This is a genomic window from Paraglaciecola arctica (genome assembly GCF_018861065.1).
Lineage (GTDB): Bacteria > Pseudomonadota > Gammaproteobacteria > Enterobacterales > Alteromonadaceae > Paraglaciecola > Paraglaciecola arctica_B.
In genome coordinates this window covers 288357-331797 of the sequence record NZ_JAHKQO010000045.1, presented here as the reverse complement: position 1 = coordinate 331797, position 43441 = coordinate 288357, and the positions used below count along the sequence as shown (strand labels likewise).

Annotated in this window: 38 protein-coding genes (1 of these 38 running past the window's edge); 6 read left to right on the top strand and 32 right to left on the bottom strand. The window is 37.6% G+C overall.

Annotated elements, in window-relative coordinates:
* Both KO534_RS20515 and KO534_RS20510 read right to left on the bottom strand, forming a co-directional pair.
* Positions 1–475 (bottom strand): acyltransferase (locus KO534_RS20515; protein WP_215932771.1); only part of this gene is annotated, 475 nt, incomplete at its 3' end.
* Positions 472–1686 carry a TIGR03087 family PEP-CTERM/XrtA system glycosyltransferase gene (locus KO534_RS20510; RefSeq protein ID WP_215932769.1) on the bottom strand — a complete coding sequence of 405 codons (1215 nt, stop codon included), beginning with the start codon at positions 1684–1686 and terminating at the stop codon, positions 472–474. The genes KO534_RS20515 and KO534_RS20510, both read right to left, overlap by 4 nt.
* 244 nt (positions 1687–1930) lie before the next feature.
* On the opposite strand from KO534_RS20510, the gene KO534_RS20505 reads away from it, so the two are divergent.
* From KO534_RS20505 to KO534_RS20480, 6 genes are all read left to right on the top strand, one after another.
* Positions 1931–3268 (top strand): hypothetical protein, encoded by a 1338-nt coding sequence (locus KO534_RS20505; protein ID WP_215932767.1) that lies wholly within the window; start codon positions 1931–1933, stop codon positions 3266–3268.
* Positions 3269–3475: 207 nt separating this feature from the next.
* On the top strand, positions 3476–4459 hold the full coding sequence (locus KO534_RS20500; protein ID WP_215932765.1) for a glycosyltransferase family 2 protein: 984 nt from the start codon (positions 3476–3478) through the stop codon (positions 4457–4459).
* A 2-nt stretch (positions 4460–4461) separates the two neighbouring features.
* The gene (locus KO534_RS23815; protein ID WP_215932763.1) at positions 4462–5598 is read left to right on the top strand and encodes a glycosyltransferase; all 1137 of its coding nucleotides are present in this window, start codon (positions 4462–4464) and stop codon (positions 5596–5598) included.
* A gap of 6 nt (positions 5599–5604) precedes the next feature.
* Positions 5605–6438: a hypothetical protein gene (locus KO534_RS20490; protein WP_215932761.1), complete on the top strand. Its 834-nt coding sequence runs from the start codon at positions 5605–5607 to the stop codon at positions 6436–6438.
* A 16-nt stretch (positions 6439–6454) separates the two neighbouring features.
* The gene (locus KO534_RS20485; RefSeq protein WP_215932759.1) at positions 6455–7771 is read left to right on the top strand and encodes an oligosaccharide flippase family protein; all 1317 of its coding nucleotides are present in this window, start codon (positions 6455–6457) and stop codon (positions 7769–7771) included.
* A gap of 108 nt (positions 7772–7879) precedes the next feature.
* Positions 7880–8869 (top strand): glycosyltransferase family 2 protein, encoded by a 990-nt coding sequence (locus KO534_RS20480; RefSeq protein ID WP_215932757.1) that lies wholly within the window; start codon positions 7880–7882, stop codon positions 8867–8869.
* On the opposite strand, the gene KO534_RS20475 is transcribed toward KO534_RS20480, so the two are convergent.
* From KO534_RS20475 to KO534_RS20330, 30 genes are all read right to left on the bottom strand, one after another.
* A complete protein-coding gene (locus KO534_RS20475) occupies positions 8855–9679 on the bottom strand; it encodes a glycosyltransferase family 2 protein (RefSeq protein ID WP_215932755.1) in 825 nt (274 codons plus the stop codon). The two genes, KO534_RS20480 and KO534_RS20475, sit on opposite strands and share 15 nt — an antisense overlap.
* A 6-nt stretch (positions 9680–9685) precedes the next feature.
* Positions 9686–10615 (bottom strand): Gfo/Idh/MocA family protein, encoded by a 930-nt coding sequence (locus tag KO534_RS20470; protein WP_215932753.1) that lies wholly within the window; start codon positions 10613–10615, stop codon positions 9686–9688.
* Positions 10608–11138, bottom strand: coding sequence for a dTDP-4-dehydrorhamnose 3,5-epimerase family protein (locus KO534_RS20465; RefSeq protein ID WP_215932751.1), 531 nt, complete (start codon positions 11136–11138; stop codon positions 10608–10610). The genes KO534_RS20470 and KO534_RS20465 overlap by 8 nt, the downstream gene beginning before the upstream one ends.
* A 30-nt stretch (positions 11139–11168) precedes the next feature.
* Positions 11169–12323, bottom strand: a complete 1155-nt coding sequence (locus KO534_RS20460) for a hypothetical protein (RefSeq protein WP_215932749.1) — start codon at positions 12321–12323, stop codon at positions 11169–11171.
* Positions 12320–12874, bottom strand: a complete 555-nt coding sequence (gene rfbC, locus KO534_RS20455) for a dTDP-4-dehydrorhamnose 3,5-epimerase (RefSeq protein ID WP_215932747.1) — start codon at positions 12872–12874, stop codon at positions 12320–12322. Before rfbC ends, KO534_RS20460 begins: the two co-directional genes overlap by 4 nt.
* On the bottom strand, positions 12874–13755 hold the full coding sequence (gene rfbA / locus KO534_RS20450; protein ID WP_215932744.1) for a glucose-1-phosphate thymidylyltransferase RfbA: 882 nt from the start codon (positions 13753–13755) through the stop codon (positions 12874–12876). The genes rfbC and rfbA overlap by 1 nt, the downstream gene beginning before the upstream one ends.
* A gap of 13 nt (positions 13756–13768) precedes the next feature.
* The gene (gene rfbD / locus KO534_RS20445; RefSeq protein WP_215932741.1) at positions 13769–14662 is read right to left on the bottom strand and encodes a dTDP-4-dehydrorhamnose reductase; all 894 of its coding nucleotides are present in this window, start codon (positions 14660–14662) and stop codon (positions 13769–13771) included.
* Positions 14659–15720, bottom strand: a complete 1062-nt coding sequence (gene rfbB, locus KO534_RS20440) for a dTDP-glucose 4,6-dehydratase (RefSeq protein ID WP_215932797.1) — start codon at positions 15718–15720, stop codon at positions 14659–14661. The genes rfbD and rfbB overlap by 4 nt, the downstream gene beginning before the upstream one ends.
* Before the next feature lie 368 nt (positions 15721–16088).
* A complete protein-coding gene (locus KO534_RS20435) occupies positions 16089–17150 on the bottom strand; it encodes a polysaccharide pyruvyl transferase family protein (RefSeq protein ID WP_215932739.1) in 1062 nt (353 codons plus the stop codon).
* A gap of 490 nt (positions 17151–17640) precedes the next feature.
* A complete protein-coding gene (locus KO534_RS20430) occupies positions 17641–18669 on the bottom strand; it encodes an acyltransferase family protein (RefSeq protein WP_215932737.1) in 1029 nt (342 codons plus the stop codon).
* Complete coding sequence (locus KO534_RS20425; RefSeq protein ID WP_215932735.1) at positions 18653–19321, bottom strand: acyltransferase; 669 nt, start codon at positions 19319–19321, stop codon at positions 18653–18655. The genes KO534_RS20430 and KO534_RS20425 overlap by 17 nt, the downstream gene beginning before the upstream one ends.
* Before the next feature lie 37 nt (positions 19322–19358).
* Positions 19359–20705, bottom strand: a complete 1347-nt coding sequence (locus tag KO534_RS20420; RefSeq protein ID WP_215932733.1) for an ANL family adenylate-forming protein — start codon at positions 20703–20705, stop codon at positions 19359–19361.
* Positions 20702–21403, bottom strand: coding sequence for an SDR family NAD(P)-dependent oxidoreductase (locus KO534_RS20415; protein ID WP_215932731.1), 702 nt, complete (start codon positions 21401–21403; stop codon positions 20702–20704). The genes KO534_RS20420 and KO534_RS20415 overlap by 4 nt, the downstream gene beginning before the upstream one ends.
* Positions 21403–21699, bottom strand: a complete 297-nt coding sequence (locus KO534_RS20410) for a hypothetical protein (RefSeq protein ID WP_215932729.1) — start codon at positions 21697–21699, stop codon at positions 21403–21405. The genes KO534_RS20415 and KO534_RS20410 overlap by 1 nt, the downstream gene beginning before the upstream one ends.
* A 115-nt stretch (positions 21700–21814) precedes the next feature.
* On the bottom strand, positions 21815–23677 hold the full coding sequence (locus KO534_RS23810) for an acyltransferase family protein (protein WP_215932727.1): 1863 nt from the start codon (positions 23675–23677) through the stop codon (positions 21815–21817).
* Positions 23678–23693: 16 nt separating this feature from the next.
* Positions 23694–24749, bottom strand: coding sequence for a glycosyltransferase (locus tag KO534_RS20400; RefSeq protein WP_215932725.1), 1056 nt, complete (start codon positions 24747–24749; stop codon positions 23694–23696).
* A gap of 17 nt (positions 24750–24766) precedes the next feature.
* Positions 24767–26353: a hypothetical protein gene (locus tag KO534_RS20395; protein WP_215932723.1), complete on the bottom strand. Its 1587-nt coding sequence runs from the start codon at positions 26351–26353 to the stop codon at positions 24767–24769.
* A 105-nt stretch (positions 26354–26458) separates the two neighbouring features.
* Positions 26459–27520, bottom strand: coding sequence for a hypothetical protein (locus tag KO534_RS20390; protein ID WP_215932721.1), 1062 nt, complete (start codon positions 27518–27520; stop codon positions 26459–26461).
* Positions 27521–27987: 467 nt separating this feature from the next.
* On the bottom strand, positions 27988–28947 hold the full coding sequence (locus KO534_RS20385; protein WP_252732293.1) for an O-antigen ligase family protein: 960 nt from the start codon (positions 28945–28947) through the stop codon (positions 27988–27990).
* 378 nt (positions 28948–29325) lie between these two features.
* Positions 29326–30762 carry an oligosaccharide flippase family protein gene (locus tag KO534_RS20380; protein ID WP_215932717.1) on the bottom strand — a complete coding sequence of 479 codons (1437 nt, stop codon included), beginning with the start codon at positions 30760–30762 and terminating at the stop codon, positions 29326–29328.
* A 42-nt stretch (positions 30763–30804) separates the two neighbouring features.
* Entirely contained in the window at positions 30805–31827 is a 1023-nt protein-coding gene (locus KO534_RS20375) for a sulfotransferase (RefSeq protein WP_215932715.1), read from the bottom strand.
* A 69-nt stretch (positions 31828–31896) separates the two neighbouring features.
* Entirely contained in the window at positions 31897–33003 is a 1107-nt protein-coding gene (locus KO534_RS23805; RefSeq protein WP_215932712.1) for a glycosyltransferase family 4 protein, read from the bottom strand.
* A gap of 5 nt (positions 33004–33008) precedes the next feature.
* Complete coding sequence (locus KO534_RS20365; protein WP_354667966.1) at positions 33009–34130, bottom strand: glycosyltransferase; 1122 nt, start codon at positions 34128–34130, stop codon at positions 33009–33011.
* Positions 34127–36040: an asparagine synthase (glutamine-hydrolyzing) gene (asnB, locus tag KO534_RS20360; protein WP_215932710.1), complete on the bottom strand. Its 1914-nt coding sequence runs from the start codon at positions 36038–36040 to the stop codon at positions 34127–34129. The genes KO534_RS20365 and asnB overlap by 4 nt, the downstream gene beginning before the upstream one ends.
* 48 nt (positions 36041–36088) lie before the next feature.
* The gene (locus KO534_RS20355; RefSeq protein WP_215932708.1) at positions 36089–37129 is read right to left on the bottom strand and encodes a FemAB family XrtA/PEP-CTERM system-associated protein; all 1041 of its coding nucleotides are present in this window, start codon (positions 37127–37129) and stop codon (positions 36089–36091) included.
* Complete coding sequence (locus tag KO534_RS20350) at positions 37126–38136, bottom strand: polysaccharide deacetylase family protein (RefSeq protein WP_215932706.1); 1011 nt, start codon at positions 38134–38136, stop codon at positions 37126–37128. Before KO534_RS20350 ends, KO534_RS20355 begins: the two co-directional genes overlap by 4 nt.
* Complete coding sequence (locus tag KO534_RS20345) at positions 38133–39251, bottom strand: glycosyltransferase (RefSeq protein ID WP_215932704.1); 1119 nt, start codon at positions 39249–39251, stop codon at positions 38133–38135. The genes KO534_RS20350 and KO534_RS20345 overlap by 4 nt, the downstream gene beginning before the upstream one ends.
* A gap of 12 nt (positions 39252–39263) precedes the next feature.
* A complete protein-coding gene (locus KO534_RS20340; RefSeq protein ID WP_215932702.1) occupies positions 39264–40220 on the bottom strand; it encodes a glycosyltransferase in 957 nt (318 codons plus the stop codon).
* A 30-nt stretch (positions 40221–40250) separates the two neighbouring features.
* Positions 40251–42845 carry a hypothetical protein gene (locus tag KO534_RS20335; protein WP_215932699.1) on the bottom strand — a complete coding sequence of 865 codons (2595 nt, stop codon included), beginning with the start codon at positions 42843–42845 and terminating at the stop codon, positions 40251–40253.
* Positions 42838–43441, bottom strand: the 3' portion of a protein-coding gene (locus KO534_RS20330; protein ID WP_252732291.1) for a GNAT family N-acetyltransferase. It continues 545 nt past the right edge of the window; the window shows 604 of its 1149 coding nt (coding positions 546–1149); the start codon falls outside the window, past its right edge; the stop codon is at positions 42838–42840. Before KO534_RS20330 ends, KO534_RS20335 begins: the two co-directional genes overlap by 8 nt.

The following is a 43441-nucleotide window of genomic DNA, read 5'->3' as shown; positions in this document are numbered from 1 at the left end:
TATTAGCCATGATCATGGCACCATTTCCTAACCAGCAGTTTTCGCCAATGGAAATTTTTTCAAAATGACCACCTTGGTCTTTTATGGGTTGCTCTAGATCGTCAAAATTATGCTGACCTTTGCCACTCATTACATTTACACCACTGCCTAACAGGGTATTTTTACCTATAGTACAGCGGCCAATATTGCATTGGGCTCCTAGGTAGACGCCTTCTGCTATTTCAGTGTCTGCTTGTGAAAATAGCACCAAAAAAGAAATCACCGCATCAGGACTGCAATGAGTTAACACAAATCGATAAAAACCAGCCCGTAGATACACACCTAATTTACCCGGCATTAAACTTAACAACTGACTATAACTGCTGAGCACCGCATCTTTTATTAGCATTGAAGCAAACACAAAATACACTATGGTTATGGGCGCCATAAGTAGCGCGCATAAAATAAATAGTAGCCGTTTTATGACTTTTTTCATTGCTTATCCTTTGTGCCAAGCAAGTTAACTAATGGCTGTAATTGACCTTGCCAAGAATAATGAGATTGAATCAGTTGCAAAGCACTTTGACCGATAGATTGGGCAAGTTCAGGTTGTGCAACAAGCTGATTTGCCTGCGTAACAAACTCTTCTGGGGTGGTGGCTATTAAAATGTCTTTGCCGGTTTGACACAAAATGCCTTCTGCCCCCATCGGCGTAGATATAACAGGTAAGGCACAAGCAAAGGCCTGTAATACTTTGTTCTGTACCCCTCGGGCTAATCTGAAAGGTGCGACAAAAATGTCAGCTTGGTGGTAATAGGGCAGAATGTCTTCTACAAAGCCAGTGACCTCAATACCTTTATCTTGTGCAAGTTGTTTAATGTCAGCGCTAGGGTTCATGCCTGCAATGATAAATCTTGCATTAGGGTGTTCACCGATGATTGATGGCCAACAGCTGTTTACAAACCAAATAACGGCATCTTCGTTGGGTTTGTAATCCATAACACCTGTAAATAGAAATACTGGGTCAGGGTTAGGCTGTTTCACTTTAGGTGGGTAAAAGGTCGAAGTGTCGAGACCATTTCCCATAACGTGGATTTTGTCGCTTTTTATCACTTTTTGATTAAATAGTGTGACTTCTGCTTGAGCAATTAAATAGCAAGCATCAAATTCTTTAACTATTTGTCTTTCGTAATGAGCTAAAAGCTTTTGTTCTCTGGCGTACACCCAACTCATAGGGAATCTGCTACTTTGCTGGTATTGCCCCCACTTATCAGAGTCCACATCCATAAAATCCATGATCAGCAAGGGCTTAGCGTCTAGCGTATTAAGTACCGCACTTTTAAAAACGTATTCAGCCATTGAGGAGGCACTACATATGATAGCATCCACACTTTTGTCTGATAAAAACTGATCAAACTTTTGTTGCAAGGATTTATCATAAAAATTGGCCACACTCATGGATTGACCTTTGATAAGCCCTGTTAGCAAACGAATCGCCTTATTTTTAAGAGGCGTTGCAGTAACCGATTGGCATAAATATTCACCTAAAGCTGCAAAATACGCTAATTCTGCTGGATCTTCAAAGGGTGAAAACAGATGAATCTGGTGACCAAGTTCACTCAAATGCTGGATTTGGTGAAAAGTGCGAATTTTTTCACCCTTATTTGGAGGGAAAGGTACCCGGTGAGAAAGTATCAGTATTTTCACAGTATTAGTGACCCAAGCCCCTGATCTAAATATAAAAAAATAGAATCATAACATATCGGATTTTTATATCTCGGTACAGTAATAACAATACCGAATTCAATAGGGGGATTTTTAACCGACTGTTTTTGACTCAAGTACGCGAAAAGACTAAAATCCCTGAACACTTTATCTTATAAAATACCTTTGATTCGACATGTAGCTAATAAGTTGTTGGGTTATAAACAGTCATTCAGGATGTGTGGTTATGAAACCTTTTCAAGAATTAGTGTTATATGCAGGATTAGGCTTATCATTGCTTGCGTGTGGCTCAAGTGATGGAGGGTCTACATCTAACAAATTAGTAGATATTCCAACAGCAATCGAAACACTCAATGAGGACATTCAAGTTCTGTTTGAAGAGGATATTGCTGAAGATATTCGCCAGTCAGTACCTAGCGACATTAATCTACCTTTGGGCTTGCAGGCCACATTAGATATTGAATATCTAGGTGCATTTAGAGTGGTTGCAGAAGGGCAATCCAATTCAAATTATGCAGTTGGTACACTTGGTTTTAATCCCGACAACAATAGTATATTCATGGCTGGACATGCTTATCATAACGCTATAGCTGAATTTGAAGTACCTTCACATTTTTCATTTGAAACACAAGCTGCAAATATTCCAGCAGCTGCAGTGTTACAAGACTATGTGCAAATTTTAAACAAAAAGGAGATTGGCAATACTAATAACAAAATCAATGGGATTTTATACCATGACCAAAATTTGTTAGTGAGTTCTGAGGTTTGGTACGACGCATCTGGCAGTAACGCTGATAATTTACAAGTTTTTTCAAATGCATTAGACGTTAGCTCATCTAGCTACAAAGGTATGTTGCAATTAGAGGGAAAGGCAAAAGCAGCGGGGTATATGTTTAAAGTGCCAAATGAACTTACCGAACAAGTGGGTTCTGAATATTTAGTTGGCTGGGCGACTAACTACTCAATTGTCTCAAGATACTCCCAAGGGCCCAGTTTGTATCGTTTTGATCCAGAACAAGCCATTGATTCAGTTTTATCAGTAAATAGAACAATCGATACGGATGAATTGATGGTTTTTCCTTTTGCCGAAGATAAACAATTGGTTGAGGGATCAGATCTTTATACGTTAGATATTTCTCCGATTTGGGGGCCAACAACAAAGGCTAAGTTTGGTTTCATTATTCCTGGTACAAGTTATTTTTTAGCTGTTGGTCAGCATTCTGGTTTACACAGCGGTATTGGGTACAAAATAACCCAAAACAATGGGAATTTATGCGGTGGTCCGTGCCCATTTGATAGTGATGATGTTTATAACTATTTTTGGTTGTTCGATGTAAATGAAATGCTTGCTGCCGATGAGCCTTGGTTAGTGCAGCCCATCAGTTACGGTAAATGGAGTCATCCTTATGATAAAGGGGGCGCGCGTCCAGTCTCAGGGGGCACCTATGATGATCAAAACAACATTCTCTATTTATCAATAGAAGGCGCGGGGCAAACCGGTGATTATGATAGGCCTCCATTAATTATTAGTTATAAACTCGCCAAACTCGCCGCAAAGCAATAGGGGGATTTAATAGAATTCACTTATTAGAATGGTTGCGATTTTAATGTATTGAGTTAGTCTGCCTAAAGCCCTAGTTTGCAATCACAAAGCCTAGAACTTTAAGTTTATCAATGCAATACTTGTCAATTCAGACTACTGAGTCTTTTAACTGTTGATAACCTAAAACTAGATTACAATTGCATTCACCGAGCGAGTTAAGAAATCCCAATGAAGTTAATTGTCCAAATCCCCTGTTATAACGAAGAAGAAACGTTACCCGTAACTTTCAACGATATTCCCAAACAAATCGACGGCGTTGATGTAGTTGAAATTATGATAATTGATGACGGCTCTACCGATAAAACTATGGAGGTGGCAAAAGCGCTAGGTGTGCACCACATCGTTATTAACAAAAACAATAGAGGTTTAGCGCGAACCTTCAGAACAGGTTTAAATGAATGTTTAAAATTGGGCGCTGATATTATTGTGAATACCGATGGCGACAACCAATATGCCGGATGGGACATCCCAAAGTTAATTCAACCAATACTAGATGGTAAAGCTGATGTGGTAGTAGGCGACAGAAACACTGCCAAAGTTGCGCACTTTTCACCGTTCAAAAAGTTTTTACAACGACTGGGTAGTTATGTCGTTAAAACCCTCTCAGGTGTGCAAGTGCCTGATGCTGTAAGTGGTTTTAGAGCCTACAGTCGTGATGCCGCATTACAATTGAATATTGTCTCGCCTTTTAGTTATACAATTGAGGCGCTTATTCAAGCTGGCAAAAAACATATGGCCGTTACCTCAGTGCCCGTTGAAACTAATGCAAAAACCCGCGAATCACGCCTTTTCAGTAGTATCCCTAAATTTATCGAACGCCAGCTCACTACTATTGTTCGCATGTACGCGATGTATCAGCCTCTTAAAGTGTTCTTTTTTATTGGGTTAACACTATCTATTTTAGGTGCAATCCCTATTATTCGATTTTTATTCTTTTATTTCACAGGCGATGGTGATGGACATTTGCAATCTTTGGTATTAGGCGGAGTATTGACGATTTTAGGCTTTATTTCTTTTTTAATTGCTTTGTTGGCAGACTTAATGAATTTTAACCGTCAACTTATCGAACAGACGTTAGAAAAGGTGCGAAGAATAGAATTAGAATTAAACGATACCCAACAAATTAAAAAAGAGCATAATTTAAAGGATTAGCTGTGGCATTTAAAAGGCCTTTGCGGGTGGCTATGATTGCGCCAATTGAGCCCTTTCGTAGCGGCGTAGCAAAACATTCAACCCAAGTAGCATTAGAGCTTAATAAGCGTAGTAATATTGAGTTATCTGTATACTCATTTAAACGCCTATATCCTGCGCTGTTATTTCCAGGAACTGACGATAAAGACAGTGCTAGCACAGCGCCAGAAGCTTTAAATTGTCAGTTTACCCTTGATACTATTAACCCTCTTAGTTGGGGAGCTGTAATTAGTAGTATTGAATCCAAGGATATAGACTTGGTAATTATTCCAGCTTGGACCTTTTTTGTAGCACCTTGCCTAGGTTATATTGCTATGCAGTGTCAAAAACGGGGGGTTGAGGTTATCACCATAGTGCACAATGCTTTTGATCACGAAGCGGGTGGGATCAAAAATGCGTTAATGCGTTATCAACTCACTAAAAGTAAAAAATTTTTGGTCCATAATCAATCTCTTGCCAATGAAATTAAACAGGAGTTATCAGATGCAGATGTGGCAATTAGCCCTCATCCGATTTTCGACCAATATCCACAACCTAGTCAAATATTAGAAAGAAGAGCACAGTTAGAGTTACTTTTTTTTGGCATTATTCGCGATTACAAAGGCTTAGACATTTTAATTAACGCAGTGGCTGAGCTTACAGATATTGATTTTAAGTTGACTATTGTGGGTGAGTGCTGGGGTAGTTGGGATAAATATCAAAAGCAAATTTCAGTGTTAAATCTAACAAATAAGATCGAAACAGTTGTTCAGTATGCCTCAGATGAAGACGCTGCTAATTATTTTACCCGCGCTGATGCGGTAGTTTTGCCTTACCGCAGCATGACAGGAACAGGAGTCATCCCTCTTGCTTATCATTTTTCCACACCTGTTATATGCTCCAACTTACCAGCCTTTCATGAAGTGGTGAAAGACGGAAATACTGGGATAATTGCTAGAGGACAAGGAAGTATAGAGATCGTTGAGGCAATTAAAAAATTTCAAAAATTAAGGGAATCGACCAATTTTGCAAAGAATACTCGAGACTTAACGCAAATTTTTACCTGGCAAAAATTTTGTGACGTTTTGTTGGCTACATGGGTCAATATTGAAGGAAAGTAATCAGAAATGGAACAAAGTAAATCACCCTGTTTAGTTGCTATTATTGCTTGTTATTACCCAGATTATTTTGAGGAAAGCTTAAAAAAGTTGAAACTGCTGTTAATGAGTATTGATAAAAATCACTCAATTCTCATTGTTAATAATAGTGAATGTCAATTTGTAAGTGAAGGTACAAACTTAATTAAGGGAAGTAATGTATTTTGGGAGTTTTCAGCATGGGATGAAGGTGTTGAATATTTTAAAATACATAACATTGACGTTTCTGAATCTACTTTTATTTTTTTAAACGATACTTTTTGCGCTCACCGTATTTTTTCATTTTTAGATTTATATTTATTCAAAAAATCTATTCAAAAAGTGATGTCTAGAAAATATGACTTCGCAGGGGAAGTTAATTCTTTTGGAGAAACGTTCTCTGTAAAGAAGAATTGCGCGGATAAATGGATCTCGACCTACTTTTTTGCGATCCGAGCTAGTAAATTAGAATTAATTGGAAAATTTTGTAAATTCTCCCCTCAAGATAGCAAATTAGAAGTAGATTTTAAATCACGTAAAATACATATCGCAGAATGTTCTACTAACTTAATTGAACATTTAGAAAAATGGTTTTTCCCCAAAACTAAACAACTTGGGTGGTACAAAAATGATTCTAAAGTGAACAATGATACGCTTATAAAATTAAAGTTGACGGCTATATTAAATGAAAAGTTACTATCTATTGTAGCGTTGAGTCAGAACCTTAAATTAGTTGATGTTTATGGTCACAAATTAGCAAAACTGTATTTGTTAGGACGAAAGTTTCTATTTAAGTTTGTAATCTCTCCCTATAAAAAATATTAACCAAACGAGTTTTTTAATGCCAATTAGTTTGCCTCCCATTAGCATCTTAAGAAACATGTTTTTTATTTATGCTTCTCTTATCTTGAATCATTTCTCCAGAGCTATTTATCTCGTTCTTATTGCGAGAATTTTGGGAGCCGATTTATATGGCCTATTGGCTTATGGTCAGACATGGTATATGGCATTTTTACCCTTTACTACTCTGGGACTGGGGTCTCTTCTGGTACGAAAGTTAGCTGTCGATAGGGAAGCTGGTTTTCAACTGGCAAAGCAAATATTTGGAATTCAAATAATCACATCAATTCTATTAAGCATTGCATGTGTTTGTTTAGGTTTTCACCAAGAAAGTGATATTAGAGTTACACAATTATTGGTTATTTTTTCTTTTGCCTTATTTGCTAGAGGACTTTGTCAATGGAGTGATGCTATGTTTATAGCTTTTGAAAGGCCTAAAGAAAAATTAAATATTGATAAGTATTTTAGGCCCATAGAAGTAGTCATTGGCGTTAGTACAGCGTATATAAGCGAGAATATAGTTTATGTTGCCGCGTCACATTCAATTATGTGGGTAATGCAAGCTCTTATTCAATACCGTGTTGTAACAATAAAGCTTTGCAATATAACTCCTCATTTTGATTTAAACGAATCGCTGAGGCTGATAAGGAGAGCTTTACCAGTCGCTGCATCTATAGTATTCAATGCCATAATGTTGCCCATTGTTGTTATATCTTACAAATACTTCGAAGCTACAAGTAGCGAAATTGCTAACTTGTCAATTGTGGTCCAAGCATTTGTCATTTTGTTAAGTGTCTTTGCCGCGATATCGCAAGCATCTGGGCCAGCTCTGCGACGTTCAATGCTTAATGGCAATGAAAAGTTAGTTACATATTCAGTTTATTTTTTTAGGCTTTCTTTAGGTTATGGTGCACTTGCGATCTTTGCGGCAAGCTTTATTGGAGAAGCTTTTGTAACGACAGTTTTAGGCGATAGTTTCCACTTAGCGGGAAAGTATCTAGATGTTTTGATGTTTGCGTTGATCCCTGCAGGCATAATTATTTCTTCTGTAACAATATTTAATATTCTAGGGAAATTTTACTTAGGTTTAGTGGTTAACTCTGTGGCAGTAATCTCTACAGTATTAGTGTTATTCTTTTTTACTAAAGGTGGCTTTGAAAGCACTTTGTTAAGCATGTTGTTTGGATATTCTTGTGGCAGTATAGTGGCTGTTACATTGCTAGTTATAGTTTTTAGATGGCAGTATTTTAAGAGAATATTGACCTCTTTGTTGATATTGCTGCTTGTAGTAGGTTACGGTTATCTACTACATGGCTAATTTATAACGCTTGATAGCATTTGCAATGCAAAGTATAGATAAATTGGATTTAGACGGTGCTACAGTGTGAAAGTAGCTGAATTATTAATTTGATTGGAGAGCCTTTGATTGACTATTTGTATCCTTTTAGCCACATACAATGGTGGCACTTATTTAAATGAGCAGTTAGATAGCTTAATTAATCAGTCTGAAAAAAACTGGCTCTGTTTGATAAGAGATGATAATTCAAAAGACAATACCTTGGAAGTTATCAAGAGTTATTGCAAGGAAGATCCAAGATTCTATTTAGTCGAAGACGAATTGGGAGGGCAAGGTAACGCAATGGCGAACTTTGCAGTGTTGATGAAAGAAGGATTAAAATCGAAAGCAAATTACTTCTTTTTTTGCGATCAAGACGATGTTTGGTTGCCAAATAAAATAGAAACAATGGTGTGTGAGCTAAATAAACACGATAAAGACAATGCGTTTCTTGTTCATCATGATTTGGAAGTCGTTGATGAAAAGTTGTCTCAAATTGCGCCATCTTTTATCAATTACTCCAGGTTAGACTCAGATGCTTCTTTTTCGAGGTTACTTGGCAGAAATACAGTTACAGGCTGTGCGTCGGCTTGTAATAGAAAGTTACTTGAATTGAGTCTGCCTGTACCAGAAGAAGCTATGATGCACGACTGGTGGTTAGCGTTAATGGCATCCTACTTAGATGAATTATATTTTGTTAATCAAGTTTTAGGAAAATATCGACAACACAGCAATAATGTTCTGGGAGCGAAGCCGTTTCAGTTAAATGTAAATTTCTTAAAAATGTCGCCTAAATCTTTTCAAAAAAATCTATCAACGTTTCATACTACAATTTTGCAAGCCAGAGCTCTCTCAATGTTAATTTCAAAGAATAATTTTTCGGCTAATAGTAATTTTGTTAAGTTACAAACCTACAGTGAAATTTTGACACTCTCTAAATATTCACGCTTGAAAGCAGCTTTGAAATTTGGTTTTTTTCAGAAGTATTGGTTATCTAAAGTTGTTTCATTCGTGAAATTTTCTATTTACTCATCCAAATATCACGATGTTAAACCAATCTCCGAGTCAACTAAAAAGTGAATGATAAAGTTTTTTTATAATAACGCTCACACTGCTATTAGGATGGATTTTGTCGCTTATTTGTTTGTTCCAGCTATCCAGCAATTGTGATTGTGCAAATTGGTTAAAGTGAGAGGTGTTAGCGTTGATTTCGTTTAACCAAGTTTTCATTTCGAAGCAACGTTCTTCAATCGACATCTCTAGGCGACTAGGGGATGCCAAATGCAATATAGTAACCTGATTAATACTTTTAAATTTAACCGCTTTTTCGGTTAACCATTGTCTCCACATAAACAAATCACTGGACATTTTTGCTGGTTTGGCTCGCCAACCATATGGTAGTGCTAGATAACTATTTAGCCTGTGTACAACTGTGGTAGGGCCAAAAAAATTAAAGCGTTCCGTAAGCATTCGTCTTCTAATGGTGGGATGGTTTAAATCGCCTGCATAAACATGCCATTTATTTTCCTTTAAAACTGTGGCTTGTGCGGAATGTACAAAATCGTAATTTTCTAAATATGGCAATAGTGTTTCTAAGTGATTAGGCAGCCAAATATCGTCATCTCCTAGGTAAGCTATATAGTCACCAGAGGCTCGCTTAATTGCATTGTGCCGGTGAAATTCACCATTGCCTGCCCCCTTGACGTTATCAAAGTAAGTTATTCTGGGATCCTTAACTGATAACTCTTCAACAATTGTCTTAGTTCTTGCTGACGCACCGTCACCCACTACAAAAATTTCAAAACTTTGATAGGTTTGTTGTAAAGCACTTTGAATTGCTAGCTTTATTGTATCTTCATGGTTGTAGGTGGGGATAATGATAGTAAACATGATAGTTTACTTTCCTACCATATTACGCAATTGTTCAATTAGCTCTATTGTTTCATAACCGTGGCTGAAAGATGACTGAACAGGGACCTGAGGATCGTTAAGGTAATTGACAAAAGTATTCAATTCGTCATACAAGGGCATATTAACGTTAAACTGAATGTTAGTTGATTTGTCCCCAAATTTGTTGGTCTTATCCATCATTTGGATACTGTCAGTATAGGCATTAGCTAGATGGAAGCTGGCATGCTCACAAACCACATGCACCGAGCGTTCTACGCAAACTGAATCACCAGATACTTCAATAATAACTTTGCTTCGGTCGACCTGTAATAATGCATGCAAAGAGTGAATAAAGTCTTCATCGACTCTATTGCCCGTAGCGTAAAGCGCTTTTGGGGTTTCACCTAACAATAGTTGCGCGATAGATATATCATGGGGGATTAAAATCCAAACTGGGTCAACATCTTGGTGAGGTGACCGCCATTGGGTTCGTCTTAGGGTAAGTTGAGTCACTTTGCCATACTTACCACTATTAATGAGTTCGGCCAGTTTGAGTATACCATTATGGTATTTCCACTTATCCATGACATATAAAGGGTAGTCCGAAGTTTGACCTAGTAAACTTTTGGTTTCACTCACATTATTGCTTAAAGGCTTTTCAGTAAAAATAGGCTTTCCTGTAACCAATAACTCTTTAATCACCTGCAAGTGTGTATTAGTGGGAGAGGCTATGACAAACCCATCACATTGCTCTTCAAAAAGTGCCAAATAGTTCGTCACTACTTTATTTGCACCTTCGTCTTTAGCTGTGTTTGCTGTTCTTTCTGAAAAAGCCAAAACTACTATATTGCAACCAATTTTTATTAGATCGCGTAAAATAAATTTACCCCAACGGCCACAGCCAATTAAGCCAATTTTTTTGTATGGCTTATTCATACGTTAGTCCGATTTTATCTAATTCTTGCATGAGTTCAGAAAAGGTACCTGCTTGTGCATCACGTTCAGATACTGCTGGGTTAGTCATTGGCCAATCAAAGCCTGAATCCGGTGCGTTCCAGCGAAAACCTAAAGTTTCTGACGCATCCCATGGGTGAGATAGACCATAGCAGTAAATGGCGTTTTCAGGGAAATAAAAGCCATGCGCAATGCCTGGAGAAATACAAGCAACATGAGGATTATTCATACTAAGTGTATGTAACTCAGTTATGCCAAATGTTTGAGAGGATTGGCGACAATCTTTAAGCGCTAGGATCATAGTGCCCGACAAAACCACGAGGTAGTCACTATGGGTTGAATGTAAATGCATTCCCCTAAAAGTATTGTCTAGTGAGTTAACGTAATTAAGTTGTGCTAGAGAAAACGTATCTGACTTTACGTTAAACAGTTCAGATAACTTTCCCCTTTCATCCGCAAATAAATTGAGCTTTTTGAACTTTATACAATCAATATCGCTTAACATTCATAACCTCTTAGTAAGTTGCCAAATTAACTATATATCTAAACAGAACTTGTTCTTAATAAAAGCCAAGAGTTTCTTTTTGCTTTTATATGAAATTGCGAAAAATGTTAGTGTTATTTTCATACCTATAGCGTTATAAAAAAATAATAAAATATGAGGTTTTTTATTAATATAAAAATCACTTATAAACTTTAGTGCTTTGCTCTGTTCGTCATCGTTTCTAATATCTTGCAATTTTAAACAAATCAAAGAATGAAGTTGTTTATCCTTGTTATAAATGTATTTCGCAATACTTTTTACATCAAACTGTGTCAATTCTTGAGTTTTATATTTTTCATGTGGAATCGTCTTGACATGCTCTATTAATTCACTGGAGTTATGAATCAAAATTTTACCTTTTAATTTATTTAAAATTAAGATACTTTCCTGACGATAACTCTCGAAAATATCGCTAGTAACATAAGAATAAGACTTCGTGCCTTCATTAAATGATTGTAGTGTTTTGTCTATTTCATTTTCAAAACGCGAGGGTAATAATCGGAAATTGTTTAACCATCTTTTAACTTGTAAAGCTTCATGGCAGTATGATGAATTAACAATAATATTATCGTTAGTTTTTAATGAATATGTCATACTTAAAGCATTTAGAAAATCTGAAATTAATCCGCCAGGTTGATTGGGTAAATAAGCTCTTAAATTTAATCTCTCAACTCCTTGTACACTGATAAATTTATCTAAGGTTTCTATAACTGAAGTATCTAATTTATCTAGTTCAATTAATTTTACGTTGTTATGACGTTTAACTGATTGGTTGTAATTAGACTCTAAAAAATCAAGAGGGCTTCTGATATAAGCAATAAATTGACTACTTGGAATAGCTTTACTAATCTGCAATAGGTCTTTACAAAAAAATTCGGAACTCAGTAAAAGTATTTGATACTCAGACATCTGAAATTCATTTAATAAACTTACAATTTTACTTTTACTCAGTACCCATTCCCCATTCACCATATCATAAATGCGCTCCACGTTACCTGAGCTGATTCCATTATCATCTAAACTATGGTCTGGATAAAATATACTATTTTCGAGTAAAAGTTTCTTGTGCTGTTGCAAAAACCTTTGAATGGCAGAAGAACCAGTTTTAGGTGGTCCAATATGAATTAGAATTTTTTTATTTATCACTTAAATAATTCCGCTTCTTTAAGTGTTAACCCCTGCTTATCTTTAGCTGATAAAGATGGGCATTCAATATCTCCTAATTGCCAATCAACGGAAAGGTTGGGATCATTCCAAGCAATACATCTTTCAAATTCGGGTGCATAATAATTGGTGGCTTTATACAAAAACTGTGCTGAATCGCTTAATGTTATAAAACCATGAGCAAAACCTTCGGGGACCCAAAGCTGATTATTATTTTCAGCAGAGAGTTTAGCACCAACCCATTGGCCAAAAGTTGGGGAGCTTTTTCGGATATCAACAGCGATATCTAATACTTCACCTTCAATTACTCGTACAAGTTTTCCTTGGGCCATTGGGTCTAATTGGTAATGCAGACCACGCAACACGCCTTTTTGAGATTTTGAGTGGTTGTCTTGCACAAATTGACGTTCTAATCCTGTTGCCTCTTTGAAAACTTTCATATTGAAACTTTCATAGAAGAACCCACGATCATCACCAAATATTTGGGGTTCAAAAAGCACTACTTCGGGAATAGCTAAAGGCGTTACTTTCATTAAATATTGTCCTCGTTAAGTAGCTTTAATAAATACTGGCCATAACCTGTTTTAGAGAATTTTTGCGCTTGTCGTTTAAGTTCATCTGCATCAATCCAACCACTGTTGAAAGCAATTTCCTCTAAACAAGCGACTTTAAGCCCTTGGCGATGCTCAACTGTTTGCACATATTGTGAGGCTTCTAACAGGCTGTCATGGGTGCCTGTATCTAACCACGCAAAACCGCGACCAAATCTTTCTACGCTTAGCGTGCCGCGTTTAAGGTATTCATTGTTTACACTGGTGATTTCTAATTCGCCACGGTCTGATGGTTTGATTGATTTAGCGATTTCTACTACATCATTGTCATAAAAATATAAGCCGGTAACGGCGTAATTAGACTTTGCAACATCAGGTTTTTCTTCGATAGAAATAGCCTTGCCATCTTTGTCAAACTCCACCACTCCAAAACGTTCAGGATCGTTAACTAGATAGCCAAATACCGTTCCACCTACTGATTGAGCATTCGCATTCTGCAAAGCTCCGGTAAAATGTTGACCATGGAAGATGTTGTCACCTAACACCAAACAAACAGGATCGACGCCAATAAAGTTTTCACCAATAATAAAGGCTTGGGCTAAACCGTCAGGGCTAGGTTGTTCGGCATAAGACAATTTCATACCAAATTGTTTGCCACTACCAAGTAGTTTTTCGAAGTTAGGTAAGTCTTCTGGGGTACTGATGATTAACACTTCTTTTATCCCAGCTAACATAAGCACAGACAAGGGATAATAAATCATAGGTTTGTCGTATATGGGTAACAACTGTTTAGACACGCCCATAGTAATGGGGTGTAAGCGCGTGCCTGAGCCTCCCGCTAATATTATACCTTTACGTGCCATGACTGTTTCCTTGTTATTTTAAATAGCTGTTTAATGTGTATTCGAGTTGCTGCTGCCAGTTTGGTAGTTTTATACCTAAGGCATTTTCTAATTTACTGACATTTAACCTTGAATTTGCAGGGCGAGCTGCTGGTGTAGGGAACTCTGCCGTACTAATGCCGCCAAGTTTATCTAACTTAAGAGGCAAATTGTTAAGCCTTGCTTGCTTAAATATTGCTTCAGCAAAACCATACCAATTGGTCACGCCATTGTTTACTAAATGGTAAACACCAGACTCTATCGGTTGATTTAACAACTTTCGATAAATTGCTAAAGCTGTTACTTGCGCAATCATACGGGCATTAGTGGGCGCGCCAAATTGATCATTGACTATGTTTAGGCTGTCTCTTTGTTCGCCCAGTTTAAGCATGGTTTTTAAAAAGTTATTGCCGCGGTCAGCATAAACCCAACTGGTTCTAAAAATCAGATGGTTTTTGCAGTGGTGAACCACGGCTTGATCACCAGCGAGTTTTGTTTGCCCGTACACCGACAATGGCGCAGGTGTATCTGATTCAAGCCAAGGTTTATCGCCTGTACCAGCGTAAACATAATCAGTTGAGTAGTGGACTAAATAGGCATTATGTTTATCAGCGTACTTAGCCAATTGTGCAGGCAATGCGGTATTTAATCGGGTTGCTTCATTCTGATGGGTTTCTGCGGCATCTACTGCTGTCCATGCAGCAGGATTAACAATTAAATCTGGCTGATGTTTAGCTAAATAAACATCAACTGCATTTGCATCAGATAGGTCTAGTTCGTCACGTGATGGCGCTAAAATGCTGCCAAATGCAGATAAAGCACGACATAACTCATATCCCACTTGACCACTGCCGCCAGTAACTAAAATTGATTTAAAGGTTTTACTCATAACTGGCCTAAACGTTCACCTTGGTATTTACCACTTCTTACACGTTGCCACCAGTTTGTATTAGTCAGATACCATTCAACGGTTTTCCTTAACCCAGACTCAAAAGTCTCAAGGGGCGTCCAACCTAATTCTTTATCTATTTTACTGGCATCAATGGCATAACGTAAGTCGTGACCTGGTCGGTCGGTGACAAAAGTAATTAAATCAACGTAATTGCCTAACCCAATAGGTTTTTGTGGTTTAAGTTCTTCTAAAATGGCACAAATAGTTTTAACCACTTCGATGTTTTGTTTTTCATTGTGACCGCCAATATTGTAGGTTTCACCCAAGCTACCTTGAGTGGCAACCTTAATTAATGCACGGGCATGATCTTCAACGTATAACCAATCTCTAATTTGAGTGCCTTGGCCATATATGGGTAAAGGTTTGCCTTCTAAGGCATTTAATATGGTTAGTGGAATGAGCTTTTCTGGGAAATGAAAAGGCCCATAATTGTTTGAACAATTGGTAATTACCACCGGTAAATCGTAAGTGCGATACCAAGCTCTTACTAAATGGTCAGAGCTCGCTTTACTGGCTGAATACGGCGAACTAGGCGAATAAGAAGTAGTCTCGGTAAACATATCATCGGTGCCATCTAAATCACCGTACACTTCGTCCGTTGAAATATGGTGAAAACGAAATTTTGCTTTTAACTCTTCAGATAGTGTTGACCAATACTTTTTAGCTGAATTTAATAAATTGAAGGTGCCAACTATATTTGTTTGGATAAATTCGGCAGGCCCATCTATTGAGCGATCAACATGACTTTCAGCCGCTAAATGCATAATGATATCTGGCTTGTGCTTGGCGAAAACCGCATCCATTTTATCTGCATCGCAGATATCTGCGTGAATGAAGGTGTAACGACCGCTGTTTTCGATTCCTTGTAGCGATTCTAAATTACCAGCGTAGGTTAATTTGTCTATATTAATGACATTGTGCAGGGAGTTATTGACTAACTCCCTGACAACCGCTGAACCAATAAAACCAGCGCCGCCAGTTACCAAAAATGTCATGTTTTTCACTACAATTTTGTCCTTCTGAAAGTTTAAATATTTTATCCATATGGAAGATATATGATGGTATTTGAATATCTTTAATAAATAAACCTAGTGTTTGAGTTTTATGAGCAAAATACTTGTTAATCAAGTCTCTATTTACTTTAAACTTTTTAATATTAAAACTCACATTTTTATTTTGCGTTTGTTTAAAGGTTATATTTCATTGAGCCTTCGAATAGACATAGGATTGTTTCGGTTTTACTCGGTCTGCACAGCGAAAGGTGTAAGAATTTAAGACTGGCTTAGTCGCCTCTAAACTTACAATCGATTTTTGATAGAACAGATAAACGGTAGTCAAATCAAAAAAACATCTAAAATTTCATTTAATTAATTTTACTTTTTAATATGTCTAAAGCTAGTTCTTGCTGGTTCTTAGAAATTAATTTTAAATTCTCTGGCGAGTTCTCTTTAGCTACCACTATTTCTGCAGGATTATTTATATCATGCAAAACAAATTTAGCGCCGACTGTATCGTAAAGTGCACTAATCTTTTGATGTAAAGCTACATCAGTTAATGCAATATGAGGAACCCCTGCTATAAGTGAGGGCAACAGTACATGGAGCCTATTGGATAAAACCAATGATGCTTCAGAAATCAGCCTCATTGAATCCTTAAGCTCTAGTAACTCATCAATAAAATCGATGTTAAATTTCTTACTCTTATTTAAAGCAGAATATATTTCCATTGATGTTTTTTTATCTTCAACAACCTGATACGCAATGACTATAGATTTAATTCCTTCCTTTTCTAAGAATTCTTCTAATCTAACAATAACCTGAGACAAGTACGTCTCCGACATTTCAGCGTCTGGGAATTTAGCCCGAAAGGACAATAAGCAATAATTTTTATCAGTTATTTTCGGAATATCGCTAGCTATATCTGGCGAAATAAAGGCTAAGTCAGGAAAATACAACATTTTTGAAGGCGAGCACATTTTTACAGAGGCGTTATCTCGAAGGCCATATAGCACATACATTTTAGCTTTTATTCTTTCAATATTAAGTTTGAATTTGTGGATCGGCCCGAGAGATGTACCTACTCTTAGAAACTTAAACCTAAAGATATATTTAAATACTGCTGTGACAAGCAATTCTTTCATACCAGAAAAATATCGAGGTTCATCATCTAAACTATGACCTGGAATCCCTACTTTATAAACAGTGTAGCGAAACATATTTCGCAAAATACATTTACCGAAGGTAAGGCATTTTTCCTCTTCACTCAATTCGAGATCAAATAAAAAGTTGGGAGGAAGATGCCCAGTCACCACAACCACTTTGCCAAAATCCCGAAGATTTTCAATTAATGCTCGATTAATTAATAAATCCCCTTTATTGCCAAAAGCTGTCACAATGTTAAAAACAAATAACTTTTCTTTTTTCAAGATACTATCCTCTGTATTAAAGAATTTTCGCACAATCCTTTATTTTAACGCACCACTTAATTTGAAACTAATTTGTAACTTAGCTGGAGATATTATTATTTCCTTTATATTGTCTTTTGCTGCATTCGACATTAACCTTCCTTTTTACGTTTTGAGATCAAATTTAATGCTCTGGTAAAAATGAGTAATTGGTTATAAACGATTTGAATTCTATAGCTAATATTTATGGAATGCCATGTAAAATACTTGCGATTTTTAGGTGTGTTTCATCCCTATTTTTTTAAATGGCTGGGATTAGTAGCAAAATTAACAATATAACTCCGACTGATTTTTCGTCAATAAATTTAGCCAGGATTGAAACCGTTCCCTCATGAGTTAAAAGGCCATAATCAAATTGCATTAGTAAACTGTCATTGATCGAATTACAGGAAATCAGGAGTTAATGTAACGTGAAATTTTCTGGGGCATTCTGTGGTGAACTCGGTTTTAATTAATTCAGCCGTAACCACAAATGCTTCATAAATTTATTAATATTTACTACTTTGTGCAGTAACTCAGACACAACAGCCAATCCCACATACATAATCGCAACTATAATTGCACGCTTACCCCAGCCACTCTCAACAAACAGTCTAGCGATAGGCTCTGCAACATCATAAAGCGGCATGTGACCAATAAAGATAAAAATGGTGTTGCGTGAAAAAAAACGCACAACTCGATTTGCAGGAATTCTGCTGAAGAATTTAACAGCTAATAACGTATTACTTAGATAAACGAACGAAATTGCTACAGATATGAGTATGCTGCTGATTAGTGTTGAGTGGTCTATAGGAAGCCTGAAAGGGAAGCTTCTCGTGATATCAAATGGATTAAGTAACCTAGCCCAAGCAAACAAAAATAACACCCAAAACAGCATCACCAAAAGTGCTTTGTTAGTATTGTGATTATCTTTTTGTTGGTGCATATACATTCCGAGCAAGAACACTGTTATCCAATTAGAAATAAGCATGTAGCCTGTGAACAAGCGCTCAAACTCGATAAAAATACTGCGGATCGCTATTTCACAAAGTAAAACTAAGAGTATCAATGGCAATGTTACTTTTACTTTTCGCATAACTAAGGCCCACAGCAGTAATATGTGCAGGTAGGTACCTATGTACCAAGTGGTGGGGTTGGACGGGAAAAAGTTAGCTAACACATTGATACCACCAATAAACGGCAGGTAATTGGTGATAGCAGGGTGGCCTTTGGTTAGCATAAAAATAACGCTTATAAATATCGCTATTGCTAGTCCCCAAAAGTACATTGGGAATAGACGATTGTATACTACTTGCCGCCGAGGGCGTGTTTCACTGGCCAACCCCCAGCCCATTACAAATACAAACAATGCCACGCCGAGTTGTTTGGGGTAGATGGGTTGAGTGAATTGGTCAAATGGTTCACCGAAGTAATGACCAAATACAATCAGGAACATACCAACGGCTTTTAGCCAGTCGATAAAATCAACTCTGTTTTTCATTGGGTAGCTCACTTACAGTATCTGGCAACGGGGCATCCTGAAGTTGTGTTTGTAACAGGGCCGGCAGAGGTAAACTTTTCACAAAACGTGCAGGATTGCCGGCTAGCATCACGTAACTTTTAGTGTCGCTTGAAATCACAGTGCCTGCGGCTATTTGACAGCCTTCGCCAATGTCGGCCATAACAATAGCGGCTTCGCCTAGCCAAACATTTTTGCCAATTTGAATTTGTTTAATGTTGTCGGTGGAAAACGCGCCCCATGTGCCGGTTTCGTCGTTGTGAATATGTTGACCGCTACCACTTAGCAAACTTGAACGGCTGCCAATTAGACTGTTTTCACCAATGTGGGCAGAGCCAATTGTACAATAGTTACCAATATAGACGTTGTCTTCGATAATTGAGTTTCGATGGCTAAATAAAGATCCAAAGCCAATATGACTGTCTAAAGAGCACTGCTGCAGTGTTAATGAATAAAATCCTCTGCGTAAGAAAACCCCAGGTAATCCTGGTAATAAGGCGAAAACATTAGTCCAAAACACAAATATGACTTCTACCTTTTTATTTACTAAAGATTCAAGCCAACATGTGATCACAAATGGCAGGGCTATAAGTTGTGATACCCGATTAATGATCATTTTAATTAGATGTCGCATGGCATATTCCTTCGCTTGAGACTACGCATTGTCTTAATTAGGCCGTACGTTTACGCATTCGTTTAAATCTGGCGTTGTGGGTGTATTGGTCTATTAAAGTAATTTTGCTTGGTACTTTAAAGGCGGGTATTAACTTCGCGCAATGATTACGTAGTCTAACCTTAAATTCTCGCAAAGATTCACCTGTGGTTATTTTGATCTCTGCTGCCACCGTCATCCCGGTTATGGGATGTTTTAAACTGTATACTGCCACATCTTCAACACCATCAAGTTGTAACACTACACTCTCAACTTCTGCGGGATAGACCTTTTCGCCTCCTACGTTGATTATTTCGCTTTCACGGCCGAGTATTCTTATCCATTCGCCATCTTGCTCAACTTGGTCGCCAGTGTTCATATAACCGTCTTCGTCAAAAGGCGAGGGCGCATTCAGGTAACCCAGCATGGCAGATTTGCTTTTAATACAAAGTTTGCCGTCGACTATTTTTGTCTGGTAGTCCTCACCACCTACCTTAACCCACAGAGAGTCTGAGTCACGTGACTTAGAGCGTAATATGCCGACTTCTGACAGGCCATAAGTTTGTAACATACGAATTTGAGGGAAGTGTTTGTTCATCGCCTCGAGTGTACTGGCAGGCATAGGTTCGGTGCCGTAAGTTACTAACTTTAAAGTACTCAAGTCAGATTCATGTGCAGCGCCAGATAGCAATAATAAGTTAAGAAATGTGGGAGAAGTAGGTAGAACTTCACCTTTATGGGTTTCTATTGCTTTGCAAACAGTAATGGGCCGGCGGTTTTCAGGAATGATAGCCATGCCCTGATTTGCTAGGGTATACAACAAAGTATTGATGCCGCCAATATGGTCAAACTGTAAAAATAACACTGTGCGCATGGTGTTGCGTGGCACTGTGAATTTGGCTAATAGCGCTTCTAAATCATGGACTATAGCTTTGCTTTTACCGGTTGAACCCGAAGAAAAAAGCACTAAACCTGGTGTGCCTTTTTGCCGAATTTGTTGGTAAATAACATGGTCAGCTTTCGTTTGAGTGGCATTTAGTTGGTATTCATTGTCTACAGCAACAAATTCGTATTCGACTTGGCCAATTTCACTGAATTCATCAAACTGTGTAGCTGAATCATTTGAAAGGGGAATGATAATGGCCTTGTAGTCAGCCAAAGCCAGAAACAAGGCAATAGCGTCCGCAGAATAATCGCCTTTAATAGACACCACCGCGCCTGCCGGTATTGCTGAGTTTTGTAAATAGGCTTGCCAATAATCCAATCGCTCACTTAATACCTGATAACTAATGCAATTTTCGCCAATCGCCACTGCATCTGCCGCGCCTGCTTCACGCATCTTAGCTTTTAAAAAATCAATTCTCATGATATCCCCCCAAGGTAGATAACTTGACCAGACACCATATGGCTGTTGGGGTTCAGATAAAAGTCCACAAGATTGGTGACATCTTCGACTTTAGCCATTTTTTTAATGGCTTGTTGCTGGATGAGTTTATTGATCTTTTCTTCGCCTACTCCGCTGATAAGTTGCGTGGCAATAGGCGAGGGGCCAATAGCATTGCAGGTAATACCAAAGCTACCTAGTTCTTTCGCCATAATGCGAGTAAGCGTTTCCACTGCCGATTTTGATGCGGCATAAGCGGCTTCGCCAGCTAGATTTAAAGGTACCGCTACTGTACTTAAGTTGATAATACGGGCGTTAGGGGATTTTCTAAGTAAGTTAATCGCTTTTTGGCAAAAGATAAAAGTGCCCATAAAGTTAGTGTTCATAATTTCTTGAACGTTATCTACAGGGGTAAGAGCAAAGGCATTCATTCTGGCAATGCCGGCATTATTGATTAATACATCCAACGCGCCTACTTGCTTTTTGACATTGGCAAATACTCGTTTGGCGTCTGCCTCTAGCGCCACGTCAGCTGAGTAGTGGTGGTAATTCTCTGCCGCTATGTCTGACTTGGAACGAGACACGCCAATTACCGTGTCTCCCAACGCCAAAAAATGCTCAACTAGGGCTTTACCTATGCCTTGGCTTGCGCCAGTGACCATGATTTTTCGAGCTTTCATTAGGCTTGAGCTGCAATGACGTCGTGAATGTATTGGCTGATGCTCGGAATGTCTTTAAAGGGGGAGCGCGACATCGACATGGCTTTTTCGTCGCTTAATGACACATCGATTGATTGTTCTTGCAGTGCATCTTCAATGTCCATCAATAATGCAACCAATGCCATTGAATCTAGGTGCCCATTTTGACCAAATAAAACCGTTGTATCTGTCAAAGGGATTTGATGAGTACTAGGGCGTGATTCGTTAGTCAAGCTAAGTGCATTAAGTACAATTTGAGTAATATGATTTGTTTCCATACATGATATTCTACGAGTTAGAATAAACCTACATTAATATAATATTGTTCAATTAGCCACCACAGATGTGAATTGGTTTGGCTACGAACTTTGATAAAACTAGTTATGGTATTTTTTACGTTTTTAACTGCCAATCAAGGCTGAAAATATTTCTGATAATAAATAACGCACCATTATGAGTAAGATGTCCTTTATCAAATTGTATTGGATCACCGTTTTCTAATGTTGTTATGCAACTCTCTTTAGTTTGTTTTGGGCACATGACGTCGATTGGAGAGGCGTACTTTACCTCGTATAAAGTCGCCACTTCTTTTAATTTAGAGTTTAGTTCAGAACGATTTTCATAAATACTTGCTCGGCTAGCGAAATTTCTATCGTTTTCGAATCTTGATAGTAAGTTGGGTAGTGGTTGCATATATTCTACAACCGGGCCTATTAAAATAACTTCAATATTCAATAGTTGAAGGTACTTAATAGTTTGGATTAATCCGCTTAAATCAAAAGCATTCCATCTACCAGATAAAACGACAAGATCAAAATTATACATGTGTAAATATTCTTCAAAGGCACGCTTCATTAAATCCGTACAATACCCTTTTCCTAAATAACTAATTATTGGACGGCAACCGGAAGCATTCAATTGTGAAATATTGCTATCATCAAAGTATTGTACAAATGAAGAGTAATATTGTGCAGCATGACTATCGCCTAGAAGAAGTACATTTTTTCCTCGGCTAACGCGTATACATTCGTCTAGGAAGTTTAGATTGGGATTATGTGATTGGGACGTAAGAAAGCATTTACCTATTCTTGCTTTCATCGGGTAATCAATAAATGCCTCATAGTTACTTTTATTCTTTACCAAGTAATCTGGATTCCATATTGCGACTGATAAAACTACAATCAGTGGTAGCGTTAATAAACCACTTTTTTTTAAGATAGAATTGTTTCCCTTTTTTACTGAAATTGATTTAAAAGGCTGTTCGGTATATCGCCAACTAAGATATCCAAGAAAAAGAGAGACAAAAAATAGGATAAGTTTGTCTGCTTTTTCTAAGTCTGGATTGATTAATAACTTATAAAAAACTATTACCGGCCAGTGCCAAAGGTAGAGTGAATAGGATATATTGCCGAAAAACTGTGCGATTGGTTGATTCAATATTTTATCGACTATTGTTTTTCCATTACAGCTAAGAATAATCAGGGCTGTTCCCAACGTTGGAGGAATAGCTAGAATACCAGGGAAAGGGAGTTCTTCATGGTAAAGTATAATTGTTGTTAATAGGGCAAATAATCCGGTCAAACTAATTAATTCACTTGCTCGATGGGATAGTTTTATATTGGTTCCATATATCGCGAGTAACCCTCCAACAATAAATTGCCAGAATCTTGATGGCGCTAAATAAAAAGCTGCAGAAGCATCTAAAGATAAAAGAAATTCACTTAGTAAAAATGAAACTGCCAATAACGATAATAGAAATAGCAGTGCATAATTTCTGTATCGATAAAAAATTACCAGCGTAATCGGGAAAATTAAATAAAACTGCTCTTCAACTGAGAGGCTCCAAGTATGTAAAAGTGGGTTTAACTGAGCGTCTGCAGCAAAGTAATCTACTTCATAATAAAAAAACATATTGGATAAATAAAACAAAGATGAAAGTGCCGCTTTTCCAAATATCTTGACTTCAGAGGCCAGTCCAAATACTAAAAGACAGACTAAGCAAGCAAGCAACATGACAAATAAGGCAGGAAATAGTCTTCGGATGCGTTTTAAATAGAATTCGTAAAAAGAAAAGTTATTATTTTGGCAGTGATTCCATATTGAGCCCGTGATTAAAAAACCAGAAATCACAAAGAAAATGTCTACACCAATGAATCCTCCAGATAGTTTATGATCGATGTGGAATATAAGTATAGAAAGAACAGCTAAGGCACGGAGACCATTGATATCTTTCCTAAATACCGTTTTGTTTGCCACTATTATATGTCCTTATTCAAATTAAATTAGAAATCGACTCTAACCATTGTTTTTTAACTGCATTTTTTGAATATAGGGTTTCCCAATAGTAAAGAATATTTTGTCGAAGAGCTGATTTACTATCAAGAAGTTTATTTAAAATAAGGCTTGCCTCTGAAACTTCATTTGGGTTGACTAAATGTACACCAGGGCAATTAGAAAATTGTTCAAATGCTGGAATGTTAGACAATAAACAAGGGATTCCCATACTCATCGCTTCAAGTACAACCATGCTGAGTGCTTCTTCTTGGCTCATAAATACTAAAACGTCGAAAGTACTATAAATCTTGTATTTATCATTTTCCCAGCTGTGACATATTACTTTTGAGTTATTCCATTTATCTGTTTCAATACTCCATAAATGTATCTCGTCCATTTTTGAAGCTAACGCTATATCCACAGAAGCATTTACGTTTTTATTCACTAAATTAAGGTTTCCTACTACACCAACGTTATTAGTAAATTTATCTTTCTTATTTGAATTTACCATATTGGGAATGATAATGACTTTGTCAGGATCAAGTTGGTATTCTTCCTGTTGTATTGGGCTAACAAACTGAACAATATCTGCATATTGAATCGCTTCCATTTTTTGCTTTGCTGAAAGCCCAAATTGACTGTGCAACATTCCATGCACGCTTATTAATATCTTTTTATTTTCATCTCTTAGATTTTTTAAAATTGCTTCATCACACGAGAGGTCACAAAAGTACATTTGAGAATCAAGGCCGAATTTGTGTACGATTTTAACAGTATGATGTAATTTGTGATTAAAGTTACTTGATGGGTAGCTTACAAATTCAACGACATACCTTTCTGAAAGTAGATTGGCAATATTAGCAATTGACTCAACCGCTCCAGTTGTTCCATGAAAACCACACTGAAAAGTAATTTTTGGCTTTATTTTAGAGCTATGAGCTGGATTTCTAAAATTGTATAAAAAAGTGTTCTTATAGTATGCATATTGATTCTTTCCTCTATCAATTCTAGATTGAATGAACCAAGGCAATTTAAACTGTTTTAATAATTTCAACTTAGGGGATCACTGAGTTAATTTTTGAGAGTTATAAGGGTTAGGTCTCCAAACTCTGAATATACACCATTGAATTTTCGAATAGTAGAATCTTCGTTGTCGGATCGAAGCAGAATATGGGTTACATCATATTTCTGAATTATCTTCATTTTATCTTCAAAGGACGTTTGTTTATTGAAAAATATTTTTACATTTTTTCTACGTTCAATTCGGTCATGAATAAATGGGTTAGTATGCATTCCACTAACTACTTTACCCTTAACAGAAGGTAACGCCCATCCTTGCAATTCCTTCACCATTACAATAGAAGTATCATCCATTAAGTTTGTGAAGGGTTTTAGTTTTTCTGGAATAGAATTTAAACGATTGAACGGATAGTCTTTAGCTTCCATCGTAGGAAGTAATTTTGTACCTTTTAGTTCAAGTACTACAAGGAAAATATTAAATACTAATATCGTACTAAGGTAAATTGAAACTAACTTTCTAACGTAAGTTTTTTTGTTTTTACCTGCAGAAATTTGTAACAGCCACGAAACTAAAAGCAAATGTAGAGGAAACATTCCTAGCAACAACGCTCTGTGACCAAGAGGAATTTTGAAAAATAAGTTGAACGTATATACAAATGCCATCAATGAAAAAGCGAGTAAAAGTTCAATGTTGATTTTTCTAGGTCTGAAAAGTAGACATAAAAATACTCCCAAGACAACGGGTAATAGCGTTAACAAAACTTGAATGGGTGAATAAAAAGGATGACCCCAGATTAATTTTTTCCACCTTACAGTTTGGTTTGCGTTTGAAATTTCTATACTACTTGAAGATATCCATGAGGCCGATTGATCGGGCGTTTGCCCGAGAATTAATGCCCAAGTTGAAAAATAGGGCCACAACTCAACTAAAAAGCTTCCAACTAATATTGCAATAAGTATGTAAAGGCGATTTTTGATCGATGATTCACCATAAAAAATACCTAATAAGCCAGCGAAAAACACCGTAAATATGCCTGTAAGGGGGTGGCTAGAAAAAGCTATAGCAATTGATATTGCAATTGTTAGCATTACTGTTGTTTTTTTATCACCAATTAATTTGATATTTTTAACAATAAAACCATAAACAAAAAACGAAAATGAAAAAACGAAAAAAGAAGGGTAACTAGCTATCGAAACTAAGTTTCTGAGTTGGTATGCATTTGACCAGTTCCAAGTCAATCCCCAACCACATAAAAGAATGATAAGAGTGTAAATAGGGGCTCTATTGTCCTTAAAGTATGATTTAGAAAAATATGCAATTCCTATAACTAACAGTATTACGCTTATTGAAGCAGCTAATCCCATTGCCTGAATTGAAGTTAAATCTAAGACACTTCCAATCAAAGCGATGACAAAATAGAAGGGCATGTAACGCGCAGAACTTTCATACGATGCTACATGAGGCGACATTGGATTCATAATGTCTTCCATCCATGAGTTCAGAGCACCCGCATGCTCCCAAAAATCGCCTCCCATTTCCATAATTGGATATTGATGGAAAAAAGCAGCCCAAATTGTAAAAGTGCACAAAGACACCGCTAAAAAAATATACTTTTCTTGTACGTTAAGTTGGGTCACTAAATTTCTCAAGTTCATTGTCCGTTAATTTTATGATACGTCAAAGACTATTATCCGTGAAATCGTTATTCATCAATGGGATAAAAAAAGTTAAAATGCGGACTATTAACCCGCTGCTTGTAGGCTATAAACAAGCATGACTGGAGCAATTTCAAATCGACTTTGAGAGCTGTCAACATTTTCTAGCATTATGTATAGCCTCTGGGATTTTTCATCAAAGTCTGCTCCGACAATATTTTTTGTGTTATTTTTCGGAGCAAAAGGTAGTTGTAATTTGCCATAAGAAATTGGTAACAATTCATAGGTTTTCTTTTTCCCATTTTGAACAGAAACAAAATCATTAACGTTAAATATCCAATAAAAATTGTAATAATCTTTTGGATCGAATACACAGGGTCCACCACACACATTGCCATTAGTTTGAGTCGCCTTATAGCCAATACCACTATCGTGACCGCCTGAGTTACCTAGCACTAAATATTCATTACTATTAGGTAAAATAAAACCATAGTAAGCATTTGATACCTCGGTCCACATTTTATTTTTTTTAGATTTGTTATACAGGTCTTCAACAATTGGGCGTTTAATTGAAAAATCCATCAATGGTCTTGTCGGTATAAGTCCGTCCTTGACATCAATTCCAGCGAAATTGTCAATATAAGATGAAAACGCAGTGGGACCCATGCTGAAGCGAGAATTAATAGAGTAGTTCGCTGCATAACCGTGTAAGTAACTCGCCTTAAATACATCTTGCCATTTGTCTGGTAATTTGCTTATCCAGCCAGATGAGTGCGCCTTTCCCCCTAAAGAAAAAAAACCATCTACTTGTGCTTTACTGAGGTTGTATGCATCTCTTACAATAAATGTTGTTAGATAATTATCGCCGGGAGCGTCATAGTGCTCGACCGCATTGACAAATAACTCCCCTTCAATAACTTCTAAGCCCGTTATTCTATTAAGCTTTTGGGAGTTATTTATGCGTGTTTTGTTCAATAGAATTGAAGTGAATTTTTGAATGTTAGTTGCTAAATTTAGGCTTTTTGTGTTTTCAGTTATTTTAAGGTCGGGAATTGAAAACTCCGCAATGGCTTGATGATGTTCATGACCTACAGTGAATAATGTATTGCCTTTCGGCGATATTGCAAAGCTGCCATTAATGTATGACATTCTTGAATGTCCCTGGGTTTTTATTGGAAACCTAAAAGCACCTAAGTATCCAAAGTTTATAGAATTTTTATCAGGTAATAACTTTAAGTTCCCCTTTTCCGCTAGATTAACTGGAGAATAACTAAGGAGTGAAAACAATAGAATGAATGCGTTATTTAATGGGCTAAATATATTTCTCATATTAGGTTTGAATCTCTTTTGGCCAGCATTTAATTTAAGTTATTTATACTCAGTTCACAATGCCAGTCTGTTTCTTTTTAATTCTGATTTATCAATTTTGTCTTGTCTTGTCTTGTGTTGTGAGACAAAATTCATGTTTGATTCTTGCTCTTTTGGGGCGCTTTTAGCCGGTGTTATATTTACCTGAAGGTAGACTCTGGCCCACCCCATGCATTTTATAAAGCTATTTTTTTAAAAGGTTTATCTAGGTTCAATCTTGAGTTTCTCGAATTTGGATTTAAAATTATTTACGTTGAATTTACGTTGTTATCTTTATTATTAAGTACATAAACGCTATATGCTACGCACGCAAACAATATGCACCAGTGTAATACTTCAGCTCTCATTCTGTTAATAAATGTCATGGCTACCATGAAAGCCAATAATGTTCCCTCTAAGGCAAAGATTTTAAAGTAGTCATCAACCATATTTTGCTTTTTGAGATGTTTTTTCGTAATTTTTAATATTTTAAAAGAGCTGAATAACATTAAGACGAATAAAACTAGGCCTAGATAACCTACCTCTGACAAAGTTTCAAACCAAGTTGAATGTACTGCCCGATTGCGGCTCCTTCCTGTATTAACATGGTCTGGTATGTATTGGTTTGAATAGTAACTAAACCCCTCGTAACCGGTACCTAGTGGATAGTCTTTCGCCATATCCCAAGCTGCCAACCAAAAGACAGTTCTTGTTGCAGCAGTTTCTTGAGACTCCTGAACTCTAGTGTTTTCGTTAATAGATAAAATTCTTTCAATACTTGACCTATCCATTACAACAGCTAAAGATGCTAACCCTGCAAGTAAGATAAAGATTGCTGTTCCTTTTTGGTACTTTCGTTGGAAGGATGAAAAGAACATATGATACATAAAATATGCTATGGAAAGTGCTACAGCAATATAAGCTCCTCGAGAATTAATAAGAACAAGAGCGTTTGCAATAAACGCGCCCGCAATAACAAATAAAGAGCGATAGAAGAGATTTTTTTTGATCCAGAAAAAGTATAAACATAGAACTAAACTCGGTGCTATGGCTGCACCAACAAAGTTAACATCTGGCGCATCGACTGTATAAACTCCGGCAAGTCTATCTCCATATTGACGTCCCACTTGATAGGCTATAAAACTTAAATACCACGATCCAAATATATAACCATAAAGAATAATATCTAAATGTTTTTTGGTTGTGCACATCTTGTAAGCTAACGTCATAATTATGGCCAACTTAATGTAATTAGTAGCGAACATTATGTGAAGGTCTGGTCTGACTGAATAAAAATAGGTAACGAAGTAAAGAATAACAAGCATATAAAAGTACCTAAACGGTGCAACTTTTAGTATTTTTTGTTGGTTAAGTGTTTTGAAATTTAATAAAAAGACCATCCCCATGATCACTACACTTATAAAGGAGTAGCCTACATCCGGTACCATGTATCCCCACCATCGTTGTTGTGGGTAGTAAAAGTATATTGCTTGGTACAAAACAAAAGCAAATATTGGAATTCTAAAAAAACTAAGCCAAGAGAAGCTAAGTAGAGTTCCGCAAAAAAGTAGTAGATTAAGCATGGTTTTTTATTCTAATTATTAATTCTACGTATGAACGATACCAAACATTCGTTTTAGTTCATGTAGTAGAGTGTGTTTAGTCAGCCACAAAGTTAGTAACCATGCTAGCGTTACTAAAGGTATTAAAACTGAAAATGATAAAAGTATTGGAGCTTTTTCAAAATCAATTAATTGTGAGCTCAAGTAAGCAGAGCTGTAACAAGCGGTACAAATAATAATGTTAGGTACCTGCGAAATAACAAATTTACTAAGTGAAAAATCTAAGACAAACTTTAGCAGTAAAGTGGTGTAGACAAAACCAATAAATGCAACGGTAGTAATAGCTGCAGCGATACCTTGTAATCCAAATGGAAATGATAAATATACGCCAAACCCCGTTAAAATAAAGAGGACTAGATTTCTAGTAAAAAGGTGTCGCTCATGGCCTGTTGTAACTAGCAAACTAGGGCTCAGGGCATGGATGTTTCTGAAAACTCCCCAAAGACATAACGTACTGACTAAGCTAGCACTTTCCACCCATTGTTCACCAAAAAAAAGTATGATGACTGGATAACTCGCAACTCCAGCTACTAATAATACTGGCAGTAAGATAGCGCCGAGTAACTTGCTGGCATGGTAATAAGCCGGCTCAAGAGCTTGACCGAGTCGTTTTTTTTCCGCTAAAAAAGGCATGGTAACTGGACTTATTCCTTGAGTGATGGTTCCAGTCAAAAATTCAATAAACCCTAAGCCTCTTGAAAAGTAGGCTACCATTGATGGTGTGCCAAGCTTACCAATGATTAAATCTGTACTTATTAGCGTGAGTCGTTCAAATAAATTGGAAAGGGTTACAAATAAGCCAAACTTTGCAATTCGAGACATGCCGTGAAACTGCGGCCTCCAACACATGTCTTTTGTTTGATAAAGCCTAATTAAGACTATTTGCAATAAAGACTTTAAAGCAACGCCTATTGCGATAGAAAAGTAACTAAAGCCCATTGAAATAAATGTAATAGTGATAATTAATTCGAAAACTTGTGACGTTAAGCTAACTTTAACTCTACTTTTGAACTCAAAATTTCTTGCTAATAAAGCCATTCCGTTGCCAAAAAACGGTGAAACGAAAAACGATATTGATAGTAGCCATAGTAATTCTGCAATGTGATTATATTCGTAATAAATTTCTAGTGGTTTAGCCATTACTATGATGAGAAGTCCAAGGGAGCTTGTAATTAATACGTTTAGGCCAAGTGCTGATCGAATGTCGTCTTTTACTATCTCATCCTTTTTTATAATGTAACTGCTAACTCCGAACGATTTAAGTACATCTACAACCATCACCATGGCAGCCGCAATTGCATAAACTCCCAATTCTTCAGGGGTTAAAATTCTGGCTATGACAACTACCGTTATAAGATTGATTATTTTTGCTATGTAAGTCGCTACAATTGAAAATTTGAGCGCTTTGCGAACTTTTGACATATCGCTTTCTTATTTAGTTATATTGTTGAATGACTTATCACTTTATTTATGGGTAAACATAAGATTTAGATTTTGTTCGCATTTATTTTCATGTTCAATAAACCACTGTTCATCTGCATAGGTCTTCCATCGATTATGTTTGGGAGGTGAAATAATGTCACACAATTCCTTAATCGGTACATTTTCAAGGTTAACAGTGTTCATGATTTCTTTGATTGCATTGTTTGTATCTGTTGTTAAGTCTTCAAAACTAATACTGATGTCGGCATACTTTTTACCATACAGGTAAGACAACTTCCAAATATAATAAAACCTCTGATAAGGGTGGGGGGTGATTTTTTTGTCAAGAACTGGGAAATGTTTATATAAGTCTTCGCACCATAAATCCAAATAAAACGCGTCGCTATAAGTTTTTTCTATTTGATCTTTATTCATTTTTTTTTCATCAGTCAAAAAAGAAAGCCACTGGTCGCGAGGATGTCGATACAAATGTAGAATTTTTGCATTTGGAAAATGTTGCTTGACCCAAGGTAAACGAAAATCGATACGATTAAATTGTAAGATTGGTCTTTTAGGAGCTCTAGTGACGAGTTGTTCGATGTATGACTTCATGTTTATATCGACCGATGACTCATCCATTAGAAGTCGATGTTTAATCCAATCTTCATCGTAAAGTTTTTCTAAGTCTTCCATTTCATTATATTCAGACCAATAATCGTCGACACCCCTATGGGTTTGATCTACATTTTCGCCGCGAAAATTAGGATTAAACCAGCGCCTTTCATTAAACGGTTCATAGTATGATGTGCAGAGTTCAGTTTGACGAAATAGGTTCCAAAGTAATGTTGAACCGCTGCGAAAGCGACTAGTAACAAAAACGATGTCATCTCTGTCGCTGATTTCGTTAGTTACTTTGTGATTAAAGTAAGGATTTCGTGCATTTACAATCTTATTACTGGCCTTTTCAGTATCCCTGATAATTGATATCAACTTTTCTTCAACATCGCGCACACCTAAAAACTTTAGGAAGATAGAGGTTGCTTTAAGTTTAAGTATTTTTAGCATTTATGTTCCTAATGATAAAAGGCTGCTTCTATTAATTTGATTGTTTTTTGGTTAGTCTGAATTGTTCGCTCAATTCAATATGTCGTCGTAAATCACTTTCATTTTGTTGGCTCTAATTTCAGGTGAAAACTTTTCTTGGCAACGCAATCTAGCTTGTTGAGTTAAGGACTTTCTCAACGTCTCATTAACTATGAGTTGTTCAAGTTTTTCGTATATTTGTTCATTCATATACTGGTGAAAATTATTCGGTATATACTCCACGTGATAGCCTTTAAATTGCTTGATAAAATCAAACTGATCAGTTTGAATAAGTAAACCAGATTTATTTTCTTCAATTATTTCAGGTATCGCGAAATGCGCTGTTGATAATACAGGTAAACCAAAAGCCATAGCTTCTAATATCGCAAAACCGAAAGTTTCTTGATAAGTCGGCGACACGAAAATATCTGCATTAGGATATATATCTTTAAACAATTTCGGTCTTGTGACTTTGGTGTGAATAATATTGGGATTATCAGTAATTTTTTTCTGATACTTAGAGTGAAGCTTTTGATTGTGGGTATCTAGTTGTGTATTGCCAATTATTTGAAGTCTTATATTGTTGTGTCTTGTTTGCAATTGTTCAAATGCATCAACAACATTTGCCCCTCCTTTGCGGAAAAAGTCGCCAACAAATAATATAACTAAGTTGTCTTTGTCCTTTCGTGGCTGTAATTCGGGTAAGTTAATGCAAGGGTTTACTACTTCACACTTTGTTCTCAAGTCCATATCTAATTGTGCCGCATAGGTCGAGAGCGTTTTTAAACCGGCTTGGCTTTTAAAAATTATTTTCTTAAAATTATCTCGATTTAAAAATTTTTCAATTACTTTGAGGCGAATTTTTTTAGGTAATGGTAGGCCAAATAAACCAAAATTAGCTGTGCCAGAGAACTCTGCAGGCGTATAAATCCAGTTCTGTTTTGTATGTGCTGGAAAAATAGGTGCTTCAAATAAATCTACTTCTGGGTCTTCAAAGTATCTGAAAAAACCTTTCGCTGAGCTCGTAATTACTCTATCTAAAAAGTGAGGTTTTCTGTCTATAAACTTATATTCATAGCCTTGAGGCGGAAAGTTGACATATTCTTTCGAAATTCCATGTCCTTCAGTAATGCCAATTAATTTGTTCTTTTTTAACACAGATTTTAACTCCCTGTTTCAGTGAGTTGGATACAAATTTGTTGGTATTGATTGACCATACTCTGATGTGAAAATTTAGAGTTAAATATTCTTTTTGATTCGCTACCAAAAGACTCTCTTACTTGATTATGTTTGCATAAAAATAGTATTTTTTCTGCAAAATCTTTGAAATTATCATTCTTACTAACATAACCTGACAACTTATCATCAATTATTTCTGGATTACCCCCTGCATTGGTTACAACACAAGGTTTTCCTAAAGACATGGCTTCCAATAAAGTCATAGAAGTACCTTCGCTCAAGGAAGAAAGCAAGAATATATCCATCAATGCCAAATAGTGCTGAGGTTGTGGATCGTAACCAGGTAAAATAACGTTATTTGAGATGCCAAGTTGTTTAATTTGGCTTTCAATATTGTCTCGCTCTTCACCATCACCGACAATAATCAACACAGTATCTGGATACCCCTTTAGTACTAAAGCGAAAGCTTCTATCATCATTCTATGATTCTTAATTGAGTCTAAACGTGCAATGGTGCCAAGTACTTTGGTGTTTTCTGAGATGCCTAGTTTCTGTCTAAGTTCTGAGACTTTTACTGTATCTACTTCCGGCGTCTTAATGCCGTTGTAAATCACTTCTATTCTATTCTCAGGGATTCTTTCAAACTCGGCTAACGCTAACTTGGTCGCTTTAGATATTGAAGTTATACAATCTGTAATTTTACATAACCAAGGATTGATAAGCTTACGTTTCCAAGTGCTTGAATCTGGATAAAAACGGCCATGTTCAGTAAATATCACTTTGGTTTTTGTGCCTATAGCAGCGAGTACGCCATACACCCAAGGGGTATATTGATGGCAGTGTAGTATGTCTACTTTATGCTGTTTTATGTGTTTGCGAATGGCAAATATCAATGATTTATCAAAGCCAGGTTGTCGAGCTTGGCTGCTTATTGGAATGCCATTATTTTGCAGGTCTTTGCCCCATGGGCCGAGTGGCTCTTCAATGCAAAAAATAGACATGGCAAATAGCTTCGGGTCAGAGCCTTCGAGAAGGTTTTTAATCACCATTTCAGTGCCGCCTATGCGCATGTCATAGGTTAGGTGCATGACAGAAACTATACTCACGCGGCTCCTTCCTGTGATGCTGTGGTTTGTTGTTCTGCATATTTCACCCACCACATTTCAAACATCAACATGCTCCACAGTAAGGCACTGTGATCGGCACCTTCATTTTGGTGTTCTTGCCATAACGTTTGAATATAATCGTGATTAAATATGCTTTTGAGACCTTGGGCTTGGTCGATTAAGTGTTGTTCGGCTAAGTCTTTAATTTCGTGTCTGAACCAACTAGCTAAAGGCACGGAAAATCCCATCTTTTTGCGGTATAAAATTCCGTCGGGAAGCATGGGCTTGAAAGCTTCTTTTAGAATGTGTTTTTTCTCACCGTTTTTAAATTTTAATTCAGAGGGCAGGGTGGCGGCAAATTCGACGACTTCTCTATCTAGCAATGGCGCTCGCACTTCTAGGGAGTTGGCCATGCTCATTCGGTCGACTTTGACCAGTATGCCGCCAGGCAAATAGGTTTTCATATCGGTGTAGAGTATTTTGGCAAGATGATCTGGGCCGTCTGATTTTTCATAGGCATCTATGGTGATTTTGGATGGATGATAATCACCTAGTGTTGCTTTCACTTCTTGTTTAGCGAGTTTTTGCCACTGTCTGTCGTCAATCTGTGAGTTGGTGGTATAAAAACCCATTGCTGGCTCTTGGCTTAAGCTAGTAAGTAAGGACTTACCCTTGCGCCAGATGGTGGCATTACTGCCTGCTAAAAAATTGGCTAGCTTAGGGAATAGATGTTTTCGTAGCACTTTGGGAAATTTACTACGTAAGCTATTTTCAGTGGCATCTGTGGTGTATTTTTCGTAACCGGCAAACACTTCGTCACCACCGTCGCCTGCTATGGCGACTGTTACTTGCTGCCTTGCTAACTCGGAAACAAAAAAGGTGGGCACTAAAGAAGGGTCGGCAAAGGGTTCATCAAAATAACCGACTATCTTTTCTAGATTATCTGCGACATTTTGATGCACAGTAAATTCATGATGTTCGGTGTGATATTTGTCGGCTACTTCTTTGGCAAATTCGGTTTCGTTGAATTTTTTATCATCAAATCCAATGGAGCAGGTTTTTACCGGGGTATCGCTGTTCATTGCCATCATGGCTACCACACCGCTTGAGTCTACACCGCCACTTAAAAACGCGCCTAGTGGTACGTCACTCACCATACGTTGTTTGGTACAGTGGGTTGCTAAATCTCTGAGTTTTTCTGTTAAGACTGATTCACTTTCTTCACTGGTAGATTTAAACGTTACATCCCAGTACTGGGTGATTTCAATGCCATTGGTATCTACTGTCATATAGTGGCCGGGAGGCAGCTTGTGAATATGAGTGAATATACTTTTAGGATCTGGTACGTATTGGTAGGCAAAAAAGTCGTAAACCGCATCTAAGCGGATATCTTTAGGTACATTGGGTAAGGTTAAAATAGCTTTGATTTCAGAGGCAAAGGCAAACTGAGTTGCGGTTTGCAGATAATATAGGGGCTTTTTGCCCATACGATCTCTGGCTATCAGTAGTTTTTGGGTGGTGGTATCCCATAAAGCAAAGGCAAACATGCCGTTTATTTTATTGAGTAGGTTTGCACCCTCGGTAGCATAAAGGGCCAAAATGACTTCGGTATCGGTGTGGGTTTTAAAGGGGTAACCGGCAGCACTTAGTTCTGCTCTTAGTTCTTGGAAATTATAAATTTCGCCATTAAATACAATGATGTATTTGCCATCATGGGAGGTCATGGGCTGTATGCCTGCATCGGTCAAATCTATGATGGCTAATCTGCGGTGAGCTAGGCCTACGTGTTCATCAAGGTATTCGCCGCCGGCATCTGGACCGCGATGATAAATACTATCACCCATTTTTTTTAGGGTAACGTTATCGCCCATATGTCCATTGAAGTGGGTAAAACCGGCAATGCCACACATTTATTTACTTCCTGTTTTGACTGCAATTTTGTTTTAGCGTTTAGGTCACTAAAGACTAATATGTTTACGTATTTTGGGTCCTAAGGTAGTGGTGACTCCTAAGGGTAACTTTGCCCAAATTTTTTCAACCAAGCTTCTGATTTGACTAGGCTTGTTTGAGGTATTTTCAGCTATAGTGGCTTGATCTGCAACTAAGTTTGACCATGCTAGCGGGACTGGCTCTGCACCCCATTGGCGTTTAAATTTATAGGTGCCTTCGTTATAAGTCGAACGGCCAAAATCAAACTCGGTGCAACCATGCTCACTTACGTGCTCTAACAATGACCAATATAACAGCATATTTGGCGCTAACTTGTTGTATTGAGCCACAGTTGAAGCCCATGGGATCACCGCTTTAGTACCATTTAACAGCACTACGCCTGCGCCAACTGGGACTTGGTCCTTGTAGACTACCGACAAAACAATATGCTTAGCGTAATTGTTAAACAAAGTTTCAAACCATTTTTTGCTGTGTACCGGTGAGCCTAGTTTGCGCATATTGATAGCGAATATTTGATAAAAGTCATCGATGTGTTTTTGACTGTTGGCTAACTCGAAATTTAAGCCATTTTTTTCTGCTTTGCGAATTTGACTGCGTAATTTAGATTTGAATCCGGCTAAAAGTGTTTCGGCACTGCCTGGTAAAGGCAAAACCATTCGGACTTTTTTGCCTGCTAACTCAGTGCTTTCAGTTGCTGTGGCCGTGTCACGGTAATCAAAATTGGTACCTTTGGCATTTTGTAATAACGTCAGTGCTTCTGTCTGCAATGCCTCCACTATGTCGGCATTGTTGCCGAGGGCAAAACCTAAGTCACAAAATGGCAAGGCACAGTAGTTCACCTTAGCAAAAGGTTTTTGCATTTTAATACAGGGTAATACGCCCACTATCTCGTCATCATCAAAAGCGATTAAACTCACGTTTTGATGTTGGTAGGCTTGTTGGACACTTAAAGCCCACGCAAACCGATGATAGGGGCTAGCGTCTTTGTGGCCATCTACATATTCATCCCAAATAAATTGATCAGCGGCGACTGCTATTCTTATCTTCATTCAGCAGGGGTATCCATAGTCTGTAATTTTTCTGCTGCTTCAGAAATAGTGCAAAATTCAATGTCATATTTGGATTTTAATTGGGTCACCACTTTGGTGACTGCATCACTGATAAAGTCGAAGGGATCTTGATCACTCTCTAATAATCCCACTTGGTTATCCAGTAAGCTAGAGCTGTGCATATACATATGTAAAATCGGGTAACCCTTATCGATGACCTTATCACACAAGGTTAACATGTCTTCTGCCGCTGATAATTCTGGGCAAAGGTAAATTTTTCTCAATAGATTAGAATGCCAAGCGAGGCCGTTAAAACGGGTCCAGCTTAAAGGTGGTTTAGCGAATGCCACATGTACATCATTGGATAATTCAAAATTTGTACGGTTAAAGCCTACGGTAACTGGCAGTTCGTAAATGCTTTGTTGCTTGCCTTGTTTTAGAGGATCGATTAAGTCGGGCCAATAGGGCAGGGTTGGCGAGCCAACACAGCTAAAATACTCATTTTGGTAAAAAGGATACACACTTGAGTCAACGGTAATGCCACTATTGACTAACAATTCCATGACATCTTTGTTTATGCCCCACCTGCCGGTTCTAAATGATTTAGCCTTTACCCCAAATCCTGATTCAAGGCTTGCCATTAACATATCTAATTTATTGGAAACTTGCTCAACGGGTAAATTGATAACATGGGATTCGGCTTCACCAACTTGTTCATAATAGGGAGGGTTACACCAAGGATGTAAATGCGCACCAATTTCGCAGTTGCCTTTGTTGCTAAAAGTGAGCATTTTTTCTACTGCGATTTTGTTATCAGATACCGCATAGTCCACAAAATAGGTGGGTCTGATGCCCAAGTTTTCGCAGATATTATTAAAAGCAGGTAATTTTTCGATATTGTTAACATTGGCCACTTTCTGAGGGAAGGGGCCAGACCAATCCCATTCTTCTTCAGTATCTATGGTCAATACAAAAATAATCGGTTGTTTATCGTCCTTGGAATTCACTGGGCCTCCGTAGCTAAATGTTCAAACAGCTCGGTATATTCTTGTGCCATTCGATTGGCTGAATAATGCTGATATACAAAGTCTTTGGCATTCGCCGCTAATTCAGTTGCATAGTCGTGATTAAATAATAATGTTTCCCAATAGCCTTGTAATTCGTCTTTTTCACCTAGGGGAGCAAGTAGCCCCGTTTTTTTGTGCTCAATTAACTGATCGATACCTGCTATATCGTAGGCCGCTACTGGGATACTGGCGGCGGTCGCTTCCATAAGACAGCGGGGAATACCTTCGAGGGTGGATGTCATCACAAATAAATCAAATGACTTTAACAAGGACAACCTGTCATCACGAAACCCTAAAAACTCAATATGAGTTCTACTAACAAGAGTTTGACTGTATTTTTCTAATTCGGCTCGTGCATCGCCATCACCTAAAAGTACTAAACGAGTATTAGGGTGTTTCTCATGAAGTTTCTCAAATATATCCAAAATATCGAATATGTTTTTGCGGCTAATCATCTGACCTACAAAACCAATGCGTTTTTCTATTGGATTGAGTCTTTCTGGAATAGCGGTGGCTTCGACTTCTGAAAGGTCGACACCGTTTTGAATGTATAAGGTTTTTTGTTCTTTCACACCCATGCGTTTGCAGTCACGCATAAGTTGTTGAGATAACGGCACCACTTTAGTGGCATATTTCATAGCCTGGCATCCTAGCCAAATAAAAGTACGTAATTTAATGTCTTTGGCGTTTTCAAAGCCATGGGGCGTTACTACGCAGGGAACACCTGCTTTTCTGGCGGCTAATACGCCAATGATGTCGGACTTGTAACCATGAGTGTGCACAATATGAATATTCTTTTCTTTGATTAATTCAGCCATTTTAGATACGGCTGATAGGTCAAACTTGTTCTTCATATTTACAATATGGCAAGGCAATTCTAATTTTTGGTACTCGTTGACGAGTTCTAAAGGTTTCTGTTCTGGCTCCATAGTCACCGCTAAGTCGCAGCGTACTTTGGCTGTATCCAAATGTTTAGCTAAGGCCAATACCCAGCGCTCCGCACCGTAAAATCCGGTTGGACATATAAACTGCAGCACATTGATAGTTTGCGTCATAGGTGATTATCCTTAATGTGTCTTTACGCCGATGGATTTAAACAAACCTAAAACCGTACCAATTGCTCGTGCCGGAAAGTAATAAACATAAAATTTAACAATATGAATAAATTTGATTTTTTTATCTGCTAAAGCATACAGTCGCAAACTGTATACAAAAATGGGAAGTGCCGCTACTAAAAAGGCCACTAAAGCTAAAGACAACTGCCCTAAAACAAGCAATAACAAGGATATTGAAAACAGCAACAAAATAGCTGGAGGTGCGATAAAGCTCGGCCATTCTCTAAAGGGGATATTACGCCCAGAAATAGATTGTAAATTTGATTGGCCTCGCCAAATTTCTTTGTCAAACATGGCCTTATAGGCTTTGTCTTCGCCTAGATGGACATAAGTGGCGGCTGAAGTGTAATAAAGCTTACCCAGTTTGGCTGCTTGGTCGGTAAAAAAGTAATCCTCGCAGGTGATGAGATGTTCGGGAAATCCTCCAATCTTATCGAATGAGGTTTGAGTTAAAAATAAATTTCGACCAGGTAAAAAAGCGACATCAGTATCTATTTCAGCATTGCTAAGACTAGTGCGGATTTTTTCTAGCGGCGGTGCATCGTCATGACAAATTTGCTTGGCGCTACTGATAATTCTATTCGAATTCGTTGTTAATTCAGCCATCATTTGCAGTGTCCAGTTTTTTGACAGCCAGATATCCGCATCAAGAAAAGCCAAAAATTGCCCTTGAGCCTGTGTTACACCGTAGTTGCGCAGCGCTGAAATGGTGTTGTTTTCAGGACGGATATAAACCCTAAGGTTTAGCGATGGATTGTCTAGCAGAGTTTGTTTTTGTATTTCAGGTGTTTGACTGACCACTATGACTTCAATTGTTTGTAGATCACAGGATTGCTGGCTAATAGATTGAAGTGTTTGTTTCAACATTTCAAACCTTCCTTTATGGGGAATAATAAAAGATACCTGCATCTGTGTTTGTTAATCCTGTTTTTTTTGGGTTTAGGCTAAACGTTTTTTTAACCAGTCAAGTTCGGCTTTAGGCGAAAGGGTTATCAACCTCTTAGCTAATACCTTAGTTAAACCGCCAAGTAGCGTAGTTTGCTGGTATTTAGCTGTTGGCCAGTTTTTTCTGGGTGCAAAAATTACAGGGGAAGGGCGCTTTTGGAAAAACTCCATCGCTCCTTGATTTTGCATCAGCAATACTAAAATCCGTGTATAGGTTTTGGTATCTGCTTTTGTAAGTTTATCAGTAACATAGTGTTGAAAAAACAGTGCTTTGTCCAAATACTCCGCCTTTTTGTTTGGCGCAAAGTAATAAGCTCCTGCTAATACATGGGCTTTACGCAGATCTTGTGCAGTCCAAGTATCATTTGGATATTCCAAAATGTCTGGTTTTTGTAGATAAGGGTACTCATGTTCTAACATCCAGTCGCCAAAATTTAATAAACAATCTCGGCAATAATAAAAGTATTCATCAAACTCTTGTCGACTTAGTTTTACTTGTAAAAATCGACAAAGGGCTTGAAGTAGCACCGTATAAAACCAAGTGTTTTCTACATTTTCTAAGTCTCGTTCGGCCAGATTTTCATCTGGATGTAAGGTGTTTGTAAGAATGTGTTGTACCTGACTTAGGTAGTTGTGATCTTGAGTTAGCTCAAAACTATCAAGTAACGCATTGACATAATTGGCTATGCCTCTGTCTAACGGGTATTGCCCGGTGAAATGATTCTTATAACCGGCAACATGTCGGTTTTTAAATGCTAACAATAGTTCAAGGCAAGTTCCTGTACCTTCATATACCTGGGTAATCCAGTCCGCTAGTTTGAGGACTGCGTCTTTTGAACTCTCTTGGCCGGTCATGCAGTAATGTAAGTACAAACCTGTGGTATAGCAGTGCTGACCACCTGGTCCTCCGCCTCCCGCGTGGTCTTGATATACGTCATTGGCCTGATGTTTTGAGTAAGATCGGTGACTCGATGTAAATGCCTGTAAGTAATGATCGGTATGCCAAAACAAACCACCGTTATATTCGTTTTTATCTAGGGTGGTGTGGTAGATGTCTATATCTTTTACATGTGCGGCTAAGTCATCTGCCAGTTCAAACCACTTATTGTTGCCCGTGGTTAAATATTGCCTTAGGAAACCGTAGATTGGGTCATATTGGTTGTTATAGTGAGATACAAATAGGTCTTTGCCTTGGTAACCTGCCGTTTCGTGATCGGCATAAAGCTCACCAAAGTTGCGCCAGCCATATTCATCAAGAGTTTCGCGCTTAGCCATAAAACTTGACGTGCTATCTATACCCAAGTCGATAATGGATTGGAGTGTGTTTGCGTTGACGGTTTCTTTTTCAATAAAAGGGTATAAGTCACATTGATTGGTCCAATCCCAATCAATAAAGCCGCGGTTATTTAAATGAGATGAAGTTAAATCATTATTGTCGCTGTTGAGTGAAACCCAAAAGCTATGCGTTTTTTTCTCGCCACCTTGTAATTCGTGTAGATAATGAGTTGATGGAAATAATCCCAACGTCACTGTGTTGTTGGATACTGCCAGTGATTTCGGGAAATTTTGCCAAAATTGGTTGAGAGTCAATGCGAGATTGTTTTTTAATCTGACAACTGGCTTACAACGCAAGCCGGTGTGTTCATTTTCGCCATGTTTTAGTACAAAACCATTCTTGTTAATTTCAACTTGGTTATTGTGGTTAACATGGACAGGGCTTTGCCAATTTTCTCCACCACTCGAAAATTGTTCGCAGAAAAAACTCTCGGCATTAAAGCTTTGGTTATTCTGAACATCAGTAAACGTATGGTTTTTTGCTTGAAACTTTTGAGAGGTGCTTAATTTAATATCAAGAGATTTAAAATGAAATGAACCTGGATCCCCTAAATCCCACTTGCCGCCCTGATGCGTAGCTCGGTTGGTATTATGTATTTGCAGCGTAAACTTGACCAAGTCATATGGAATCAACCAATCAACAATCAGTTGAAAGCGCACTAAAGTATCTAAAAAATGTCCTTCTATTTTCAATGTTAGGGCCGAAGAAAGGCTATTTTTTAAATTATCTTGTTGTATTGCAGTGGCAGTGTCTAAGCTAGCTTTTAACGACTGTCCCTGACTATCTGTAAGTGCAAGGTCATCTGAGTCGAGTGATAAAATAGTGTTATTGTTATCATCTAAGATCGCAAGTTGATGGTTAGCTAGGTCCAAAGTTAGAGTATTGCTGCCACTCTTATAAGAGTAGTTATCAATGTCATTAGCGTTTGCTACAAATTGCTTGTTTGCATTATCAGGTGTTTCTTTTTGAGCGCTGTTAATATTCAAATACAATTGTGTTTGATTGACACGCTCAATCGTAAGTTTTGCCCATTTGATGCTGTTATCTGGCCAATACGAGACAACTTGGCAAAGAGCGTCGATTTCATTGGGAATATCTGACTGATGAGTTGGGACCGTCGTTACAGACAATTGCTCTAGTGCGAACACCATTGATTTAGGTAGAGGTACAGATACTTCGCTAACTAGTTTCTGATTTGAATCGACATTAGATTCAAATTCTATTGGCAGTTTTATGGACGGAGAATCAATCATTTAATTTCAACCGAAGGTTCGAAAATAACCTGCCAAATAATAAACGTTTCCATTTTCTCAATAGTTCTCTGAAAAGTAGTAAGGGTGTGTTGTGATAGAAACAGTATATATTTTGTTCATAAGGCTGTGCATTAGATAAAGATTTTTTGTATTGGGCTTCGCCAGCTAAAAAGTCGTAAACCTTAACTCCTTCTTTAATCGCTTGTTCAATAATCAAACTGTGAATTACTAATCCTACTTTGATGCGGTTGTCGGCATTAAAATGTAGTGCTGATAGATAAAAACTCCACTTTTCACCATAGGTCAATAAATAGACATGGCCCAGTGCAACCTCATCTTGATATAAGGTATATAACCTGCAATTTTTTTCGGAATGCGGTGCCTGAATTAGCGCTTGGTGAAAATCATAGAAACACGGGTTATCAAAGCCACTACCGTAAACAGTGGAACGCCATTTGATGCGATGTAATTCGGCAATCTGTGTAAATACTGCTTGTTTTTCTGAGGGCTCTCTTGCCAATTCAAGTCGTAGTGGAGACTGTTCATTTAAGAGTTTTATTGAGCGTTTAATATGAGAGCGAGTATTTCTTGATAGA

Bases quoted from the DNA above. Each gene is read 5' to 3' on its own strand.
- KO534_RS20505 (WP_215932767.1), top strand. From the start codon at position 1,931: ATGAAACCTTTTCAAGAATTAGTGTTATATGCAGGATTAGGCTTATCA.
- KO534_RS20500 (WP_215932765.1), top strand. From the start codon at position 3,476: ATGAAGTTAATTGTCCAAATCCCCTGTTATAACGAAGAAGAAACGTTA.
- KO534_RS20490 (WP_215932761.1), top strand. From the start codon at position 5,605: ATGGAACAAAGTAAATCACCCTGTTTAGTTGCTATTATTGCTTGTTAT.
- KO534_RS20485 (WP_215932759.1), top strand. From the start codon at position 6,455: ATGCCAATTAGTTTGCCTCCCATTAGCATCTTAAGAAACATGTTTTTT.
- KO534_RS20475 (WP_215932755.1), bottom strand. From the start codon at position 9,679: ATGTTTACTATCATTATCCCCACCTACAACCATGAAGATACAATAAAG.
- KO534_RS20470 (WP_215932753.1), bottom strand. From the start codon at position 10,615: ATGAATAAGCCATACAAAAAAATTGGCTTAATTGGCTGTGGCCGTTGG.
- KO534_RS20465 (WP_215932751.1), bottom strand. From the start codon at position 11,138: ATGTTAAGCGATATTGATTGTATAAAGTTCAAAAAGCTCAATTTATTT.
- rfbC (WP_215932747.1), bottom strand. From the start codon at position 12,874: ATGAAAGTAACGCCTTTAGCTATTCCCGAAGTAGTGCTTTTTGAACCC.
- rfbA (WP_215932744.1), bottom strand. From the start codon at position 13,755: ATGGCACGTAAAGGTATAATATTAGCGGGAGGCTCAGGCACGCGCTTA.
- rfbD (WP_215932741.1), bottom strand. From the start codon at position 14,662: ATGAGTAAAACCTTTAAATCAATTTTAGTTACTGGCGGCAGTGGTCAA.
- rfbB (WP_215932797.1), bottom strand. From the start codon at position 15,720: ATGACATTTTTGGTAACTGGCGGCGCTGGTTTTATTGGTTCAGCGGTT.
- KO534_RS20430 (WP_215932737.1), bottom strand. From the start codon at position 18,669: ATGAAAAACAGAGTTGATTTTATCGACTGGCTAAAAGCCGTTGGTATG.
- KO534_RS20425 (WP_215932735.1), bottom strand. From the start codon at position 19,321: ATGCGACATCTAATTAAAATGATCATTAATCGGGTATCACAACTTATA.
- KO534_RS20420 (WP_215932733.1), bottom strand. From the start codon at position 20,705: ATGAGAATTGATTTTTTAAAAGCTAAGATGCGTGAAGCAGGCGCGGCA.
- KO534_RS20415 (WP_215932731.1), bottom strand. From the start codon at position 21,403: ATGAAAGCTCGAAAAATCATGGTCACTGGCGCAAGCCAAGGCATAGGT.
- KO534_RS20410 (WP_215932729.1), bottom strand. From the start codon at position 21,699: ATGGAAACAAATCATATTACTCAAATTGTACTTAATGCACTTAGCTTG.
- KO534_RS20390 (WP_215932721.1), bottom strand. From the start codon at position 27,520: ATGTCATACATTAATGGCAGCTTTGCAATATCGCCGAAAGGCAATACA.
- KO534_RS20385 (WP_252732293.1), bottom strand. From the start codon at position 28,947: ATGACGTTAGCTTACAAGATGTGCACAACCAAAAAACATTTAGATATT.
- KO534_RS20380 (WP_215932717.1), bottom strand. From the start codon at position 30,762: ATGTCAAAAGTTCGCAAAGCGCTCAAATTTTCAATTGTAGCGACTTAC.
- KO534_RS20375 (WP_215932715.1), bottom strand. From the start codon at position 31,827: ATGCTAAAAATACTTAAACTTAAAGCAACCTCTATCTTCCTAAAGTTT.
- asnB (WP_215932710.1), bottom strand. From the start codon at position 36,040: ATGTGTGGCATTGCCGGTTTTACCCACTTCAATGGACATATGGGCGAT.
- KO534_RS20355 (WP_215932708.1), bottom strand. From the start codon at position 37,129: ATGAAGATAAGAATAGCAGTCGCCGCTGATCAATTTATTTGGGATGAA.
- KO534_RS20345 (WP_215932704.1), bottom strand. From the start codon at position 39,251: ATGACGCAAACTATCAATGTGCTGCAGTTTATATGTCCAACCGGATTT.
- KO534_RS20340 (WP_215932702.1), bottom strand. From the start codon at position 40,220: ATGCAGGTATCTTTTATTATTCCCCATAAAGGAAGGTTTGAAATGTTG.
- KO534_RS20335 (WP_215932699.1), bottom strand. From the start codon at position 42,845: ATGATTGATTCTCCGTCCATAAAACTGCCAATAGAATTTGAATCTAAT.